This window comes from Nocardia speluncae NBRC 108251, from assembly GCF_001613245.1.
Classification (GTDB): domain Bacteria; phylum Actinomycetota; class Actinomycetes; order Mycobacteriales; family Mycobacteriaceae; genus Nocardia; species Nocardia speluncae.
Genome location: NZ_BDBZ01000012.1, coordinates 1 through 57,671, shown reverse-complemented (window position 1 = coordinate 57,671; position 57,671 = coordinate 1). Strand labels below are relative to the sequence as shown.

Below are 57,671 nucleotides of genomic sequence, written 5' to 3'. Positions count from 1 at the left end.
CGGAAGACCACAGTGCGCGACGGCCAGAAATCCGCGCATTCCTCGACAACCGACACGAACCATTCCCGTTCTTCCGGTGCGTTCGCGAGAAGCTGGTCGGCGTCGCGGATCGCGAGTATGTAGCCCTCGGCTTCACCGAGGGTGTCGTCGATATCCAGTAGGCATTCGTCGAACGAATCCTTGTTCGGCCGGAAGTAGTACGGGAATTGCAGGGCAGCCGCGAATTCGTCGTAGAGCGCCGGCATCGTGCGCATCCGGCTACCGCGAAGCTCGCGCACCCGGAAACCTTCGGGAGCGCGGTACCGGATACCGCTGAACTCTGCCGCGTCCACCTGCATCACGCCCAGGGCGGTCCTGCTGCCGTCGGCGGAGCGGAGTTCGGCATCGTAGGAGAAGGCCAGGAAATCCGCGAGCGCGAGAGGTTCGCCCATCAGCGCATCCTTGTGAAAGTGTCGTAGTGGTCGCCCGTGTACCAGGCCGAGCCGTCACTACCGGTGACGATACGCTCGGCATCACGGGACTGCCCGCGCTTCTTCGGGTTCACGTCCCATTCCAGGTATTCGACGCGTTTACCGGACTCGCCGGTCGCCGGGAGCCGGCCCTCCCGGTTCCGGAAGGTGATCCCGCCTTTCGTTCCGGGTGCGTTCGCCGAATCCGGCCAGCGGCCCGCATCGATCTCCTCCAGGGTTTCGTAGGCGCGTTCGGGCACCCCGGCCACCCGCGAAACCACCGGGGAGTCGCCGGGGGCGGCCTTGCCCGGAGCGGGCTTGCCGCTCACCGCCGACGTAGTACCGGACGACAGTGTGGCCGCGGTATCAGAGGCGCCGTCGTCACCGGCCTGAGTGCTGAGCAGCGCGACGACGATCGCCACCACCGCGGCACCCACCGCCGACAGGATCTTCACAGCTTTCGCACGCACAGAACTCCCCTTCATCGGTACTGCACCGTCACCGGCGCATGATCCGACCAACGCTGCGCGTAGGTCGCGGCACGTTCGACCACGGCCTGTTTCGCCCGCTCGGCCGCCTCCGGCGTCGCCAGCTGATAATCGATACGCCACCCCGTGTCGTTGTCGAACGCGCGCCCACGATACGACCACCAGCTGAACGGACCGTCGCCCTCCGGGTGAAGTTTTCGCACCACGTCCACGTACCCGGCGCCCATTTGCCGGTCGAGCCAGGCACGTTCGGCGGGCAGGAAACCGGATTTCTTCAGGTTGCCTTTCCAGTTCTTCAGGTCTCGCTCGGTATGCGCGATATTCCAGTCACCGGCGATGACGAATGCGCCGGTGCGCGTGGACATACGGGCAGCCAGTTCGTCGAGAAACCGGTATTTCTCTTCCTGCCTGGGCGTTTCCGCCTCGCCGGTGTGCACATAGACGCTGGCCACGGTCACATCGTCGAATTCGGCCTCGATATACCTTCCGGTGGAGACGAATTCACTATCCGGTTCGATCCCGACCCGCACCGACCGCATCGGCCGCCGCGACAGCACACCCACCCCCGCCCGGCCCTTGATGCCGGGCTCGGCATGTGCTAGCTGCCAGCCGTCGGCCAGCGCCGGGGCAAGCGCGGCGGCGATCTGGGTGTCGTCGGCGCGCGTCTCCTGCAGGCAGACGATATCGGCCTCGGTCCGGCTCAACCACGCCAGCAGCCCCTTGCCTGCCGCGGCCCGGACTCCGTTGACATTGACCGTGGAAAGGATGTAAGGCACAGATCGACAGTACAAGGACACGGTACGACGACCCGCCGGCCTACCCCGCCAGAAGTTCCCAAGCCGGGGAAGATCCGATAATCGTTGTGTGCTGACCTTATCCCTCCGGGCGAATGCGAACTGCCGATGAGCCCTCCCAGCACCAAGAAAATGGGCGATCTGCATGAGCTGCCCGCCTCCGCCCCGGAGGGGTTGAAGGCGCTGTTCGTGACCGCTGAGGGAGTTATCCAGGAACAGATCCGGATGCTGGGCGAGGGGACCCCGTCCCAGGCGCCCGATATGTGGCAGCTACTGCGCAACGAGGGGATCGACGATCCGGACGGCCAGGCGGAAATGCTCGACAGCTACGGCGAGCACCGGGACGAGGTGAACCGGGTCAAGTCGGAATACGATTTGCAGGACACGGACGGCATCCCCATGCGGACCGCCGGGATCGGCAAGGCCGTTACGGATGCCTACGATGCCATCGAAACGTCGGTCGGCGAACTCAACGACAAGATCGATGCCGCCCACACCGCTGAATACACCGACGAATACACCGTAACCGACGATAACGGCGAGAATCCGCGGCAGGTTTCGCGGCAGGTACTGCCGACGCATAACGTCAATGAGCTCTTCGCGGGGCTCTGGGACACTGTGAACACAACGTATGAACAGGTGAGCGGCGTCTCCGACCGTGCTGCGGCCGAGGCGCTCGGTATCGAACTCGACGATCCCACACATCCCCGCAGTATCAACCCCGCGGCATCGGGTCCGCTGTTGCCCTCCATCGCTCCGAACTCGCCCGCCTCGTCGGCGGCCAACGGCGGCGATGCGGAATATGTGGCCGCCGCAACCGACGCCGATTACGCCGCATATACCGGAGACAAGGATGTGAAGGCCGCCATCGACGGCGCGCTGGACGCACTGGGGATTCACGACCCGGAGGCGCGGGAGAACTGGACGCGTGGGTATCTCGTGCTGATCGAACGGGAGTCCGGTGGCGACCCCAATGCCATCAACAATTGGGATTCGAATGCCGCTTCGGGACAGCATTCGCGCGGGCTCACCCAGACGATTCCGGGCACTTTCGAGTCATATCATGTCGCGGGGACATCCAGCAATATCTACGATCCCGTAGCCAATGTCGCGGCAAGTATGAGCTACGTAATGGAGCGATACGACGTCGCCAAGGACGGCAGCAATCTGCAGTCCGCAGTCCAGCAAACCAACCCCGCCGCCTCCCCGAAGGGCTACTGACCGGGTTCAGCGGAAACACACCTGCACGGAACGGTCACCATCCCTGCTCGCCGAAGCCGCCGGCGGTCGATGACAAAGAGGATTTTCACCCCTGCCCCACCGTAGAATGACAGGTCACCGCTACTTGCCAGGAAGGGGTGACGACATCGATGTCAGGCACCTCCGCATCCCCAGCACCCGAGGCAGTCCCCGCCCTGCACCTGGGCTCCGGCGAACCGCTGCTTCTCCTGCACGGCGTCCTGCTCTCACCACATTGCTGGGAACAGACTGCCGCCCTGCTGGCCGCCCGGTGCGAGGTTTTCGCGCCGGCACTCGGCGGGCACTGGGGTGGGCCGGAGTTCCCGGACGGCCGCTATTCCTCCGCCACCCTGGCCGACCGGGTCGAGGCACAACTGGACGATCTGGGCTGGCGAACCTGCCATATCGCCGGTAACTCGCTGGGCGGCTGGGTCGGGTTCGAATTGGCGCGCCGGGGCCGGGCCCGCACGCTCACCGCGATCGCTCCGGCCGGTGGATGGAAGACCCCGTCGGTGACACAGCTCCGCGCCGCCGCCACGATCGCGCCGATGATCCCGATCACCGGGGCCCTGCGGCAGCTGGGCAGCGCCCCGGTCGACAACCGAATCGTGCGCTGGGTGATGGCCCATCTGCTCACCAAGAACACCCGTGCGGTCTCGCGCGGGGATCTGTCGGCCGTGATCCTGGCCGCGCTACATTGCCCCGCGCTACCCGCCCTGACCGCGGGAACCTTACGTGGGCCGTCCCTGGCGAATATGTCCGATCTGACCACCCCGGTCCGAGTCATCCTGGCCGACTCCGATCGCGTCCTGCCGGCCGCGGCGCACGGCCGGCGGTTCCTGCGTGAGCTGCCGGACTCGGCGGACCGGATCATGCTGAACCGGGCCGGACATGTGCCCATGCTGGAGGATCCCGAACGGATCGCCAATCTGATCGCCGAACACATCTACGCCAGCCGCGACCATTTGCGCGCTGTGTAGTCCGGCGCTGTGCAATCCGGCGCGCGGGTTTCGGCCCCCTTCGGACCCTGCTGTCCGCACGGGACACTCGCGGCTACGCCGCATCGCATCGCGCACGGAAAGCAGGGGGCGGGCCGAAACCTTTTCAGGGCCTCGTAGTACTCGCACCGCCGTTGGTTACGTTGGTCTTTCAGGGGAACGGGTGAAGTCCTTGCTGAACTCGGCGCCGTCCGAGCACGTTCGGCCCGATGCCTGTCGCGCCTGTGTCACCGGGCACTACAGTTCTCTCGCCGGCCGCACTCAGAGACCGACTATGCCCTTGGCTACGTGGGTGACCTGGATTTCGTTGCTGCCCGCGTAGATCATCAGCGATTTCGCGTCACGGGCCAGCTGTTCGACCCGGTATTCCGACATGTAGCCGTTGCCACCGAAGAGCTGCACGGCTTCCATCGCAACCTCGGTCGCCGCCTCCGAGGAGTACAACTTCACCGCGGAGGCTTCCGAAAGGCTCAGCGGTTTCCCGGCTTTCCCGCGTTCGATGATGTTGAAGACCATGTTCTGCACATTGATCCGCGCCACCTCCATCTTGGCCAGCTTGAGCTGGATGAGCTGGAAGCGTCCGATCTCCTGACCCCACAGTTTGCGGTTGCGGGCGTACTCGGTGCACAGCCGCAGGCATTCGTTGATGACGCCCAATGCCATGAAGCCGATACCGACGCGTTCGGCCACGAAGCTGGATTTGGCGCTCTCCCGGCCGTCACCGCCGCGGTGTTCCTCGGTTTCGCCGAGCAGCCGATCGCGGCCCAAGCGGATGTTGTCGAAGAACAGTTCGCCGGTCGGTGAGGCGTGCAAGCCCATCTTTTTGAACGGTTTGCCCTGGGTGAGGCCCTCCATTCCCTTGTCGAGGACGAAGGTGAGCACCTTGCGGTCGCGGGCGGGCGTACCGTCGCCCTCGTCGAGCTTCGCGTACACAACCAGTGTGTCGGCGAAGGGGCCGTTGGTGATGAAGGTCTTCTGCCCGTTGAGGATGTAGTTGTCGCCATCGCGCCGGACGTAGGTTTTCATTCCGCCGAAGGCGTCGGATCCGGAATCCGGTTCGGTGATCGCCCAGCAGGCGATCTTGCGGAGGCTGACGATATCGGGCACCCATCGCTCCTGCTGGGCGAGTGTGCCGCGGGACAGGATGGTCGCACCACCGAGCCCGGTGCTCACCCCGAGTGAACTGCACAGACCCATACAGACACCGGAGAGTTCGCTGGTCACGACGGCCATCATGGTCTGCTGATCGAATCCGCCGCCGGAAGAGTCCTTATCCCCCGAAGCCGGCTTCTCCGCGCCGTCGGCCGCCGCGCGCTTGGCGGCCAGTTGCTTGTTCAGCCCTTCCTCGGCCATCGCGCCGATCCCGAAATCCGCGTACAGCTTGCGCAGCACCGGATAGGGAAGCATTTCCCCGGTGTCCAGTGCGTCGAGGTGGGGGCGTACTTCCTTATCGATGAAAGTCCGGACCGCGTCGCGGACCATCAGATCGGTATCGGACCATTCGAACATCGTCGTCCTCCGTGCAAGCAGCAGCATTACGGCGTAGATCACCGGGCGGATGGACCCGCCTTGTTGACAGCCTGCCAGTTCCCCCGCGACCGCGCTGAGGTTTCGGCGACCTCCCGGACACCCCCGCAACAAAGCCCAGTGCAGCGAGCCCCCCGAAGAACCAGCACAAACCAACGGCGGTGCCGGGTGCAGCGAGTCTCCGATAGACCAACGTAATCAACGGCGGTGCCGAGCCTACGAGGCCCTGAAAGGTTTTGGCCCGTCCCAAGGGGGCCAAAACCCCGCGGCGCCGCAGGCGCCGCAAAAAGACACAGCGCACCGAGAACACAGCCCTGTTCTCGGTGCGCTGGAGAAGGCTGCGGCTCCACGATCCGGGTGCGGTACTGCGCGCACGCCGGGTGCCGTGGGGCCGCGGGTTTGTCAGCGCAGCGCGCGCGCCAGGTTGGCGTCGAGCGCGGCGAGGAATTCCTCGGTGGTGAGGTAGCCCTGGTCGCCGCCGACCAGCGCAGCGAGATCCTTCGTCATCTGACCGCCCTCGACGGTCTTGATGACCACATCCTCGAGGGTCTGCGCGAAACCGATCACCTCGGGGGTGTTGTCCAGTTTGCCGCGATGCTCGAGGCCGCGGGTCCAGGCGAAGATCGATGCGATCGGGTTGGTCGAGGTCGGCTTGCCCTGCTGATGCTGGCGGTAGTGCCGGGTGACGGTGCCGTGCGCGGCCTCCGCCTCACAGGTCTGACCGTCCGGAGTGAGCAGCACAGAGGTCATCAGACCCAGCGAACCGAAGCCCTGCGCGACGGTATCGGACTGCACATCGCCGTCGTAGTTCTTGCAGGCCCAGACGTAGCCGCCCTCCCATTTCATGGAGGAGGCGACCATATCGTCGATCAGCCGGTGCTCGTAGGTGAGGCCGGCCGCGTCGAACTGGGTCTTGAACTCGGCGTCGAACACCTCCTGGAAGGTGTCCTTGAACATGCCGTCGTAGGCCTTCAGGATGGTGTTCTTGGTCGACATGTAGACGGGGTAGTTCTGCTGCAGCCCGTAGTTGAACGAGGCACGCGCGAAATCCTCGATGGACTTCTTGAAGTTGTACATACCCATGATGACGCCGCCGTCCTCCGGCATCTTCACGACCTCGTGGACGATCGGCTCACTGCCGTCCTCAGGGGTGAAGGTCAGGGTGACGGTACCGGCCTGGAAGGCCTTGAAGTCGGTGGCCCGGTACTGGTCACCGAAGGCGTGACGGCCGATGATGATCGGCTTGGTCCAGCCGGGGACCAGACGCGGAACGTTGGAGATGATGATGGGCGCACGGAAGATGGTGCCGCCGAGGATGTTGCGGATGGTGCCGTTGGGCGACCGCCACATCTTCTTGAGACCGAATTCCTCGACCCGGGCCTCGTCAGGAGTGATCGTCGCGCATTTGACGCCGACACCGTGCGCTTTGATGGCGTTCGCGGCGTCGACGGTGACCTGGTCGTCGGTCTTGTCGCGGTACTCGATGCCGAGGTCGTAGTACTCGAGGTTCAGGTCGAGGTACGGGTGGATCAGCTTGTCCTTGATGAACTGCCAGATGATCCGAGTCATCTCGTCGCCGTCGAGTTCTACGACGGTGCCTTCAACCTTGATCTTGGACATGGATCTTCGTGTCCTCCTAAGATGGTGCCCTCATTGCACAACCAGGCGAACACGCTTGTGAGCGGACCCCAGCTGTTCAACAGACAACGTATACATCCCGCGTTGTCCACGAGACGTCTGATGTAACCAAGACGAGCGTACTGCTTGTAGTGATCGCACGGTGCAGCCAGCCCCGGCCGTGAGATCTCACAGAGTGAGTCGCGCCACAAGATTACCTGGTGGCACCGTATGCCGATTTCGATCCGCCAGGGCCCACGGTTACCATGTGGAACAGGTCATGAGTGCCAGCGCCAAGCCCCGGCTCGCTGGCCGGCAACCCTCCAGCTGCGGTGGGGTGCTCCGGGTGATGACCGGGCTCCCGAAAGCCGGGAGCAAGCGCATGTCAGGAGGTCGCCGTTATGTGCCGGTGCTGGTCACCTCGGCCCTGGCACTCCGTATCGCGGCGCGCAACCCCCGATTTTCTGGAGCACGATATGACCGATGGCAGTATCCCCGGCCACTTCACGGCCGCGACTCATATGGTCCGGCTATCGCCGCCGGTCGCGGCCCAGCGGGCGGAAGCCATCGCGTGAAGGTGAGCTCCGAACAGTCCACTGCAACACCCGTGGCACAGCTACCACCGCCCGGCGGTACAGCCGGCGTGATCGAGATCGGCGACCTCACCCTGGAGAACGGCGCCCGGCTACCGGCGGTCGAACTGCTCGTCCAGCGCTGGGGCGAACTGTCCCCGGCCATGGACAACGTGGTGCTGATCGAGCACGCGCTGACCGGCGATTCCCATGTGGTGGGCGAACCCGATGCCGACCATCCGCAACCCGGTTGGTGGAACGGGATGATCGGGCCGGGCGCGCCGATCGACACCGACGAATGGTGTGTGGTCGCCACCAATGTGCTCGGTGGCTGTCAGGGCAGCACCGGCCCCGGTTCCCCGGCGCCCGACGGCGAGCCGTGGGGGGCACGCTTCCCGGAGATCTCCATCCGCGACCAGGTGAACGCCGAGGTTCGGCTGTTCGATCTGCTCGGTATCGACCGGCTGGCCGCGGCGGTCGGCGGTTCGATGGGCGGTATGCGGGTCCTCGAGTGGATGCTGTGCGCACCCGAGCGCCTGGCTTCGGCACTGGTCCTCGCCGTCGGTGCCCGAGCGACAGCGGACCAGATCGGCACGCAGACCACCCAGATCGCCGCCATCACCAGCGACCCCGACTGGCAGGGCGGTAATTACCACGGCACCGGTCGGGCCCCGATGGCCGGAATGGGTATCGCCCGGCGGATCGCGCATCTCACCTACCGCACCGAGATCGAGTTGGACAGCCGATTCGCCAACAGCCCCCAGGCCGGTGAAGACCCCTGGGAAGGCGGCCGGTACGCGGTGCAGAGCTATCTCGAATACCAGGCCGAGAAGCTGTGCAAACGGTTCGACCCGGCCACCTACGTGCTGCTGAGCGAGGCGATGAACCGGCACGATATCGGCCGCGGTCGCGGCGGGATCGAGGCGGCGATGGCGCGCGCCGAAGTACCGTGCATCGTAGGCGGGATCGACTCCGACCGGCTGTACCCGCTGCACACCCAGCGGGAACTGGCCGAGGGGCTGGTGGGCTGCCGCCATTTCGAGGTCATCGCCTCCCGCGACGGTCACGATGCCTTCCTCACCGAGGCCGAGGCCATCGGCAAGCTGCTGACTCAGACGATGGGCCTGGCCCGCACCCACCGCTGATTCGGGATCGCTTCGGCGTGCGGGCGCACCCGCAGGTGGTGGCTCGGATGGCCCGAGCGCGGGGATCGTTTCAGCTCACACCGAGCGTATTGATGGTGGCGGCGAGGAACACGATCACACTGCCCAGCAGGGTCAGCGCACCCACGTCGAACGGTTTGCTGCGCACCGCCAGCAACCCCACCCGCACTGTGGGCAGGCACAGCCGGAACGCGGCGGCGATCAACGTCGCGCTCCCGAAGAAGAAGGCGCCGCGCCGCCACCGGTCCTGTGCGACGAAAACCACGGCGACCGCGATCACCGCAACGACCACCACCATCGGCAGATGGCAGCGCAGGAACCCGGCCAGGCGGTTACCGGTGCCTGGATCGCCCTCGGTCACAGTCTCGGCGTCGGTCACGGATGCGATTGTTCCAGACTCGGCCGCTCAGGTCTGCGCGACCGGTTCGTACTCCGGGGCGGAGAGGCCGAAGGTCCAGGCGACACCGTCTCGTGCGGTGCGGGTGGAACGGATACCCGCCGGCACCGCCCGGCACGCGCAGTGGATCTGCCCATCCCGGCGATCCCGGTCGCGGGCGACGCCTTCGTACCGGGTTCGTACCGGTAGGGGGCCGCCCGGACCGATTCAGCGCAGCGCAGCGGTCTCCGCCCGGACCTTCTCCCTGTGCTGTTTCCGCAGCGCGCTGTGGTGCGGGCTGCGGCGCACGAACAGGTAGGCGATCGCGAGGACGACGAACCAGATCGGTGTCACCAGCAGAGCTTGCAGGGTATCGCTCTCCTGAGTGAGCGCCCAGACGATGAAAACGAAGAACGCCAGGACGGCCCAGACCATCGGGATCCCGCCGGGCATCTTGAATGTCGATGCGGCGTGCAGCTGCGGTCGCCGTTTGCGGTAGGCGAGGTAGCTGGCCAGGATCATCGTCCAGACGAACATGAAACACAGCGACGAGATGGTCGTGACCACTGTGAACGCTTCGATGATCGACTGCCCGGCATAGAGTAGTACCACGCCGATCAGCAGGAACGCGCAGGAGAAACGCAGCGCGTTGGCCGGGACCCGGCGCGGCGACAACTTCCCGAACACCGCGGGCGCGTTACCTTCACCCGCGAGGCCGAACACCATCCGTGAGGTCGAGTAGATACCCGAGTTGGCGCTGGAGGTCGCGCTGGTCAGCACCACGAAGTTGACCACGCTCGCGGCGATACCGAGCCCGGCGAGGGTGAACATTGCCACGAATGGGCTTTCGGCCGCCGATACCTGACGCCACGGGGTCACCGCGCAGATCACGACGAGGGCGCCGACGTAGAAGAGCAGGATCCGGATGGGGATCGAATTCACCGCGCGGGGCAGTGTGCGCTGGGGATCCTTGGTCTCGGCAGCGGTGGTGCCCACCAGTTCGATACCGACGAAGGCGAACACCGCGATCTGGAATCCGGCGACGAACCCCATCGGGCCGGTCGGGAAGAAGCCCCCGTCGTTCCACAGGTTGGCCAGCGAGGCCGGCGTACCGCTGTCCCCGGTGAATCCGGTCAGGATCATCACCAGACCGGTGACGATCAGCGCACCGATGGCGATGATCTTGATCAGCGCGAACCAGAACTCGGTTTCGCCGAAGGCGCGCACCGTGGGCAGATTCAATACCAGCAACACCGTGATACAGACCAGCGCCGGAATCCACAGCGGCAGGTCCGGCCACCAGAACGCGACATATCCGGCGATCGCCACCACATCGGCGATACCGGTGACGACCCAGCAGAACCAGTAGGTCCAGCCGGTGAAGAACCCCGCCCACGGGCCGAGCAGATCGCCCGCGAAATCCGCGAAGGATTTGTAGCCGGAGTTCGACAGCAGCAACTCCCCCATCGCCCGCATGACGAAGAAGAGGAAGAAACCGATGATCATGTAGACGAGGATCACGGAGGGCCCGGCCAGCGAGATCGTCTTCCCCGATCCCATGAACAAACCGGTACCGATCGCGCCGCCGATCGCGATCAGCTGGATATGCCGATTGGCCAGCTGCCGGCTGAGGCCGCCGGGTCCACCGGGGTCACCCGCCGCCGCCCCGTCGTCGCCAGAACCCCCTTGGCCCTGTAGCACGGCCATCTTTCTCCCTCCAGTGTCGATCGGACAGCCCATTCGACCACCAACAGCGCTATCGCGCAGCGCAGTACAGGCGCGATACCACGAGGCAGCCGACCGGGCCCGGTCCCCAGGCGAAGGGAACGCGGAGCCTTTGCGGAACGGCGGTCCGTATGCGTCCGAACTGGTCAGAGCAGGTCCGTTCGGGCCTGTGGCCCGTCGGGGAACGGTACGCCACCCGAAAACCGCCTCAGCGCCGGGCTGTGACCAACACATCTTCAGCCCACCTGGTTGACTGGTCGGCTGTGTTCCGATTGATGTTCCACGAACCGCGCATACCGGGCAATACAGGTAATGCGATCCGGCTGGCTGCCGGCACCGGCAGCGAGTTACATCTGATCGAGCCGCTCGGCTTCGACCTGTCGGAGGCCAAGCTGCGGCGAGCCGGGCTGGACTACCACGACCTGGCGTCGGTCACCGTCCATCCGGATCTGGCCACGGCATGGTCGCGGCTGCGGCCCGAGCGGGTGTACGCGTTCACGACGAGGGCGGCCACCGTGCACACCGAGGTCGCCTACCGGCCCGGTGACGTGCTGCTCTTCGGCGCCGAACCCTCCGGGCTACCGGCCGAGGTGCTCGCCGACGACCACATCACCGGAGAGGTTCGCATCCCGATGCTGCCGGGACGCCGGTCGATGAACCTCGCCAACGCGGCATCGGTCGGGGTGTACGAGGCGTGGCGCCAGCACGGGTTCCCGGGCGCGGTCTGACACGCAAACCCGGCGCGGCCCGGAGTCCGCCCCCTGCGAGCTCAGCCGATCTCGAACCTCTTGTGCCGGGCGGTCGCACCCGCAGTGAGGCGCACCGCGCTCTTCGGGACCCCGAAATGATCGGCGAGCAGTTCGACTGCGGCCTTGTTCGCCTTGCCCTCGACCGCCGGCGCCCGCACCCATAGTTGCAGGGTGCCGTCGGGCAGTTCTTCCACCAGCGGGCCTTTGCGACTGTTCGGCTTGATCAGCGCGCGCACAGTGGTCGGCATGTGCGCGCTAGTCTCCGGCCGATCCGCCGGGCTTGTCCGCAGATCCGGACTTGGTGTCCGCAACTGCGCCGGGCTCCTCCGCCGATACTGCGGGGATACCGGGCTCGTCGGCCGGCGCAGCGGTGGGGGTTTCGGCACGCGCGGATTCCGGGCGGGGCGCGACCGCACTGGCGGTGCGGGGTTTGTTGCGCCGTCCCCGGAAAATCCGGAAGACCGCCGCGACGATCGCGCCGAGCACGGCGAGGAAGCCCAGCCACGGCAGTGCCTGCCCGGCGAACACCACGGCGTTCTTCAACCAGTCGATCAGCGAATTCCACCCGTCGATCACACCGTCCCAGAAGTTGGCGGGTCCGGTATCACCCTTCTTCTCCGCGGTGGTGCCGATATCGATGGTCAGCGTGGACAGGGTGATCTGGTCGTCGAGGTAGCGGCGCTGGCCGGTGAGGCTGTCGAGTTCGGCCTGGCGGTCGGCGAGGGCCTCCTCCGCGGCGATGAGGTCGGCGGTGTTGGCGGCGCGGGCCATCAGGTCGCGGAGCCGGTCGGCCGAGGCGCGCAGGGCCGTGATCCGGGCATCGAGGTCCTGCCACTGGAGGGTGACGTCGTCACGGTTGGTGCTGATCTCGGTGACCTCGCCGACCTCCCCGAGACCTTCGATGAACGCGTCGGTTTCGCCGGCCGGGATCCGGATGACCAGATTCGCGTGCGGATCGTTGTCCTCGGTACCGGGATTCTCGGTGCGCTGATCGATCCGCCCGTCCAGCCGGATCACGCGGTCGGCCAGGGTCTGGGCGGCGGCGATCGGATCGGCGGCGGTGAGATCCACGCTCCCCGTAACGACTTCCTTGCGGTCGGTGACCTGCGGCCCGTTGTCCGGCGCGGGTGCCTGTTCCCGGGCAGGTGCCTGCTGGATCCGGAACCCGGGGGCCGCGGCGGGTGCGCCGCTTTCCACCGCCGACGGAGCCGCTCCGGTGGAGTCGGAATCGCCACCGCACCCGGTCAGCAACATCGAACCACACAGGACCACGAACAACACCCCGAGCCTTCGCATGCTGGCAGCGTAATGCGTGTTCCGGGATCCGGTACCCGAACGCCGGGCCCGCGGCGCCGGAGGCGAGGCAAACAAACACAGCTAACGGAAGTCGCGGGAGCGGGAACCGATACGCATATCCAGGCGGCGGAGTTGTTCGGCGTAGATGCTCACCGCCCCTTCGGCGTTCTGTACCCGCCCACGGATGAGCAGCGCTGTCGCTCCCTGGGCGAGCCGGCGGTACCGCGTCCACAGACCGGCCGAGCACACCACGTTCACCATGCCGGTTTCGTCTTCCAAGTTCAGGAAGGTGACCCCACCGGCGGTGGCGGGCCGCTGCCGGTGGGTGACCGCACCACCGACCAGGACCCGGGTTCCGTCGGAGATCGCGAGCAGGCCGGCGGCCGGGATCACGCCGAGTGCGTCGAGGCGGGGGCGCAGGAACTGGGTGGGATAGCTGTTCGGTGAAATCCCGGTGGCCCAGACGTCGGCGGCGGCGTGTTCGAGGTCGCTCATACCGGGCAGGGCGGGTGTGCTGGTCGAAGCGCCGGTTCCGGGGAGCCGACCGGCACGTTCACCCGCGGCCGCTCCGGCCGCCCACAACGCTTCCCGGCGCGAATACCCCAGACATCCCAGCGCACCCGCGGTGGCCAGCGATTCCGCTTGCGGAACGGTCATTTCCACGCGTCCGGTGAGGTCCAGGAAAGATGTGTAGGGGCCACCTTCCGCACGTGCCGCCACGATTTTGCCCGCGAGCTCCGAGCCGATACCGCGTACCGCCGCCAGGCCAAGCCGCAACTCGGTGCCCCGCTGTTCCAGCGTGGCTTCGGCCGGGCTGGCGTTGATATCCGGGCCGTGCACCGCGACCCCGTGCCGGCGGGCGTCGGCGACCAGTGACTGCGGGGAATAGAACCCCATCGGCTGCGCCCGCAGCAATCCGGCGCAGAACGCCGCGGGATAGTGCAGTTTGAACCAGGCGGAGTAGAACACCAGGGCGGCGAAACTCTGTGAATGACTTTCCGGGAAACCGAAATTCGCGAACGCGAGTAGTTTCTCGTAGATACGGTCGGCAAGTCCGCCGGTTATCCCGTGCAGGTCGCGCATTCCCTGGTACAGCCGGTCGCGTAACCGTTCCATCTTCTCCGGGGAGCGTTTCGACCCCATGGCGCGGCGCAGTTGATCGGCTTCCACCGGGGTGAATCCGGCGACGTCGACCGCCATCTGCATCAACTGTTCCTGGAACAGCGGTACGCCGAGAGTGCGTTCGAGCGAGTTCCGCAGGGCCTCGTGATCGACGGTGGCCTTTTCGAGCCCGTTCTTGCGGCGGATATAGGGGTGCACCGAACCGCCCTGGATGGGGCCGGGCCGGATCAGTGCGACCTCGACCACCAGATCGAAGAACTTCTCCGGTTTCAATCGTGGCAGGGTCGCCATCTGCGCTCGGGATTCCACCTGGAAAACCCCGACCGAATCCGCGCGGCACAGCATTTCGTACACGGCGGGTTCGGTGAGGTCCAGGGTGTGCAGTTCGACCGTCACCCCGATATGTTCGCGCACCAGATCGATCATGTAGTGCAGCGCGGAAAGCATACCCAGACCGAGCAGGTCGAACTTCACCAAACCCGCTGTCGCACAATCGTCTTTGTCCCATTGCAGCACGCTGCGCCCGGTCATCCGCGCCCATTCCACCGGGCATACGTCGGCGATGGGCCGGTCGCAGATCACCATTCCGCCGGAATGGATTCCCAGATGCCGCGGCAGACCTTCGATATCGGCGGCCAGTTCCAGTACCGGCGCGGGGATATCGGTGCCGGTTTCCGCGCCCACCCCGGTCCACCGGCTCACCTGCCGGCTCCAGGCGTCCTGCTGGCCGGGAGCGAAACCCAGCGCGCGGGCGGCGTCACGCACCGCGGATTTCCCGCGATAGGTGATCACATTCGCCACCTGCGCCGCATACTCCCGGCCGTATCTGCGGTACACGTATTGGATCGCCTCCTCGCGCCGGTCCGATTCGATATCCACATCGATATCGGGCGGCCCGTCCCGTTCCGGGGAGAGAAAACGTTCGAACAACAGCTTGTTGGCCACCGGATCGACATTGGTGATCCCGATGGCGAAGCAGACCGCGGAGTTGGCGGCCGAGCCCCGTCCCTGGCACAGGATGTCGTGCTCGTGGCAGAACCGCACGATATCGTGCACCACCAGGAAGTAGCCGGGGAACCCGAGTTGCTCGATCACGGCGAGTTCGTGTTCGAGCTGCCGGTAAGCGGCCGGGTTCCGGGAGGGTGATCCGTACCGGTCGGCGGCGCCGCGCAGGGTGAGTTCACGCAGCCAGGAGTTCTCGTCGTATCCGGCGGGCACATCGAACGGCGGCAGCTGCGGCGCGATCAACTTCAAATCGAATGCGCACTCCCGCGCGAGGAGTACCGAATTCGATACCGCAGCCGGGAATTCCTCGAACAGACCGGCCATTTCCGCGCCTGAACGTAGATGTGTGCCGCCGGTGGGGGCGAGCCAGCCGGCGAGGTCGTCGAGGCTGCGCCGGGCCCGGATGGCGGCCAGCGCGGCAGCCCGACGCCCGTGGGCGGGGGTCGCGAAATGGGCGGCGGTGGTCGCCACCACGGGGATTCCCGCCCGTTCTGCCACCGCGGCGAGGGCGCTGTTGCGCTCATCGTCGCCCGGCAGTCCGTAGCGGGTGAGTTCCACCGTGACCCGGTCGGCACCGAAACGCTCGCACAGGTCGCGCAGGACCGCCTCGGTGCGCAGCGGTTGCCCACCGTCCGCAAGGTCCTGTTCCAGCGCCCGCCGCATGCGACCTTTACGGCATCCGGTGAGTATCTGCCAGTGCCCGCCGGCCGCCGCGGTGAGCGTGTCGAGGTCGTAGCGCAGGATCCCCTTCTCTCCCGCTGCCATATGCGCCGCCGCGAGCTGCCGGGACAGCCGCCGGTAGCCTTCTTGCCCGCGCGCCAGCACCAGTAGATGCTCCCCTTCCGGGTCCGGGGCGCCGGTACGAGGCGGGGAGTCCGTAATCAGCGGAGCGGTACCCGCGCTCCGCACTGGTCCGGTACCACTGCGAAGCACCGGGTCGTCACCGCTGCGGAACCGCGCGGAACCGACATGAATCTCCGAATCAGCTTGCGGTATAACGGATTCCACTAGGGTGAGTTCCGCCCCGTACACCGTGGGCATACGGTATTCGGCGGCGGCCTCGGCGAACCGCACCACCCCGTAGTAACCGTTGTGATCGGTCAGCGCGACAGCCGACAGACCCAGCCGCGCGGCCTCGGCGACCATCTCCTCCGGCGGCGAGGCACCGTCGAGGAAACTGAACGCCGAATGCGCATGCAGTTCCGCGTAAGGAACCATCGGGCCCGCCGGCCGGACCAGCGGTTCGGCCCGGTATTCACCGCGACTGCGGCTCCACGCCGGGGCGTCGCCGCCGTCACCGGGTGACTGCTCGGGCCTGGCGCGACCGGACAGCACCCGTTCCAGCTCCGCCCAGCTGGGCGGGCCGTTACTCCAGCCCATATGCCACCTCAGCAGGCCACCCGATCGGTGGACTCGGCGGCCAGCAGGGTCGCGACATGATCCACTCCGGCCCGGATCACTCGCCCGTAGGCATCGTCGGCGAGGACGCTTGCATGCCCGCGGGCCAGGGCCAGCTGCATCCGGGCCACATCGAAGTCGCCGACCAGCCGGTGACTGTCGGCCAGGCTCAGATACAGCGAGGGCAGGAATCCGAGCAGTCCGTCGCCGAGCGGGATACCGGGCACGAACGCCGAGTCGAGCGCCCGAGTATCCCAGAGCAGTGCCCCCTCGGCCGTGTCCTGGAGGTCGGCCAGGTGGTGGGCGACCACGCTCCGGTGCAGCGGTTCCCCGTCCGTACCGAGTTGATCCCACAGCATTCGCAGCGCCTGCCGCGCCGTCTCTCGATTCACGCCGCCGAGCCGCACCGCGGCATAGATATCCGCCATCCGATCGTCCGTCATGGACCCAAGTATCGCACATACGTTCGAATAGCGAGAGGGTATTCGAACTCGTTTTCGAACAGATTCGACCTGGCGCGCTTTCTTACTTTGGAGTAAGTTCGGCCGGGGTAGACCTGCACAGAGGGGCTGATGATGAGCGCAAACGGAACCCACCGCGGCAAACGCGACCTCACCGGACGCCACGTCCTCATCACCGGCGCCTCGTCCGGGATCGGCCGGGCGGCGGCAACGGCGGTCGCTGAGAAAGGTGCGGTGGTGCTGCTGCTCGCCCGCCGCGCGGACGAACTCACCGCCGCGGTGGACGAGATCAGGGCCGGTGGCGGCGCCGCCCACGGATACCCCTGCGATATCACCGATTCCGCGTCCGTCGAAGCGACCCTGGCGAAAGTCACGGCCGAACACGGCCACGTGGATATGCTCGTCAACAACGCCGGCCGCTCCATCCGCCGGGCCATCCACCGCTCCACCGACCGGCTACACGATTACGAACGCACCATGGCGGTCAACTACTTCGGCGCACTGCGGCTCACGCTGGCACTGCTCCCGCAGATGCGGGAACGAAAATTCGGCCATATCGTCAACATCAGCAGCGCCGGCGTGCAAGTGGCCACCCCGCGGTATTCCGCCTACCTGGCCAGTAAGGCCGCGCTGGACAAATTCACGGAGGTGGCGGCGGTGGAGACCATGGCCGACGGTGTCACCTTCACCACCATCCACATGCCGCTGGTCCGCACCCCGATGATCGCTCCCACCGGTAATCAGGGCCCGGCCGAAACACCGGAATGGGCTGCCGCGACCATTGTCCGGGCCCTGACCGAACGCCCGCGCCGTATCGACGTCCCGGTCGGCACCCTCGGCGAATACGGCGCCCTCTTCGCCCCGCGCATCCGCGATCTCGTCCTGCACCGTTACTACCGGATGATCCCCGATTCCCCGGCCGCCCGCGGCGAACAGGCCGAACCGCTACCCCAGTCGCGGCTCACCATGGTGCGCGACGTGGAGACCGGTATCCCCGAAGACGACGAACTCCCCGCGAGCCCCCGGGCATCGGGCCCACTCCCCCGCGTACGAGCGAGAGCGGTGCGGGGCACCGGAACTGTCCTGCGCCGCGCCGCCCGCTGGGTGCCCGGGACCCACTGGTGAACCCCGGGCACCGACCCACCGACACGGATCAATCCTCATGACCAGTGAAAGAGAAGCCGCGCTCGACGCGATTCTGGAGTTGATCGCCACCCGCGGCGTAGGCGAGACAACCCCGCGGCGGGTGGCAGACCGATCCGGCGTCGACGGCAAAACCCTGCGCCTGCTGTACGGCGACCGCTACGGGATGCTGATGACCGCCGCCAAAACACTCGAACTGCGCCGGGACCGCCTGCTTACCGCGGCCGAGGCAGCCCACCCGCCGACCACCGTGGCGAGCCGGCGCAACTACCTCGAGGCCGTCGCGCGTGCCCTGCTCCTGGGTCTCGCCGACCATCGCGACCTGCTGGTACGCACCGAACTGATCGCGAACGCACGGCTGGTGGGCGGGCTGGACGCGGAGACCCGCGGGCTGGGGGAACACGAGCGTGCCATCGTTGCCGAGGCACTGGAGCGAGTGGGTACGGCCGATATCGAAATCGAGACCGAGCGGCTGGTCACCCTGCTCAGCGGACTGGCATTCGAACTGGTCTACCCGCACGGCGCCCGTGAAGGTACGGCGGATCGGGTGCTCCGGCACCATATCGCCTCTATCGTGCACTGATCCGCGCACCGTCCCAGCGCCGGAGCGGGTCACGCGAATACGCGGCGTGCGCGGGCGGCGGCGCCACCCGCGGTGCAACGACACAGAACACCCGTGCCCCTGCGACAACCGGCGGCTCCCGCACAGCAGAAGGGGGTCAGAGGTCGAAGATCCGCTGGGCCGACGGTAGCGGCGGGCACGCGGCGGAGATCTGGGCCACGAGCTGCCAGGGCCGATCTCCGTCGATCGACGATTTTCCGCTGGTCAAGATCGCGCCGGCGAGCCCGCGCTCCGGATCGGCCCAGCCGTACTGGGTGGTGAATCCGCTGCGCCCGAAATGCGCGGTGGTATCGTGTCCGAATTTCGAACGGCGCCCGCCCAATTCGTATCCGCCACGGCTCACCCGCCCGGCGACACCGGGCACCCGCTGCGCGGGCTGCACCATCTCGCGCACGGTTTCCGGGCGCATGACCCGGACCCCGTCGAGTTCACCACCCCGCGCCAGGATCTCGTAGAAGCGCGCGAGTTCGGCAGCGGTTGTCACGAGATTTCCCGACGGCAGTTCCGCGGTGAGAAACGCACGATTGGATTCCCGGTTCACCGCGTCCTTCGCGAATCCGCCGCCGAGCGCCTTATCCGCGACAAACGTGGCGAGCCGCGACGGCGGCGGCCCGGTCTTCACGCTCGGTACTACCGCGTCCACATCCTCGGGTCGCACGCCCAGGTTCGTCCAGCGGAACCCCAGCGGGTCAAGTATCCGTTCGGACAGATGATCCCGAATCCGTTTACCGGTGGCCCGCTGAACCAGCAGCCGCTGAATCAAGCCGCTGGTCAAAGCGTGGTAGACGCGGAACCGGCCCGGTGGATAACTCGGTTTCAGCGCGGCCAGCCCACGAAGGCAGAGCTCTTCGTCGAAGGTCATTTCGTGGCCGCGGAAAGGCGGGGTCACGAACGGTACCCCGGCGGAATGGGCGAGCACCTGGCCGATGGTGATCGCCGCCTTACCGTTCGCCGCGAACTCGGGGATGTAGTCGCTGACCCGATCGTCGTAGCCGAACGCCCCCTGTTCGATGAGCAGGAACATCACCGCCGCGGAAACGCCCTTCGCGGTGGAGAAACCGCAGAACGGCGATTCGGTGGTCACCGCGCTACGCTCCGCGTCCGGGCTGTCGCCCGGCGCGTTGCCCCACCCGTGGCCGATCGCCCGGTTCAGCACGACCTTCCCGTTGCGGCGCAGGCATACCTGGATCGCCGGTGTGCCCCCCAGCCGGTACCAGTCGCGTACCGACTCCCAGATCGCGGCGATCTCCGCCGGCGCCAGGCCCACTGGGGCAGGGTCTGCTTCCGGGCCGATACAGGTGATGTCGTCCAGCTGGGCGGCGACCGGAACCAGGAGCGCGGAATCTGCCTTCACCCGCCCCAGGGTAGCCACGCGGGCCGCAACGGGACGGCCCGAATTCGTGCCGTCGCCGGCGCCGCCCGGCCTGAGCGCCCCCTTCCGGCCCGGCGACCGCGGACGGCATGATGACCAGCGCGAACACTATCGTGACGGAGATCACCGAAGGTGGCCACCGGTAACTGTGCTCTGATCATGAAAAGAAGCAACCGCTTGTTTCCTCCCGTCGAGAGGTGACCATGACGTCTGCCGATACGCGCCTGTCCCGGGCCCACATCTGGCTGCTGACGCTGTCCTCCATGGCCGTCGCGCTGGTCATCGCCGCGATGGCCGCCCTGTATACGGCGCTGCCGGAGATCGCGGCCGATACCGGCGCGAGCCAGCAGCAACTCACCTGGGTGGTCGACGGCTACACCCTCGCGCTGGCCTGCCTTGTCCTGTTCTCCGGTGCACTCGGTGACCGGTACGGCCGCCGGATCATGATGGTGCTCGGGCTGAGCATCTTCGCGATCGCCTCCGCGATACCGCTGTTGCTGGACGAGCCGAACTGGATCATCGCCTCCCGCGCAGTCGCCGGAATCGGCGCGGCGTTGGTCATGCCGTCCACACTGTCGCTGCTGACCGGTGGTTTTCCCGCCGAGAAGCGCGGGGTCGCGGTGGGATTGTGGGCCGGTGTGGTCAGTGGCGGCGCCGTCATCGGGATTCTCGGCTCCGGACTACTGCTGCAAGTGTGGTCGTGGCAAGCGATCTTCCTCGCGATGACCATCTCCGGCGCCGTCCTCGCGGTCGCCGGCTGCACCGTGCCCGAATCGGTGGACGAACTACGTCCGCCACTGGACTTCTGGGGCGGGATCACCTCGTCCGTCGCCGTCGGAGCCGTCGTGGTCGGGGCGATCGAGGCACCGGTGCGCGGCTGGGCGGATCCCCTGGTTCTCGGCCTGTTCGGCGCCGGGGTACTTGCCGCTTCGGGATTCGCGACGGTGGAACTGCGGGTTCCGCATCCGCTGCTGGATGTCCGGCTGTTCGCCGACCGCGGCTTCGGCAGCGGGGCGGTGAGCGTCGGCGTGCAGTTCCTGGTGGCGTTCGGTTACTTCCTGCTGTTCGTCCAGTACATGCAGTTGATCTTCGGTTATTCACCGCTCATGTCGGCGCTGGCGATGGCACCGATGATCGCGCCCCTCATCGGCATCTCGATCTTCGCACCCCGGCTGGCCGAACGTTTCGGCCTGCGACTGCCGACATTCATCGGACTGCTCTGCGTCGGCATCGCACTCATCCTGGTCTCCCGCACCACCGTGGACAGCACCTATACCGATGTCCTGTGGCCGCTGCTGATCCTCAGCACCGGACTCGGCCTGTGCACCGCGCCCGCGACCGCCGCCATCATCAACGGCACGCCACCGGAGAAGCACGGAGTCGCGTCAGCGGTCAACGATGCGTCCCGGGAGGTCGGCGCCGCCATCGGGATCGCGGTATCCGGCAGTATCCTGGCCGTCGGCTACACCGACCGGATCGCGCCGGCCCTGCCCAGCCTTCCCGAGCAGGCACGCGGGCCGGTCGGCGATTCGCTCGCCGCGGCACTGGAGGTCACCGAGCAGGCCGGCCCGGTCGCCGCACCGCTGGCGGATTTCGCCAAGGAAGCCTTCGTCCACGGAGCCCAGCAGGCTTCGCTGGCCCTCGGAATCCTGACCGTGGTGATGGCGTTCGTACTGGGTGCGTGGGCGCCCGGCCGCCCCCGCAAGACCACCGGCCCGGTCACGACCGAGCAGGTACTGACGGACCGATGATTCCCAGGGGGTCGTGTCTCGCGCAGAGCCCTACCTGACCGGCACTTCCGCCGGCTCGGGGCTTTCTTCATTTCCTTGCGACCGGGAACCGGTCTGCGCAGGCTCGCCACCATCGCTCTCGGGGCCCGCATCGGCGCTCACCTGACCTTTATCGCCGGTCGCCGGGTCCGCGGCGCGCGCCGCACGGGACTTCTTCCATGCGTACACGGTGAGCGCGATCGCCGCGACCACGATCACCACGTAGGCGATCGTGCGCGGCGCGCCCTCGATACCGAAGGTCTTGAACAGAGTGCGCACGTTCGTCAGCACCAGCACACCACCGACACCGGTACCGAGTACCGCCGGAGCCACCCGGCTCACCAGCCAAGCCGCGAGCGGAGCGGCCAGCACCCCGCCCAGCGCCAGACCGGCGATGATCAGCAGATTGTCGAAGAATTCCGAGCCGAGGCCGAGCAGGAATCCCACGCTGGCCGACGCCGAGACGATGAACTCCGAGGCGCTCACCGTACCGATCACCCGGCGGGGAGCGGCCCGGCCGGTGGTCAGCAGCGTGCTGGTGGTGACCGGTCCCCAGCCGCCACCGCCGCTGGCATCGATGAAACCACCGAACAAGCCGAGCGGGGTCAGGAATTTCGCCGAATGCGCGGCCTTCTCCGAAGCGGCGATCTCCAGCGGCGGCCGGGACGAGAACCGGACGACCAGGAAAACGCCGATCGCCAGCAGAATTCCCGCGGTCACCGGTTCGGCGGCCTCGGTGGAGATCCGGGAGAGCACGGTGGCGCCGAGGAAGGCGCCGACACCGCCGGGGACGCCCAGTCGAAGCACCATCTTCCAGTCGACATTGCCGAACCGCCAGTGCGAGATGCCCGAGGCCAGCGTGGTCGCGACCTCCGCGAAATGCACCGCCGCGCTCGCATGCGCGGCACCGGTACCACTGAGCACGAGCAGCGTCGTCGCGGTGACACCGAAGGCCATCCCGAGTGTGCCGTCGACGATCTGCGCGCCGATACCCACAAGGGTGAAAACAAGTAACTTGATCATGACGGTGTGCTCCCGAACCTGGACCGGAGATCCGAGATTACGGCGCCGGAGCCACCGTGACACCGGTTGCGATCACCGTGAATACAACCCCTCCGAAACATCATATTCCCAGATCACAGGGTTATTCAGAATAATCGTTCGGCGAGCTCTCCCACTCCTGGTAAGACTGGCCGGTGCCTGCCCGAACCTGCCGCCGGATAATCCTCCGGGACCGGCCCGTCGCCGGAATCACCGCCACCACCTTCGCCATGCACACCGTCCCCCGGCCGGTTCCGGCCGGGGGCGAGGCGCTGATCGAAGTGTTCTGGCTCGGGATAGACGCGACCCAGCGCACCTGGCTCAACCCCGCACCGGCCTACACCCGGCCGGTGGATATCGGTGCCGTGATGCGCGGCAGCGGAGTGGGCCGGGTTATCGAATCCCGCAACCCCGACCTACCGGAGGGGCAGTGGGTCTACGGCGAACTCGGCTGGCAAGAGTACGTCCTCGCCCGCACCAGCGGCCTGTTCGGCGTGAATCCGGTACCGCCGGGTATCGAACCCCGCCATATGCTGACGGTTTTCGGCGTCAGCGGGCTGACCGCCTACATCGGGATGAACGAGGTGCTGCGGGTCTCGGAAGCCGATACTGTGCTGGTCACCGGAGCAGCCGGCAGCGTCGGTTCGCTCGCGGGGCAGATAGCCCGGCTGGCCGGCGCCGAAGTGATCGGCACCGCGGGGTCCGCCCGGAAGACCGGCTGGGTACGCGATACTGCACGATTCGACGCCTGCCTGAACTATCGCACCGACGATGTCCGGGCCGGGCTACGCGATTTCGCGCCCGACGGCCTCACCGCGGTCTTCGACAATATCGGCGGCGTTCTGCTGGAACAGGCACTCGACAATCTGGCCGTGCATGCCCGGATCGCCCTGTGCGGCTCCATTTCCTCGGGTTACACCGCCGACGGCTACGGAGCGGGCCCGGCCAACTACATGCAGCTGGCGTTCCGTCGCGCCCGGATGGAGGGTTTCCTCTTCTTCGACCATCCCGAGATGTTCCCGGCGGCACTGGCGAAGCTGGCCGGGTGGGTTTCCGCGGGCGAACTGCGCTGGACCGAAGATATCGTCGACGGCCTGGAGAACGCCCCCGCCGCCCTGCAACGGCTGTTCGACGGGGCGAACCTCGGCAAACAGCTGGTCCGGGTGCGGCCCGGCCGGCCCTGAATCAGTACTGCTGTCGCCGGACGATTGCGCCCGCCCCGATCGACCCCAGCAGCGTGATGATGCACAGGCCGGCGATCAGGTTGATCGCGGCCGTGGCGATCTTGGCATCGAGCCCGGCCACCAGGGTGAACGGCAGCAGGACCGCCAGCGCTGTGACCAGGCCGGTGATCCAGTAGAAGAACTGCAGTGGATTCGGCATCAGCGCCAGCAGTAGGTTCAGCAGGCCGGTGGCGGCGATCGCGGCGGCGGCGCCGGCGATCGCGTACGAGGTGGTGGAGACCGTACCGTAGGCGCCCGCACCCTCCGGGGAGAGCACCGCGATGTTCAGGATGCCGCGTACCAGCATGATGGCGACCACGATGACCAGGGCCACCACCACGGCGGTGCCGAGCCCGCCCGCCCACAGCCGGCCCAGATTGACCTTCGGCTCTGCCGGTTCCGCATAACCCGCCTGCTCCGCATACCCCGGCGGCTCGGGGTACCCGGGCTGCTGCGGGTACCCCGGCTGTTGTTGGTGACCCTGTCGGTAAGGGTCCTGCCGTCCATAGTTGTACGACGGATCCGTCATAGGCAGAAACTACCCCGCGCGGGCCTGCGCTCCCACCCGAATCGGGCAGGCATGTCGCCGGAGAATACTGCGGTGCTGTCGTGAATCACCACCGATCGTCGCGCGACCACCGCGAACGGCGCGGCCCGCGAGCGTGACCTCACGCGCGCAGGCGGCGACCCGTTGCCGACGTTGCGGCAATGCATCGAACGGCGTCAACGCCCGGGCAGGCCGCGCTCGGTTCCGGCCGGTATTCCGAGTTCCGCCTGAAGGCAGAGCAGGACCACATCTCAATAGCCGCGCTCGGTGTCGATCACCGCTAGCAGCCGCCCCTCGGTCGCGAAGCGTTCGACGTTGGCCGCCACATGATCGGCCAGTGCCCTGGTGAGCCCGTTTGCGGGATTGGCGATATGCGGTGTGATCAGCGCATTGGGCAGCGTCCACAACGGGTGGCCGGCGGGCAACGGCTCGGGATCGGTGACGTCGAGCGCGGCACCACCGATCGTGTTGTCGCGGAGCGCGCCCACCAGTGCCTCGGTATCGATCAGGACACCACGGGCCACGTTCACTATCCACGACGTCGGCTTCATCTGTGCCAGCGTGTCCCCATCCACGAGATGCGCGGTGTCCGCGGTCGCGGGGGCGGCGATAACGAAATGGTCTGCCCGTGCCCATATTTCGGATGTGCGGGTCGCGTCCACCGTTTCCGCCGCACCCGGCACCGGGATTCCGGATCGAGTCACCGCCAGAACTTCCGCACCGAACGCGGTGAGCAGCGGAATCATCGCCCGGCCGATACCGCCACAGCCGACGATCGCCACCGTCGCGCCGCGCAGGGTGCCGACACCTGTATCGAATTCCGCCTTACGCCAGGAGGTCGCTCGCGCCTGTTCGGCGAGCCCGCGCACCCCGGCGAGCAGCAGCAGGGTCGCGTGCTCGGCGACATTGCCCGCGTACGCGCCGGCCGCGGAGGTCCAGATCCGCCGCCGGTCGACGAGTCCGGCCGCCAGCCACGATTCGATGCCGGCGGAGGGCAGTTGCACCCAGCGGACCGAATCCGGGAGCTCGGCGGGGAACGTGTCCGGGCCCTGCGCCCAGACCACCGCGTCCGCGTCGGCGAGCGGGACCAGGACGCCGCCGCCGCGCTCGACCGCACCGGCCAGGGCGGTCTCGTGATCGGGGCCCAGATGAATTCGTGGCGCTCTGGTGTTCGGCACAACCCGACTATGCCCGATGCGCGGCATGACGACGACATCGTGCACGATTCAGCTGATACGTTCGGACAGCTGTCCAGCGAACACAACGGGAGATCGAGCATGCAGGTCGCGGGAAACGTCTTCGTAGTCACCGGAGCCGGAAACGGTATCGGGCGGTGCGTGGCATTGGAATTGATCGGCCGCGGCGCGACTGTGGCCGGCGCCGACCTCGACGAGCAGGCCCTGGCCCGCACCGCAGCACTGGCCTCGGACCCCAGCCGTTTCACTGCCTATCGACTCGATATCGCCGACCGTGACGCGGTGGCCGCGTTCCCCGATACCGTGATCGCGGCACACGGACAGGTGGACGGGTTGTTCAATATCGCGGGAATCCCGCAGAACCTGCAGACTCTCGCCGGTATCAGCGACGACCGGATCGAAACGTTGATGCGCGTGAACTTCTTCGGTGCGGTGTGGATGTCGCGCGCCTTCCTGGCGCACCTCGAGGCACGCCCGGCGGGCGCCATCATGAACACCTCGAGCCTGTCGGCGATCGCGCCGTTCCCGGGCTCCGCGGTGTACGGCGCATCGAAGGCCGCGCTCGCGTTGTTCAGCTACGGACTGGCTCAGGATCTGCGTGGCAGCTCGAAGGTCACCGTCACCACGGTGCTGCCCGGGACGGTGTGGACCGATCTCGTACGCCAGGTCTCCCAGCAGATGGGGGCGCCGGAGAAGCTGGCCGAGGGGTTCGCGGCGAAACCCGAGAATGTCGCGCGGCGGATGGTCGACGCGACGATGAAGGGGAAGGGCCGGGTCGTCATCGGCAAGGACGCCCACGTCTTCGATATCGTCCGGCGGTTCAGCACCCGCGCGGCCGACCGCCTCTCCTACCTGCAGGTGGGCCGCGGGGTGTACAAGAAGCGGCCCGAATCCACCCCGCGGTCCTAGCGACACGCGCCCGGCTCACCTCGGGGAGTCGGCCGCTGCTGACGTTCAGCGGACCGAAGCAGAGACGGGCACCGGTGTCACCCGGGCAACTCTCCGTGCGGCGCAGCTGTGCCCCCAGTGGGACTCGAACCCACACTTGGCGGATTTTAAGTCCGCTGCCTCTGCCAATTGGGCTATGGGGGCGTGCGGACCACACACTACCGACTCGTACACCCGTACCGGAATACCCGGCGCAAGTGAGTCACCTGGTGGGATCTGTCTGAATCGCCTGGCATGCCTCGACCAGTACATCCGCGGCCAGCAAACCCGATTCCTCTGCCGCCTCACGAACGTCGTCGGACAGATCGTAATCCGTCGTCACCGCCAGCAGGGCCAATTGCAGCGCCTCACCCAACCGGCCCAGGCGGCGGGCGATCAGCGCCTCGTCCATCTCCGGGCCGAGGTTCTCCCAGCCCACCGGCTGCACTCCGTCGATGCGGTAGCGGCGCAGCGTGTCCTCGCCCAGCACCTTCATGAAATCCACCGCCGAGGCCATGCAGCGGTTGTTCGCCACCCGGTACTCGGTCCGGTCGGCGATCTTGTCGATGAGTACCGCGACGATCGTGGCGGCCGTGAACATACCGTCGCAGACCCGGGCCGGAGCCGCTTCGGGCGGCCCGGGCGGGGCCGTGGCCAGGCCGGTGGTGACCGCATCGATCCACTCCACCACCAGATCGGTACCCGAGGCATCGGTTCGATGTGGCTCGAAGATGTTCGGTTCGTCCCGGCGCCGGAACAACCGCCACGGTAGACGCATCGCCATCACCCCTGTTCGGAAGCGGACTTGCCGAGCAGCGAATGCCGCCGGCCGTATGCGAAGTACATCACCAAACCGAGCAGCATCCAGACTACGAAACGCAGCCAGGTTTCCACGGAAAGATTCACCATCAGCCACAGGCAGGCCAGCACCCCCAATATCGGTACCCACGGCACGAACGGGACGCGGAAACCGCGCGGCAGGTCGGGGCGGGTGCGGCGCAGGACCACCACACCGATGGAGACCAGCAGGAAAGCGAAGAGGGTGCCGATGTTGACCATTTCCTCGAGCGTTCCGAAGTCCACGAATCCGGCCAGAATCGCACAAACGACGCCGACGGTCACCGTGATCCGCACCGGCGTCCCGCGCGAACCGGTTTTGGCGAACCAGCGCGGGGTGAGCCCGTCCCGCGACATGGCGAACAGCACCCGGGTCTGACCGAGCAGCATCACCATGACGACAGTGGTCAGCCCGGCCAGCGCGCCGACGGAGATGATCCGGTGGGCCCAGGTGGCGCCGTGCACTTCGAAGGCAGTGGCCAAGGTGGCGTTGTCGCCGGCGAGTTCGGTGTAGGGCACCATCCCGGTGAGAACCACCGTCACGGCCACGTACAGGATGGTCACGACGACCAGCGAGCCCAGGATGCCGCGCGGCAGGTCGCGCTGCGGGTTCTTCGTCTCCTCGGCCGCGGTCGCGACCACATCGAAGCCGATGAACGCGAAAAATACCAGGCTCGCCGCGGCGAGCAGGCCGTACCAGCCGAAGCTGCTGTTACCGCCGCCGGTCACCCAGGAGAACAGCGATTGGGTCAGTCCGGAGCCTTCCTCGCCGGGCACCGATTCCGGGATGAAGGGGGTCAGGTTGGCAGAGTCGAAGAACGTCAGTCCGACGATGATCACGAGCAGGATGACCCCGATCTTGATCGCCACGGCCACCGCCGAAACGCGCGAGGACAATTTGGTGCCGAGCGCGAGCAGCGTGGTGAGGACCGCGATCAGCAGTACCGCGCCCCAATCGAAGCTCACCCCGCCGATATCGACGACAGCGGCGCCCTGATCGAACACCTGACCGAGATATTGCGACCACCCCTTGGAAACCACGGCGGCGGCGAGCGCGAACTCCAGCAGCAGATCCCAGCCGATGATCCAGGCGGCGAGTTCACCGAAAGTCGCGTAGGAGAACGTGTACGCGCTGCCGGCCACCGGCACGGTCGAGGCGAACTCGGCGTAACACAGCGCAGTGAGCCCGCACGCGATGGCGGCGAAGACGAACGCCAGCGATACCGACGGCCCGGCCACATTGCCGGCGGTACGGGCGGTGAGGGTGAAAATACCGGCGCCGATGACAACGGCGACCCCGAAGATCGCGAGGTCCCACGAGGTGAGCTCCTTGCGGAGTTTCGTGCCCGGTTCGTCGGTGTCACGGATCGACTGCTCCACCGATTTGGTGCGGAACAGCGAACTGCGGCTTTTCGGGGTCGTCACGGCGGCCTCCTCGTTCTTCTGGCGCCAGTATCGGGAACGCTAGTGCACTCCCGACATATATCGGGTTATCCACGACGACAACGCCGCAATCACCACGCCGGCCGCGATTGCCACCAGACCGGTGATCCCGAAGTAGGCGAATTCGGCATCTTGCGAGTAGAACCGGGCCAGTACACCCGAAAGTGTGGTGCCCAGCGCCACCGACAGAAAGTAGAGCGCCATCATCTGGGCCCGGAAATGCTCGGGCGCCAGCTGCGTGGTGACCGCCAGCCCGATCGGGGAGATCAGCAGCTCCGAGACCGCGAACACCGCCATGATGAACAGCACCAGCAACGCCGGCACCGCCTTGCCGGTGGTTCCCGCCATCGGCACGAAAAGCAGGAACGCCGCCCCCATACCCATCACACCGAACGCGAACTTGCGGGGCGTGCTCGGTGACCGGTCCCCCAGCTTCGTCCACAGCAGCGCGAACAGCGGCGACAGCGCGATGATCCACACCGGTTCCACCGAACCGATCCAGTTCGACGGCGCCGTCCAGCCGAAGATATTCCAGTTCATCCGCTCGTCGGAATACACCGCCAGCACGGTGAAGATCTGCTGGAACAGTGCCCAGAACACCACATTCGCCAGGAACAGCGGCACGAACGCCCACACCCGGCTCCGTTCGACCGCGGTGACCCGGCGGTGGGTGAGCAATACGGCGAAGTACGCGACGGCGGCCACCACGATGAGCGCGGTGGTGACATCCGGCAGATTGCCGATGGTGACCAGGCCGCTCACCACCAGAGCCACGATCACCAGGATCGCGACGAGCAACAACCCCACCAGCGGCACGAGCGCGCGGCGTGGCAGCGGATCGGGTACGTCGCGGCCGGCGGTTCCGAGATTGCGCCGGAACACCACGTACTGGATCAGCCCGAGCGCCATCCCGACCGCGGCCGCCCCGAAGCCGGCGTGGAAACCCCATTCCTCCTGCAGCAGACCGGTGAGCAACGGCCCGACGAAGGCACCCAGGTTGATTCCCAGATAGAACAGCGTGAAACCACCGTCGACCCGCGCGTCACCTTTCGGGTACAGGGTGCCCAGCAGCGCGGACGCGTTCGATTTCAGCGCGCCGCTCCCCAAGGCGACGAGCACCAGGCCGATGCCGACCCCGGCCAGTCCGGGAATCAGCGCAAGGGCGATATGCCCGGCCATCACCACGACCCCGCCGTAGAAAACGGTGCGTTCCATCCCGATGAGCCGGTCGGACACCCATCCGCCGAGCACGGTGCACAGGTAGACCAGCCCGCCGTAGGCGCCTACCAGCCCGACCGCGGCGTTCTGGTCGAGCCCGAGACCGCCCTCGGTGGTTTCGTAATACAGGTAGTAGCCCAGGATCGTGAGCATGCCGTAGAACGAGAACCGCTCCCACAGCTCCACCCCGAACAGATTGACCAGGCCGATCGGGTGCCCGAAGAAAGTTCGGCCGGGGACCGCCGTGGAGGGTGCTTCCGACATCCTCCGACTGTGCCACGAACCACACCGGCCGCGTGGCATACCGCACCGAACCGGTATCGCCGATCGTTCGCGCCGCCCGGCGCACCACTGTCAGGCGATCGACTGGGCGATACCGTCCAGAATGTCGTGTTCGCTGACGACCAGTGCCCGGATACCGGCCCGCTCGCCAAGTTCGGCCGCCAGCACTTCGGTGATCACGGCACCGCCACCGATGACATCCACCCGCCCGGGATGCATGGGGCCCAGCGCGGCCCGCTCGTCGTGATCCATCCCGATCAACCGGTCGCAGACCGCGTTCAGTTCCGGCAGCTCGATCCGCGCGAGATGTGTTTTCGCGGAATCGTATTCGGGCAGGTCCAAAGCGAGGGCAGCGAGTGTGGTCATCGTGCCGGCCACCCCGACCCAGGTGTGCGCACCGTCCACCGGCACATGGGTGAAAGCCTCGGTGAGCCGTTCGGTCGCGAAATCACGGGCAGCCGACACCTGGCCGGCGGTCGGCGGATTTGCGTGCAGGCACCGTTCGGTGACCCGCACACAGCCGATATCGGCCGAGAACGCCGCCCGCACACCGGTGCTGTCCCCCATCACCAGTTCGGTGGAACCGCCGCCCAGATCGACCACCACGAAAGGACCGTCCTCGGGACGCAATTCGCCCACCGCGCCGGCGAACGACAGTCGCGCCTCCTCGTCGCCGGTGATCACCTCGGCCTCGGCTCCCGGCACCACCCGACCCAGTTCGGCGCGGGTCATCGCGAAGAAATCTTCCCGGTTCGCCGCGTCGCGGGTCGCGGAGGTGGCGACCATCCGCACTCGTCGCACCTCGTACCCGGCCATCAGCGTCGCGTAGTCGGCGAGCGCCACCCGGGTGCGTTCGATCGCCGCCGGGTCGAGCCTGCCGGTCGCGTCCACGCCCTTGCCCAGCCGCACGATCCGCATCTCCCGATGCACATCGGTCAGCGTGCCGTCGGCGCCGATATCGGCGATCAGCAGGCGAATCGAATTGGTGCCGCAGTCCACGGCAGCCACCCTGTCGGTCACAGCGACTCCTTCGAAGCTGGTACATGCGGTCCGCGGCAGCCGGGATATCGCATCATGATTCGTCTTCGGGCGGCGCGCACTGCGGCCAGTCGGCCGGGATCGCGGTCCCACGTAGACCGTTGTCGGCGGCCAGCGCCACCGCTTCGTCACCGAGCGGATTCACCCCCGGCCCCTTGGCCAGCGCATGCGCGATCAGCACGTGCAGGCATTTCACCCGGTCCGGCATACCACCGCCACTGAAATCGGTGCCCAGCGGCTCGATCTCGTCGCGCTCGGCCAGATAACTCGCGTGCGCTGCCCGGTAGGCTGCGGCCAGTTCCGGGTCGCGGCCCAGTCGTTCGGTCATCCCCTTCATCACCCCCGCGGACTCCAACCGGCTGGCTTCGGCGGTGAGCCGCGGATCGGTCAGGTAGTACAGCGTCGGGAATGGAGTCCCGTCGGGCAGTTTCGGCGCGGTCTTCACCACCGCTGGTGCACCATCGGGCGCCCGGTAGGCGATGGCGAGCACCCCGCGCGGGGCGCGGCCCAATTGTTCGGCGACGATCTGCAGATCTCGGTCGTCGGGTGTGCTCACCTGTTTCCTTCCGGCTGTGGCGGGGGTGGGGCCGATTCTTCGACGGTCGGTTGTTCGGAAATACTGCGCCACAGGTCCGTGTACCACGGGTCGGGAATGTCGCGCGGCGCCTGCGGGTCGGGAATGGCGGGTACTTCGATACCCGGTACCTGCACGATATAGGGGGTCTCCCCAGGCATCACCAGCCGTAACCGGTCGCGCGCCTCGGACCGGATATAGGCCGGATCCTCCTGTTGCGCACGGCGATCCTTCAGGACGGCGATATCGGCCTCGAGTATCCGGCGTTCGGCCGCCAGCTGGGCGGCTTCCGAGCGCTGCGTGAAATAGGTACGCATGGGCACTGCCAGCGTCATGGCCAGCGCACACACCACCATTGCCAGAATGATCGCCTTACCGGCGGAGAGCCCGAGGATGGTCCGTTCCGACCAGTCCCGGGCCCCCGCGGAGCGGCTGCGGGACGGGCGGGTAGTACGCCGCACTCGTTCGGCACCACCGTGCACATCGGCTGCAGGCCGCCGGGACGGCGCACGCGACGTACGCCGGTTACCCCGCCCGGCCGGGCTGGTCCCGCGCGCACGCCGCTCCGCCATCTTCTTTGCTCAGTCCTCGAACGTGAACCGGGGGAAAGCGACATCGCCCGCGTACCGGGCCGAATCGCCGAGCGCGTCCTCGATCCGCAGCAGCTGGTTGTACTTCGCCACCCGCTCGCTACGCGCCGGTGCACCCGTCTTGATCTGCCCACTGCCGACAGCGACGGCCAGATCCGCGATCGTGGTGTCCTCGGTTTCACCCGACCGGTGCGACATCATCGTCTTGTACCCGTTGCGGTGCGCGAGATCGACGGCGTCCAGGGTCTCGGTGAGTGTGCCGATCTGGTTCACCTTCACCAGCAGCGCATTCGCGGCCCCCTTGGCGATACCGTCCTCGAGACGGTCCGGGTTGGTGACGAACAGGTCGTCGCCGACGAGCTGCACCTTGTCGCCGATTTCGTCGGTGAGCGCCACCCAGCCGTCCCAATCGTCCTCCGACAGCGGGTCCTCGATGGACACGAGCGGGTACGCGGCGCGCAGTTCGGCGTAGAACTTCGTCATCTCGGCGGCACTACGCGCGGAACCCTCGAACTGGTAGGCACCGTTGCTGTAGAACTCGGTCGCCGCGACATCCAGAGCCAGCGCCACATCCCGGCCCAGTTTCAGCCCGGTCTTACCGATCGCGACGCTGATCAGGTCCAGCGCCTCCCGGGTGCCGGCGACATCGGGCGCGAACCCGCCCTCGTCACCCAGCCCGGTGGCCAGCCCCTTCTCCTTCAGCACCGCTTTCAGTGCGTGATAAACCTCCGCGCCCCAGCGCAGCGATTCCTTGAATGTCGGCGCCCCGATCGGCGCCACCATGAACTCCTGCACATCCACCCCGGTATCGGCGTGCGCGCCACCGTTGAGGATGTTCATCATCGGCACCGGCAGCACATGCGCGTTCGGCCCGCCGAGATAACGGAAAAGTTCCAGCCCCGACGACTCGGCCGCCGCCCGCGCCACCGCCAGCGACACACCCAGCAGCGCATTCGCACCCAGCCGGGACTTGTCCGGGGTTCCGTCCAGATCCAGCAGCGCCTGGTCGACGGTCCGCTGCTCGACGGCATCCAACCCGATCACTGCCGGTGCGATCTCGTCGAGGACACCTTCGACCGCCTTCTGTACCCCCTTACCGAGGTAACGTTCCCCGCCGTCCCGCAGCTCCACGGCCTCGTGCTCACCGGTGGACGCACCCGATGGCACCGCGGCCCGGGTCAGGGTGCCGTCGTCGAGGGCGATCTCGACTTCGACGGTGGGGTTACCGCGCGAATCCAGGATCTCGCGAGCTCCGACCTGTTCGATGATGGCCACGAAAACAACACTCCTTCGGCTGTCGGCACGGTGTGATCAGGGAAGAACCGTGCGCTTGCGAGCCTAATGCGCCCGCTCGCACTCAGTCCATCCGCCGCCCCGCACCACACCGAGCTCGGCAAACGCCGCGACACCCCGTGCATCCGATTTCGACGGCGGCAGGCGCCCGATATCACTGTCGGTGTTGTCCGAGCCCGGGGAACCTTCGTCGCCCCTCACCGGTAACGCTGCAATGAGCGGGCCTCAAACCCGGCGCCCCACGCTGTAGGCGGCGGCGCGGTCACGGACGACCTTCATATAGCTCTCCGACTGGTTGTAGGTGAACAATGCCCGGCTCCACCCCTGCGCGGACAGCAAATTCCCGCCGCTGACGCATAGATACCGGGCCGCGGTCAGGGCTGCGTCGTCGATACTGTGCGGATCGGCCACCCCGTCCCCATTGGCATCCACTCCCCACTTCCGCCAAGTCTCCGGAATGAACTGCATCGGCCCGACCGCCCGATCGAAAACCGTATCCCCATCGAACTGTCCACCATCGGTATCCCGGATCTCCGCCACCCCAGGTGACCCGTCCAGCGCAATCCCGATGATCCCCGGCTGCACCATCCCGTCCGCCCCGACCTCGGCGCCCCGATGCCGGCCGTGATCACTCTCCACACTCCCGATCCCTGCCAGCGTCGTCCAAGCGATCCCGCACTCGGGCCGCGACCTCCCCATCACCACCGCCGCATACCCGTACGCCTCCAACGCCGCCACCGGCATCTCCAGCCGATCCGCCTGTTCCGACGCCCACCCGTTCAACAAGGCCGCGGTCCGGCCGGGGGCATCGATATCGATCACCGGCACCGGCGTCCCGGGACCGGGTGGAGTCCCCTCGGGAATGGGCACAAGTTCCTCACCCATCCCACACCCGGCGAGAAACAACGCGACGATCGAAGCGGCGATAACGCCGTACCTGCGGGAACGCACACCATCCATCATCCAGATCGCCGAGCCTTCGGCCGGGCAGCGCGCTGATTGTGGTCGGTATCCCATCCGAACAGTTGCGCTATCAGCCATCATCGGTAAGTGAAGGCCGTCCCGGCACCGGCACCCAGCTCCCGCGGAACAACTTGCCGGTCAACCGACTACATCAATGGTGGTCACTCACCACCCGCCGAGACTTATCCGCATCCGGCCCGGAAGGTGCAGTACGATTCCGCGAGATCAGAATCGTAGGGGGGCGCCGCCATGCACCGACCAGGATGTACTCTGCTGCGCAGATTTCGCGCAATTCTGGCAGCTGGAGTGCTGGCGGCGACGGTTGGGGGCTGCGGTTCGGTGGTGCCGGGTGATGCTGTCCGGGCCGAACCGGATCTCGCCGATCTCGATGTGGGGAACTATCCGACAGCACCACTCGCGTACGGAACGGCAGCGGATGAGGATGCGGCGCGCTACCGCGAGGCGCAGCGCTTGGGTGACTTTGTTGCGCTGCCGTTGGAAGCCGATCCTGCCTTCGTCACGCGCCTGATGGGAATGGGGGGCCCTGTCGTCCTCGACCGCCGAGATATGCAATCGCTGGTGATCAACGATACTTTCGACGAGGTCGCGAGCGAGCTGGTGGCAGGCTGGGTACACACATGGTCGACCGGCGGTGAGGTCGATACATCACAACAGATGAGCATCGCGGTCCTGATGTTTCCGGACGCGGCTACGGCCGAATCCGTGGCGATCGGGCTGGAACACGACGATTTCACCTTCAATACCGACAATCGGCCCGTTCAGCTCACCAAATATTCCCACTCCAAGGCACATTGGCGCCCTGGCACAACTTCGTTGGGGAGCTGGACCGGCCACGATCGTTATGTCACCTACATCAAGTACAACGATTTCTCGGGCAAGGCGGACCTACCTGCGATGGTGCAACGCACCGAAGCATTGCTCGATATCCAATTACCATTGCTGGACGAATTCGAACCCACGCCCGCCGAGCAGCTGAACGATGTCGACCTCGATCCGGACAACGTACTGGCATTGACGCTTCCGAAAGCCGAATCGTTAATTGCCACAACCGGACCGGCAGGGGCCTTCCGCGGGCGCGGAGCCCTGTACGCCCTGAACGGAATTGAAAGCCTGGAATTCCTCGATCAAGGACAGGTTTCCGCCATCGGACTGGCCGAATCGGTGGTAATGCGGAGCGATTCCGTCCAGGGCGCGGAAGCTCTGCTGAGCCATTTCAATCCGACAACGGATCCCACCGGGTCCACCCCGATCGGGATTCCCGATGGAATCGACAGCGGCCAGGTCCACTGCTACAGCAGGAAGCTCGAAGAACACGAGAGAAGGCCATCCAACTTCTGCCTTTTCCAGACGGGAAAATTCTTCGCACAGGTAGAAGGATCACAGATTCAAGATCTGCACCAGAAGACGTCGGCCCAGTATGCCTTGCTTGCAAAATAGGGGGGATAGTGAAAGTTTCCAAGAGGAGAACTGCCTATGGGATACGCCGCCTGACGGCAGCGTTGATCACTGTTCTTGCCGCCGGGACGTCAACCGCCTGCTCGCAGGAGATTTCCGGATATCCCGGCCCCGGAATGAGTCCCGTCGACCTGGCCGCGCTGGATTACGGCACCTTCCCCACCGAACCGACTCCCTTCGAGATCAAAGTCAGCACCGACGTGGACATATACGCTCTCGAGTCACGCAGAATGCTGGATTTCTTGATCTCGCCCTACACCGTGGATCCCGAACTCCGCTATCTTCGAGAGACATCGATCCTACGTTCGGGAACAGATACGTTGAACGATCTGACACCCGAAGAATTCGTCCCCATCGCGGACAAGAACTTTTTCGTTTCGGGCGTGGCGACGGGCCGGTCGAACAACAGCCTTCGAACATTCAAGGACACCGTTGTCGGTCTCATGCGATTCGGCACCGATGCTTATGCTCGCACAGCGGCAGCCGAATTCAACGCCTTTACCGAGTCCAAGACTCCCAGCCGACGGAAGGTCGAGCTGGCCGGGTACACGGATACCTACGCCGGTGTCTCACCCGATCAGGAGAGAGCACAGCTCTACGCTGCCCATGGCCCGTATGTCATCGTTGCGGCAATCCAGGCGCCGGCGACCGAAATAGACAAGACACGTGAACACCTGAAAAGGATTCTGGACCTACAGTCCGCCGCCTTGAACGACGTCACCCCGACTCTTCCCGATGAGATGCTGGACCTACCCACCAATCCGGACGGCATCGTGAACCTGGCGCTGCCCAGCGAGTACCAGAGCGGCGTTGCGTATGACGATTCCGGCGCCTTCTCCGCGGCAGCCCACACCCACTGGGAGTACGACGCAGCGGCAATCCCGGACTACAACGCGTACGGCGTCGATCTGGTCGCCCGGAACAACGCGATCGTCTACCGAACGGCGGGCGTTTCCCAGGCATTTGCCCTGCAAAACGTACTCACCCGACCGAGCAAGTACGACAAGGAGTTCGACGGCCCTCCCGGACTGGCAGATGCTCGTTGCGTCCACCGCGACGAGACCAGCCCCCTGTTCGAGCCCTACTACTGCGTTGTGGTCTATGACCGCTACGTCGCACTGGTCGATGACATGGGCTTCGGGGATCTCCCGTCACCGGAACTCTTTCAGTCGACGTCCGCGCAATACGCAATCTTGGCCGGCAGTAGGTAACCGGCATGGCAGCGAGCATCGACGTCGCCGTGCTGTGCGGCAAACCATGGGGCAGGATCGTTTCGACGATGCCCGAGAGAACGATTGCTCACTTTCGGGCGGTCGAACCACAGGAGGTATAGATGGCGTTACCGCCCGGGGCCGTTATCGGTGGCTACCGCATCGTGCGCGTACTCGGCAGTGGCGGTATGGGTTCGGTGTATCTGGGACAACATCCGAGCCTACCCCGTCAGGACGCGATCAAGGTTCTCAGCGAGGAACTGTCCCGCGATCCGGAGTTCCGCGCCCGCTTCGAACGGGAGGCCAACCTCACCGCCGGCCTGGACCATGCCAATATCGTCTCGGTATACAACCGTGGCGAGGAAGACGGCCGGCTATGGATCGCGATGCAATACGTGCCCGGTGCCGATGCCGCCGACGAGGCACGCCAGGGCCCCGCTTTCATGCCACCGCAACGATCGATGCACATCATCGCCGAGGTCGGCAAAGGTCTCGATTACGCACACCGCCGCGGCTTGCTCCATCGGGATATCAAACCGGCCAACTTCCTGCTCTCCCGCTCCGCGGAGGACGAACAGGAGCGAGTGTTGTTGACCGATTTCGGCGTGGCCAAATCTGTGGACGACAACCAAGATCTCACTGCGACAGGCAAGTTCATGGCCACCGTGGCCTACGCCTCTCCAGAGCAGTTACTGGGTCAGCCGCTCGATCACCGCTCCGACATCTACAGCCTCGGCTGCTCGTTCTATCGGTTGCTCACCGGCCAGAACCCTTTTCCTTCTACGGTGCCGGCCGTGGTCATGATGGGCCACCTGAACGAACCGCCGCCGTCCATCTCGTCGGTGCGCCGAGACCTGCCCTCTACCCTGGACCATGTCTTCACCAAGGTCCTCGCGAAGGATCCCGCCGACCGGTACAACACCAGCCGTGAGTTCGTATACGACGCGCAGGTAGCACTTTTCGGACAAGCCATGTACCCGGCTCCGGGCGGGGGTGATACAACCTCACACTCCGGCTATCCGACTACGGGCGGCCCGTACACCAGCGGATTCCCCAGCGTTCCGAATTTCCCCCGAAATCAGGAATCCATTGCCACGCAACCGCGAGAGTCGTACACAGACCGCAGTCCCCAGTCGCCGGCCGCCGGGAAGCGGCGGAGGGCGTTCGCCTTCGCCGCAGTCGCTGTTGTCGCTGTTCTCGGCGCCGTCGGCGTTGTCTTCGCAGTATCGAGCGGTGATTCCGGAAGCTCGAGTGGAGTAGACCTGGCCGAGGTACGCTCCGAACACCCCCAGTTTGCGGGTAAGACCGTGGCGGCCTTCAATTACGGGAATTCCATATTCTCCGTGGCGCTCGACGGTTCCCCACAAGCAAACTTCCTGCGTGATATCGGATTCCGTTACAGCGACCGATATCTTCCGGTCAAGAACGAAAAATCTCCCCGCGATCTATCACTGGCCTCGTTCACCCTTCCTCAACCTCTTGATTTGATCGTAGTTTCCCGATCCGACAACAGCGCGGGGAACGGCGGCCTGGGCGGATTACCCGACGATTTTCTGACTTCGTCGGCAAAAATTGTGGTCATCGACGATATAAATGCCGTGCAGGGTTTTCAGGTGTGGACCGATCAGTCACCAGCCGCAATGGTAGATAAACTCGTTCCAGCCATCGCGAACGTCGTCGATTGACGCAAAAAAGAGGGGGATATCATGCATTGGCCCAACAGAATTTCGGCAGCAATAGCCGTACTCGTAACAGCCGTGACAGCTGGATGCGGGCAGGAACCCGAAACCGGACCGGCTGTGGATATATCAGCACTACAGCCAGGTAATTACAGGACTACCCCACGGGAAGTCGACGAGGTACGGAAGCCGGAGAATATAGACGCCCAGGAAGCGCTTCGATTAGCGAAATTCGTGCCATTGATAATGGAAACCGAACCGAAGCTCACATTCCGCCGCATAGTCGATCAGCAAAATCTATTCACGCAGCTCAACCCTCCACAATTCACCGAAAATTTCACAGTAGAAGTCCCTGGCTTTGTTGCAGGCTGGAAGACCAGAGGGCAGCGTAGGGAAGATGAACTGCACGGGAGAGCCGTAACGCTCACAGTCCTGCGGTATTCGACTCCCGAACAAGCGACCCATGCCGCGAACTATCTCACCGATCACTATCTGAATGGGCGATACCCACCGAAGGGCCCGACCTCTATCCCCGACCATCCCAGTGCAAGAGCGTATATCGGCAAGTACGACGGGATCAACGCCTGGGTTTCCCAGGGTGAATACATGGTTGAGATCGAAGTTGGGCCTGGGGTCGACATACCGCCCGATCCAGCCCCGCTGGCAAACACCGCAAAATCTGTCTTGGATAAACAATTCGCGAGCCTGGAGGGCTATCGGCCGACACCTGTCGATATGCTCGACGATCTCCCAGTCGATCATGAGGAGATAATTCGATACACGCTGCCCGCCGGCGAGAAGATCCCCGAGGTGGCGATCGGCCCGGACGTTGCACTCCACCTCACCGAACGTCCCGATCTGACAAAACGGGCTTTCCAAGACGCCGGTGTGGATCTTCTCTCCCTGGCCGACGGTGACGCCGACGTCACCGTTTACCGGACGAGTGATCCGGCAGCAGCAGACCGCTTGAAAGCCTTTTTCATCTCACAATTGGAACCTGAGCTCGAACCTGTCGATTCCCCACCCGGGTTGCCGACTGCGAGCTGTGTCGAAAACCCAGAGGAAACTCAGTCATTGGCCTGCTATTTCAGCAACGGCCGCTATGTGGCCTACATCAAGGACGCCATACAGATACAGGAATTGCATCAGAAGACCGCGGCGCAGTACCTACTCTTGAACGAGGCACCACAGTAACGATAAAGTCCTGTGCCCCAAGCGGTTGGACTCGGGGCACAGGACTATCGGGTGGATAACGTCACATCCACTTCGCGGCATTCTGCGCATCAGTCGTCGCCATATCAATGGCGCCGTCCTCGACTACCTTCGCGATAGCCTCGATAATGGGCAGAAGTCCAGAGTTGTCAGCGGGATTCTCGATGGCATTGTTCCATCGCGTCTGCTTATCGAGGTACGCCTGCTGGGCACCGGACTCCCATTGGGCAACCAGGCCGTTGACATATCCCAGCAACTCTTGGTGCGTCTCGGACAAGCGACCCTTCGCAGCGCGAAGGTCACCCGACATCGCGATCAGCTGGTCCTTCGAATAATTCACCTTCGACATGGAGATTCCTTAAGTCTGATGTGGCGGCTGGGTCAGATATTCAGGCTGGAAGCGGGGGCACCGAGGTCACCGGAGGCGCCCGCAGAGTTCAGGGCAGCCAGGTTGGCCTCTTCCTGCGCATCGTAGCCCCGCCCGTTCTCCCGGATCTGGACGGCGATCTCCGCAAGCACGCTGTTCAACTGCTGTGCCTTCTGGTCGTAATCCCCCATGATCCTGACGAAGGCAGCAGCAGCGGCGCCTTCCCACACGCCTTGAGAACCGGCGACAATGTCACGGACCCTGCCGATCTCGGACTGGATCTGCGAGTTCACAGTCTCGACGTGCTTGGCAGCAGTCTCCATTGCGGCCAAATCGGCAACTACCGACATGATTCCTCCTCGTTACGAGTTCGGATCCGGACCCCCTGCGTCCGCAAACGGTCCGAACTTGCCTTCATGATGATTGGACGGAGAGACCGCCCAATCGGTTCCAACGAATTTTGGAAAAATCCCGACCGGGTCATCGGACGATGTCCAGCGAGGATGCGAGGTCTTCACAGATAGGTGTAATCGAGTCCTGCCCCCCTGTCTGATACTGGCATCCGATACTGATCTGGATGCTGTGCTCGACGATAACATGCCAGTCAACGGTGGATCCGCCCTCCGGATGCTCGGAATAAACCAGTCCGGAGCGGCCGCCGAAGACCACATCGCGGCGGATCGGAGAGTACAAACCCGTTGCGGCTGCTGCCCTTTTGGCCTCGAGATCGGCGGCGACCTGTTCGTAGCCGGCGCCGGGGATCAGCAACTGTTCCTGGATAACCGTGATGCGAGCCTTCAGCCCCTCGGTGGGCTCCAGTACGACGCGGTCGGTGGATGCAGTGGCGGGGTCGATCACCCGCCAGTTGTCGGGGATGGTGAACGTCACGGGACCCACGGTCATGGATCCGGAGCCGGATTCGGGATCTTCCGAATCCGAAGGGGCGGCGGGGGTACCGGTGGTCGTCGGGGTGGAGGCGACCGCCTCGGGATCTCCTGCGGTGGATATCCCGAGGAGGACCCCACCGGCTACCAGGACCGCGAGCGCCGTTACCGCCGCGGCGCCGATGTAGAGCGGGGTCTTCGAGCGGGGCGGCCTGGTGGCAGCGGCTCGTTCACGCAGTGGTTGCAGCCATTCGGCGTCGCCGGCGGCCGGTGGGAGGCTGGGCCGCTGATCGATGGGATCGGTATTACGAGCCCGGACCAGGTCGGCGCCGCCGAGGACCAGTAGCTCGGCGCGGCACAGTTCGGCGATCACCTCGGCTACGAGGGCGAGGAAATCTGCGTCCGTCCGGCCGACGATAACCACGGAATCGACCTGGCAGCCGTGGATCAGGCGTTCGATCATCGAACGGAAGGAGGTGCGGCCCCGCTCGTCGGCACTGATCTCGACAGCGGCCAGAAGTGGTTCGTGCTCACAGAATTCGAGTCGCGGTCCGCTGTCACTCGGCACCACCGTCGATGCGGTGGTCGACAACGGGCCGAATTCCAGAACTACGGTGCGCACGTCCCGGATCCGTTGCGTGGCGATCACGGCACGCAGGGCCGCCGGCTGCAATTCCACCTGTCCGGCATGACGGGTGGCCGCGGAATGCAGGACAGCAAGCCGGTACGGATCCCATTCGCTGGGGTGCACGACCGTCAAACGCTCGCAGGGTGAATTGATACGCAGTTGGGTGAGGGTGTGGCCGAATACGGTGGCCAGCGCGTCCACCGGTTTCGGCATACCGGGGTCGTAGGCGATGCGGTCGGCAGTGATGAGCTGCGCCGGCGATACCGCGATGGACGGCGGTGCCAGCGGCTCGCCGACTACGAGAGTACGACCGTCGCTGCCCGGTACGACCGAAGGCACCAAGTCGGCGTGGGTGTTCGCACTCCATGCCCACAACCGGGTTTCGGTCAGCGCAATCTCGACGGCGGGCATTACAGGCCCGGCATCCACGAAGTCTGGATGAGCTCGGCGCCGGACCGGCCGGCCATGGTCCCCCGGCCCGGAGGCATAGCGCTCGGGCGGACATTGCCCATCAGGTTGCCTTCTTCCCGGCTACCACTCATGACCAGGCCGGGCGTGGCCAGATCCCGCATTCGCGAGATCACCGCTTCGTACATGGCCCGGCCCGCGCCGCCGGAACGCCGCGCGATGATCAGATGCAGGCCGATGTCCTTGGCGTGGGCGAGGTAGTCCACGATCTGCGCGATCGGGTTGCCGGCGGAGCCACTGGACACCAGGTCGTAGTCGTCGACGACAACATAGAGGTCGGGGCCGGTCCACCAGGAACGGTCCCGCAATTCCTGCGGCGTGATATTCGGGCCGGGCAGACGCGTCTGCAAGAGTCCCGCGAGGTCGCGCATATTGGTCTTGAGCCCCTCGGAACCGGTCGCGTAGGCGGCCAGCCTTTCCTGCGGGAAAGCACCCAGCATGGTGCGGCGGAAATCGACCAGGATGAGCGCGGCCTGATTCTGCTCGTTGGATTCGATGATCCCGCTGACAATGTTGCGCAGCAGGGTCGACTTCCCGCATTCGGTGTCGCCGAAGATGAGGAAGTGTGGATTCTCGTCGAAGTTGAGGAATACCGGGGCCAGCTCGGATTCGTTGATACCGATCGGGATAGCGGCATTGCGCCGGTCCGGCGAGCCCTGCCAAGGACCGATGGCGCGCACGAACTGCTCGCGATCGAGCTGTTCGGGCAACATCCGGACCTGAGGAGCGGGCCGGCCAGGGGTCGCCTGCTGCAGGCGGGCGACGGCGTCGGCGACACCGCGGCTGATGTCTTCCGGATCGGACGAACCGTCGACCCGCGGAAGCGCGGTGATCATATGCAGGCTCTCCGGAGTCATACCGCGTCCAGGGCGACCCTGCGGTACCAGCGCGGCAACCTTGCGGCCGAATTCGGAGTCGGCGGGATCACCGAGGCGTAGTTCGAGACGGGTGCCGATCTGGTCCTTGAGCTGGGGGCGCGCCTCCATCCAGCGGGACAGGGTGATCACCACGTGCACGCCGTAGGAGAGGCCCTGCACGGCGAGGTTCATGACGGCCTGTTCGAGGGGCTCGAAGTCCTGGCGGATGGAGCCGTAGCCGTCGATCACCAGGAAGGCATCGCCGAAAGGGTCCTCGTGGGCGCCGGCCGCAGCCTGGCTGGCGGCCGGGTCGCCGGCACGCAAGCGGCGGAATTCCGACATCGATTCGATGCCGAGCTGGCGGAACCTCAGTTCGCGGTTGCGCACGATGGTGGTCATCTCCGCGACCGTGCGGCGGACTTTGTCCTGGTCCAGGCGGCCCGCGACCGAACCGACATGAGGCAGGCCCTCGAGGCTCGCGAGGGTGCCGCCACCGAAGTCGAGGCAGTAGAACTGCACCTGTTCGGCGGTGTGGGTCATCGACATCGACATGACCAGTGAACGCAGCATCGTCGATTTGCCGGACTGCGGGCCACCGACCACGGCGACGTTGCCGCGGGCGCCGGACAGATCCACGACCAGTGGGTCACGCCGCTGGTCGTAGGGACGATCGACGATGCCGATGGGTGCGCGCAGGCTTGCGACAGCGTTGTATTCGCCGGTGAGGATCGAATGCTCGTTGAGCTGGTCGAGCGGCGGGGCAGCGTCCAGCGGCGGCAACCAGATCGCGTGCGCGGGGCGGCCGTGCCCGCTGATCCGGGCGGCGATCATGCCCAGGTTGGAGATCTGTTCGCCGTCCTCGACCAGGGGCTCCGGTTCGTCTATCGGTTCGGGAGCCAGCGGAACACGGTCCGCGGCACGGAATTCGACGTGTTTGGCCAGGAACGGCCGCGCGGTGATATCGATTTCACCGGCACTGGTGGCGGCCGAGATATCGCGTTGCGGACCGCCGCCCACATACGGGCCCGAAACGTAGGAGGCCTGGAAGCGCTGGATCTCGCCCGAATCGGATTTCAGATAACCGCCACCGGGGACGCCGGGCAGGTTGTAGGCGTCGGGAACACCCAGAACCTGGCGGGATTCATTGGCGGAGAAGGTTTTCAGGCCGATCCGGTAGGAGAGGTGGGATTCGAGACCCTTGAGCTTGCCTTCTTCCAGCCGCTGGGAGGCGAGGAGGAGGTGCACATGCAGCGAGCGGCCCAGGCGGCCGATCATCACGAACAGTTCCGCGAAATCCGGGTGCTGGGTGAGCAGTTCGGAGAATTCGTCGAGCACTACGAACAGCGCGGGCAGCGGGTCCAGGTCGGCGCCGGCGGCACGGGCTTTTTCGTAGTCGGTGACGTTGGCGAAGTTACCGGCCCGGCGCAATTCTTCCTGCCGGCGGTTCATCTCACCGGCCAGGGCGTCTCGCATACGGTCGACGAGGTCGGCCTCTTCTTCGAGGTTGGTGATAACGGCCGCGACATGTGGGACCTGGTCGAGGCCGAGGAAGGTCGCACCACCCTTGAAGTCGACCAGGACCAGGTTCAGCTGATCCGGCGAGTGGGTGGCGAGCAGGCTCAGCACCAGGGTGCGCAGGAACTCCGATTTACCGGAACCGGTGGCACCGATGCACAGGCCGTGCGGGCCCATACCGGATTCTGCGGCTTCCTTGATATCGAGAACGACCGGCAGACCGTCGGCGCCGACACCGAACGGCACCCGCAGTCGTTCCCGGCCGTAGCGGGGACGCCAGGCACTCTCCGGGTTGAAGGAGCCCAGGTCGCCGAGGCCCATGAGCTGGGCCCAGGTGTTGATGGTTTCGCCCTCGGTCACCTCGACATCGCTGCTGCGCTGGGTCGCGGCCCGGTAGGGGGCCAGCCGGCGGGCCACCTGCTGGGCCTGCTCCGGGCCGAGCCGGTCGATCAACGCGAAACGTTCCTGGTTACCGGTGGCACCGCGACCCAGGCATTCGCCGTTGCGGATGGTGAGGGCGATCCCGCGAGATACAGCCAGCCGCGGAGCGTAGCCGCAGAGGTCGATGACGGTGACGCCTTCGTATCCGGCCTCGCGCAGCTGATCGTCCTCGGCTTCGAGCAGGCCGCCGTCCACCAGGACCACCACATGCACCATGGCGGAGTTGGTGGGCTGGTTACGGGAGTAGCGGACGCGATTGGAGAGGATCGGCGCCAAGCCGGCCATCATCTCCCGGATCGACCCGTAGAACATGCGCTGGCTGCCGATACCGTCCTGGGCATCCGGATGCTGGGTATGCGGCAGCCATTTGGTCCACTCCCATTCCGCACTGGTGTCGGGCCCGCAGACCACCGCGGTGAGCACCTGGTCGGGGCCGTGGAACATGGCCAGCTGGACCAGCATCGCGCGCACCATATCGCGGGCCTGGACACGGTCGCCGTCGAGCGCGATCGTCGCGAACCCCTTCACCGCGACCGCGGTCGGTAGATCCGGGACGGTGGAATGGGCTCGGACGAAACGACGCAGCGATACCGCGGCGATGGGTTCGAGTTCCTCCACCGGGCCGGTCTCCGGCGCCACCAGGCGGGTGGCCAGCCGCTGGCCGCCGATCCCGATGCGCACATGGCAGAAGTCCTTGTCGCTGGGACGGCGTTCCCACATCCGGGAGGTACCCGCAAGCATCCAGACAAGACCGGGTTCGGGATGGCTCCATTCGACCGCGGAACGCTGCTCGGTCGCGGTCACGTCGACATCTTTACGAACCTGGTCCAGGTAACGCAGGTAATCCTTGCGGTCCTCGTTGGCCTCGGCCGCCTTGGCGCCCTTGCCGTTGCCCTGACCGGCGAACATGCCGATCATCGAGACCATCATCATCATCGGGAACATCAGCGACATCGGGTTGGACGCGATACCGCCGCCCTGCGTGAACATCAACGCCATCATCCCGACCATGCCGATGATCATCACCACCGGCATCAGCTTCATCAGCAGGTTTCCGGGGGTTACCCGGGGAATCTCGGGGGGCGGTTGCAGTGTCACTTCGCCACCCGGGGTCCGTGGAACCTCCCGGCGCGCACGCCGCTGAAACCGAACCGTGGTCATCGAGCGAGATCCCCCTTGTGGCAATGCGATGTTCGGGCTCAGTGTAGAGGCAGGCGCGAACATGTCGTACAGTTCGACCTGCATTCTGCTGGCCGCAACGTGGGCACGCAACCCGCGCCATCTGCTGGGAGAATGTGAAAACAGCAGGGTAGCGAACGAACTTGGGGGAAGCGTGACGCATGCGCGACTCGATCATATGGAGGAAGATTCCTCGCGGGGTATAGTCCGCGCACCGGATCTCACCAGGGTCACCATTCTGGCCAAACACACACAGGTCGATATGGCCATCCCGGTAGATGTGCCCGTGGCCCTGGTCATTCCCAGCGTCGTCGATATGGTCGCTGCGCACAGCCGCACCAATGAGTTCGACAATCAGGGCGAACGGTACGAACCCGCCGATTGGGTTCTGGCGCGGATCGGTCAGCCGCCCCTGTCGAACTCGCTGAGCCTGGGCGAGCAGGGCATCCGCGACGGCGAGTTGCTGATGTTGGAGAGCTCCGCGAATACCGCGCCCACTCCCCTGTTCGACGACATCATGTACAACGTCGCCGTCGCCGACGCCGAACATTTCCGCGGCTGGAATCCCGGAACCGCGCGGACCACCGGCTCGGTCCTGGCCGTTCTCGCCATGCTGGCGGGTTGCACGGGCCTGCTGGCCGCGCCCGATGCGATGCCCGGCTGGATCACCGGCACGATCGCGCTGGGCGTGACCGTACTGCTGGTGGTGGCGACGATGATCCTGAGCCGCGTCTACGGGGATCCGAAGACCGCGCTGGTACTCGGCGGATGCGCACTACCACTGGCCTTCACCGGCGGCATGCTCATCGTCCCGGACCACTACGGCTGGGCACATCTGCTACTCGGGTCCACGCTGTTCGGGGCCACCGCGATCCTGGCCTGGCGGGTAACCGGTGTCGGGCTCGGGCTGTTCATCGGCGCCGGCACCGTCGCGATCTTCCTGGTGCCCTCGGCGTTGGTCGGCCTGCTCACCGCGCAGCGGCTCGAAGCGGTCGGCGCAGTGGTGGCGGCCGTAGGACTGGGCGCCCTCTCGCTGGCCCCGCGTATCTCGATGATGCTGGCGAAACTACCGCTGCCGCCGGTTCCGGCCCCGGGCACCCCCATCGATCCCAGCGAGGACGATCCCGACGACCATCGCGCCCTGCCCACCCTCAACATTTTGCATGCGAAATCCATGCGGGCGCGCACCTATCTGAACGGACTGGTCACCGCGACCGCACTGGTCACGGTGGTCGGCGCGCTGGTGGCCACCGATCCCGACTACGGCGGCTTCTACTGGCAGGGCATCGCCCTCGCACTCGTCTGCGCGGCGGTTCTCATGTTCCGCAGCCGCACCTACGCCGGCGCGGAACAGGCCGTTGTCCTGATCGTCGCCGGTGCCGCGATTCTGCTGGTAATGCTCACGGCCATGGCGTTCGTGGCCGATCTGCCGATGGCGGCATTCGGGGCGGCGCTGGTGATGGTGATCGCGGCCCTGATCCTCGGCATCATCGTCCCCAACCAGTCGGCGACACCGCCGATGCGGCGCGCGGCCGAACTGATCGAATACGGGTTCGTGGCCGCGGTGCTGCCGCTCGTATTCTGGGTGGCCGACTTCTACTCCCTCGTCCGCGGACTGTGAGCCGGGGGATCCGCACCGCGGCCGTGGCCGCGGTTCTGGGGGTGGGCGCATCGCTGGGGTTCGCGCAACCGATGGCCTACGCCGATCGACCGCCGGCGGTCGATCCGGGTCAGGCGCCCTCCGGTGATCCGGCGAAACCGAGCGAACCGACCGAACGCAAGGCCAATGCCCCGTGCACCAGCACGGTCGCCGGCGGCGAGGGCCCCACAGTGCCCGCCGCGCAGGCGGCCCTGGACCTCCCGCACGCGTGGCAGTTCTCCAAAGGGGAAGGCCAGGTCGTCGCGGTGATCGATACCGGCGTCGCCCGGCATCCGCGACTGCCGGGCTTACGCGCCGGCGGTGATTTCGTGGCCAACAGCGGCGACGGCACCGAGGACTGTGATGCGCACGGCACCTTGGTGGCCGGCATCATCGGGGCGAGTCAAGTTCCGGGGCAAGGTTTTTCCGGCGTGGCACCCGCGTCGACCATTCTCGCGATTCGCCAGACGAGCGATAAGTACGTGAAGGCGGGCAGTAACGCCACCAAATCACCCGAGGACCTCTCCAAAGAGGGATACGGCAATGTCGCGACCATGGCGCAGGCCATCCGCCGCGCCGCGGATATGGGCGCCACGGTTATCAACATCTCCGAAGTCGCCTGTAGTTCCAGCCCGATCTCCGACGGATCGCTGGGCGCGGCACTGCACTACGCGGTGCATACGAAGAACGCCGTAGTCGTCACCTCCGCGGGCAACACCGACAACGACAACTGCAAGGGCAACACCAACATTCTGGACCCGCTCGACCCCGCCGCGGATCCGTGGAGCAATACAACCGTCAACGTCACGCCGGCCCGCTATGACGACCTGGCGCTCTCGGTCGGCTCCATCGGCGCCGGCGGCGCGCCCTCCGAATTCACTGTTCCCGGACCGTGGTTGAGCGTCGCCGCACCCGGCGAGAACATCGTGTCACTGGATGCGGTCGGGACCGGGGTCATCAACGGCACCGTCGGCGGCCAGGGCCAGCAAAGCATCAACGGAACGAGTTTCGCTGCTCCCTATGTTTCCGGTGTGGTCGCACTCGTCCGCTCACGATTCCCGGAGCTTTCGGCCGTGGATGTGATGAAACGAATCCAGGCCACCGCGCACGCACCGGCCGAAGGCTGGAATCCGTATGTGGGTTACGGCGCGATCGACCCTGTCGCCGCCCTGACCAACGAGGTCACCGACGAACTCCGCCCCAAGCAGCCGAATCCACCGATGAACAAACAACTGGCGATACCCGCACCACCGGATCCACCGGACCACACGGCCCGCAATGTGGCACTGATCGGCAGCGGGATCATCGGCGGCAGCTTGATCATCGGCTACCTGGCGTCATTCCCCACGCGGCGCCGGTTCGGAGTCGGCGAAGACGACGCCTGAGGTCGCTTCCGGCGCGCACAGTGGCGACCATCGGCGCCGGAGCGCGGGCACCACAGGCCCTCGTACTGCCGAGCCTCACGCTCGAGATCAGCTGCTGTACCAGCGAATTCAGCGAGACGGCGATGCTCTCCATTTCGCCACATTCTCGCGTTCGGTCCCGCAAAGAACCTGCCGGACTCGGTGCCGCCGGACACGTTCGGTTCAGCGTGGCCGAACTGGACAGGGCGCGCTCGATCAGGCGGGTGGGTGCGCGACCAGCTCGCCAGGCGTTTCCGAGGACCTGGAACGCGGACTATTTCGTCGAAGCGACCGGCTGATCCGCCGGCTCCGGATCCGGTGCGACACCGTCGTGCGCGACCATCGCTTCTTCGCGGCCCAAGGTCGGCCCCGACGCCAGCAGTCCCACAATCGGCCAAGGGGCGGGTTCGGCCTTTTCCGGCATACCGAGCCCCTTCGCGGCGTCGGCGTTCTTGATCCCGAACCGCACACCGGTGTCGGCGATGTAGAAGATGCTGTCCTTACGCCTGCTGTCCGGCTCGATACCGGTGGTCTGGACGTAGGCGCCCGTGCCCGGAGCAATATAGGTGGAGTCGACGTTCTGGCCCGAGCCGTCGGCCTGCGCGAGCGGAACCAGTTTGGCGTCGTCCTTCATCGGCAAGCTCACTCCGGTGATCAGCTGCAGTTCGGCGCGGGTGCCGGTGTTCTCACCCGCCTCCGGGATCGGTTGCCAGGACAAGCAGCTCACCGGCCGGTCCACTGCCTCGAGGATGCTCGGTGCCGTCGCCGGGTAGGTCTGGATCTGAAGGGCCGAGGAGACAGCGGCGCGGGTGCGCTGGGCCTGGTCGATGATGAAATTGCTGGAGGTCTGCGGGTTGGCGTTGCGGATGATGTCCGCGGTCAGCGGCGAGACCTGCTGCAAACCGTCGGCGAGCACCGCATAGAACTCCTGCGAGGTGCCCACCTGCACCACCTCACCGATCCGGTGGTCGCCGATCTCGTAATCGGGAACACCGCCGGGATCGGCGATCGGCGGGGCGATGAGCGGCAGCACCTCGGGGATCGCGTTGATCAGGCCCTCACTCACCGGACGCGGGGTGGCACCGGTGATATTCAGCGCGTCGGTGACCGGGCGATCGTTCATATCGACCCGGGCGCGTTTGTTGTCGTACACCAGGTAGGTGTGCTTCTCCCCCTGCACCAGAAGCGATTTCCCGGGCTCCATGGCCGAGGCCTTCGCCCCCAGTTCGAGGCCACCCGCAAGCACGGAAGTCGTCCGGTCCTGGCTGCCGTCGTTCCTCAGCTCGTCACAGATCGTCCACTGGCGGCCTTTGCCTTCGGAGTCGAAGTGGATCGAGCCGGGCGCGCCGGGAATACCGATCAGCGGACCGCGCGACTTCTTGCCGACCTCTGATTCCTTGACGATCACTGCCTTCGGTGCGTCACCGGCGGCCAGCCGGGCCGAGGCCAGATTCAGCGCCGGATGCACCACATCGTTGAGAACTACGTAGACGGCACCGGATTCCTTACCGATCAGGATCTTGTTGTCGCCGACCTTGTCCTGCGGGCGGAGCAGCGCCAGCACACCGCACCCCGCCAGCACCACAACGGCCAGGACCAGACCCACCACATAGGCACGCACCTGGGAACGCATGGGATCGTGCAACATTCGCACGTCGCGTCGCACCAGCGCATGCTCCATCCGGCGAACCAGAAAATTGTAGCCGCTGATCTGCCACCGAGTTGTGGGCTTTGAAGGCATCGTCTTCCCCCGAACTGTGCTCGTGCTCGCGGAACACAGTACAGTTCCCGGGGACGTAGTTCAGCTCGGCCGCCCGATAACCGGCCGAAACCGGGTACCTGGGGGACTCTTTATGGCCGTGCCAGCCACCGCGGGACGCAGGCGCAACCTGCTGTTCGGACGTATTTCGATGCCGAACCTACTCATCGCACAGGTGCTCGCGCTCAGCGCGGCGACCGTCGTGCTGCTGTTGGGGCCGGGCCCGTGGATCGCGCTGGGCGTCGCGGTGGTCACCGCGCTGATTCCGTTGATCCCGATCGGCCGCCGGGTACTGCTGGATTGGATCGCCACCTGGTGGAACTATCGCGCGCACCGGGAGTACCGGATCGGCGACAGCGATGATTTCCGTGGCCCGGACGACCGGTCGCTCGGCCTGTATTGGGACGAGAGCCGGGTTGTCGCCGTCGTCGAGGTGCTGCCCCCGCCCGGTGGGTTGACCCGGATCGACCGCACCGCGGTCCACGCGTCGCATCTGCTGCCGATGGCCGAACTCGCGACCTGCCTCGCCCAGCACGACATCCTGCTCAGCGGTATCGACATCATCAGCCACGGCCACCGCAGCCGCTCCGGCACACCGGCGGGCGCCATCTACGAATCGCTGCTGGGCCCGCTGCCCGCCACGGCGCATCGCACCGTCTGGCTGGCGATCGGCTTCGATATGGTCGACTGTCCCGGCGCAGCGTCCCGGCGTGGCGGTGGCGACGAAGGAGCCGCGCGGTCGGTGACCATCGCAACCCAGCGGATCGTGCGCACGCTGGAAGATGCGGGCTGCGCGTCGCGTCTGCTGACCGCCTCGGAGATCCGGTCGGCCGTGCGGCAGATCATCCAGGGTGCCGATGCACGCGATCTCACGCATCGGTGGCGTTACACCGAACTCGGCAACAGCGTGAACATCGGTGCGGCGATCGACCCGAAACAGCTCGGGTCGGAGATCCTCTCGCAGTTGTGGGTCACGGAATCGCGAGGTACCACGGTGGCAGTGCGGTTGCGTCCGGGCACGACCGCGGACACCGTCCATGTGGGGGCGGCTTGGCGGTCGACGCTGCGGGAGATGCCGGAGAAGACGAAATCGAAGGGCATGGTGTCGGTGAACGGCCGCCATCGTGACAGCCTGCTCGCGCATCTGCCGATCGGTATCCCCGATCTGGAAGATGTGATGCCGACCGCCGAATACCCCGTCGAGGTCCTGGACGCGCTCGCCCTGCCGTCGTCGGGGTGCGGCCAGTTGATCGGCTCGGACGACGAGGGTAACGGTGTGGCGCTGCGCATCATCGGTGCCGGTATCTCCGCGGTGTATGTCGCCGGCGAGTTGTACCTGGCCCAGCAGCTGGTCTTCCGCGCGCTGGCCGTCGGGGAGCGGATCCTGGTCCGTACGAACCGGCCGCATGCCTGGCATCAGCTGATCGAGACGATCGGGAACCCGGATCGCCTGATGCTGGCGGTGGAAACCCACCAGTCGGACGCCGGGTTCACCGCGACCGTCGTCGACGGTGTCATGGCGCCCGCCCCGCACGCCGGTATCACCACGATCTACGTCACCGGCGACCCGATGGGCTGGCCCGCCACCAAACCGGATCTGTCGATCCAGCAGCCCGGCGCGCTGGGCAGCCGGGTGGTTCTCCGCACCGCGACCACCCAGATCCCGCTGAACCTGGTTTCGATCCCCCGCGAGCACACCTATATCGGCGAACCCCGTACCCGGCCGCCGGCGGACCGGCCCCGGCCGGCCCCCGCACGCCAGCCGCAGCGTCGCTGAGGAAACCGAGTCCGCCGGGAGTGCAGTCGAGCGGTCGGTTCGCCGCCCCGAGGTAAGGGGGCGGAACCGCGCATTCGATTGCATGGGTGAGGGCCAGTGGCCAGGCACCGCTTCCACACACGCCGGGCGCCGAAACACCGCCCCGTATCGAATCGACCTACTCGTACCGCGGTTTCACCCCGGATACGGGTCGCTCGCCCTGGCCGCGGCCAGGGCGCTTCCCATCCAGGCCAGCTGGGAGAGCATACGGTCGGCAGCGTCTATGGCGGCGCCGTTCCCGGTACTACCGTCGGCATCGAACTGTGTGCGGGCGCGGTGAAAGCTCACCGTCTCACGGACGGAGACCAGGTGGACTTCCGCCACGACCTGTCGGAGCTGTTCTACGGCCCGCAGACCGCCCGACAGGCCACCGTAGGAGACGAATCCGATCGGTTTGGCCCGCCATTCGTGCTTGGCGCTGTCCAGCGCGGTTTTCAGCGACGCCGGGTAGCCGTGGTTGTACTCCGAGGTCACCGCGACGAAGGCGTCGGCGGCCGCGAGTCGTTGCCGGAATCGCTCGGTTTCCGCCGTTTCGGACAGGTCAGGCGGAAGCGGGGTGTGCAGGAGATCGATGACCCCGGTCTCGAATTCCGGCCGGGCGCGGGCCGTGCGGACAAACCAGTCGGCGACCACCGGCGCGAAACGTTGCGGCCGGATACTGCCGACGATCACCTCCAAGCGGAGCGGAGTGTCCACCGCACGAGGGTAGCCCGTTACCGCGCCCGCCCGGTTCACGGCAGTTCGAACGGGAGCGCGACTCCGGCATGTACCCGGCAGTGCTCGCAGGTTTCGGTATCGGCGGTGGCGGCGACGGCGTCGTGGACGAGTTTCTTGAAGGGTCCGATATTGCGTTCGAATTCGGCGAAGACATCTGTCGCCCGCACCCCGTCGCCTTCGGTGAGCCCGGCATCGAGATCCGTGACCAGGGCCAGCGCGGCGTAACACATTTCCAGCTCACGGGCGAGAACGGCTTCGGGATAACCGGTCATATTGACCAGTTCCCAGCCCTGCGCCGCATACCACCGGCTTTCGGCACGGGTGGAGAAGCGCGGGCCTTGGATCACGGCCATGGTTCCGTGCGGTTGCACGTGGACGGCGCTGTCTGCGGATTTCACCGCGACCGCACGCAGGTCGGGGCAGTACGGGTCGGCGAACGATACGTGGATGCCGTTGGCATCGAAGTAGGTCTGGGCCCGGCCGGAGGTCCGGTCGACCAGCTGGTCCGGGATCACGACGGTGCCCGGCCCCCAGTCCGGGCGGAGGCTGCCGACCGCGCACGGGGCGAAGATCCGCCGCACGCCCAGCGAACGCAGCGCCCACATATTCGCCCGGTAGGGCACCGTATGCGGGGAGTATTCGTGCCGCGTGCCGTGCCGGGGCAGGAACGCGACCGGGCGCCCCTCGACAGTGCCGACCGTTATCGGTGCGCTCGGGTCGCCGTACGGCGTGCGTACTGTCACCGGTTCCATGGCGCCGTCGAAAAAGTCGTAGAATCCGCTACCGCCGATAACCGCCAGCGCAGGCCGATCGTGGGATGTCATAGTCTCGATTCTTGCGCGCCCGGCCCGCGAACGCACGGCGGGCACCTGACAGAAGTAGCCGGTGACTGTACCCTATGGGGGTATAGACGGTCTTCCGACCGGCACAGAGGAGATACCCGGTGACTTCCGACCCCACCCCAGCCGTTACGGCCACCGACACGGCGGCCGCCGACGGACACGCACACCACGGCTACATCACGAGCAAGGAAGATTATCTGAAGCGGCTACGCCGGATCGAGGGCCAGTCGCGGGGCTTGCAGCGAATGGTCGAGGAGGAAAAGTACTGCATCGATATCCTCACGCAGGTCTCCGCGATGACCAAAGCGCTACAGGCTGTCGCGATGGGGTTGCTCGAGGACCATATAAGCCACTGTGTGGTCGATGCGGCGGTCGCCGGCGGCCCCGAGGCCGAAGCCAAGATCAAAGAAGCCACCGACGCCATCGCCCGCCTCGTCCGCTCCTGACCCTCCCCCTGCCGGTACAGAGCACCATCTCGTCTGCCTGATCGACAATGAAACGATCGTCGTCTTCGCTTGCCGACTCCACTACGGACAGCTCGGCGAACGGACTGTTCAGGGGTTCCGGGTGAGCAACGGGGCCAGGGCGCGCAGGGTGGTGAGGTAGTCCTCGCCCAGCGGCTGCAGCGCCAGGTGGTCGGCGCCTGCGTCGATATGCGCGCGGACCTGGTCGGCGACCTCTTCGGCCGACCCGTGCACGGCGAGGGCGTCCAGCAGGCGATCGCTCCCGGGCTTGGCGATATCGCCGTCGGTGTAGCCCAGCCGCCGGAGGTTGGTGGTGTAGTTGCGCAACCCGAGATACATCTCGACCACCGTGCGGCCCGTGGCCCTGGCCCGTTCCGGGTCGGTATCGACGACCAGTTTCTGCTCGGGTACCAGCAGCGCGTCACCGACTGCGGTGCGAGTCTGCTCGGTGTGCTGCGGCGTAGTGAGATAGGGCAGGGCACCTGCGGTGCGGTCGCCAGCCAGTTTCAGCACCTTGGGGCCGAGCGCGGCGAGCATACGACCGGAGACCGGCACCTTCGCGGCGTCCAGTTCGTCCAGGTACTCGACCAGTGCCTCGTACGGAGACCGGTAGGGCTTATCGGCTTCGGGGTGACCGCAGCCGATGCCGAGCACAAAGCGACCCGGGAACCGCTGCTCGATCCGGTGGAAGGATTCGGTGACCGCATCGGCCGGCGCAGTCCAGATATTGACGATGCTGGTGCCCACCTTCAGCGTTTCGGTCGCCGCGAGCAGGTCCTCCACCACCGGAAGATCGGGGGTCGGCGAACCGCCCAGCCACAGCGCCCCGTATCCGAGGCCCTCCAGCTCGGCCGCCGCTTCCGGAGTGAAGAGCTTGTAGTAGCGCCATACGCCATAACGTCCCAGATCAATCGTCATGTCTACCGCAACCTTGTCCTCGACCGGACAATTCCGCCACCGACCCTATCCCCGCGGCCCCGTCCCGTACGTTGTCCACTCCCGCCGCCGAACGAGAGACACAGCCGCCTAAGAACCCCCGCAGCAACCACCCGGAGCTATCGAGCGGGTCTCCCGGGTCTGCGCATTGCGCGCCGCTAGCTCGGATTCCGCGGGATAGTCGACCGCGATAAGGCTGAGCCCATGCGCGGGGGCCACTGTCACCGAACTCGAACGCTGCCGTTCTTCGAGTAGGCCGGCGACCCATTCCGGCGTACGCCGGCCCTCCCCTACTGCGAGGACCGCACCCACCAGGCTGCGCACCATCGACCAGCAGAATGCGTCCGCGCTCACATGAGCGTCGAGCCGGTGGCCGTCGCGTACCCACTCGTAGCGCTGCAACTCCCGGATCGTGGTGGCGCCTTCCCGGCGGCGGCAGAAGGCAGCGAAATCGTGCAGGCCGAGAAGAGCGCGGGACGCGGCACCCATCGCTTCCAGGTCGACCGGCCGGCAGCCCACCACACTGCGTGCCGACAATGGTTCGGCACCGTAGGGCGCGGTCGTGAGGCGGTAGACGTAGTGCCTGCGGATCGCCGAGAAGCGGGCGTCGAATTCGGCGGGTACCGCACGGATTCCGGTGATTCGCACGTCCCGGGGCAGGAACTTCGCCATCCGGTGGATCAGCTTGCCGGCGTCCACGTCCGCCGCGGTATCGAAGTGTGCGACCTGCCCTTCGGCGTGCACACCGGCGTCGGTCCGGCCGGCCACCGTCAGTTGCACAGGTTCTCGCAGCACCTTGCCCAGCGATTCCTCGAGCTGACCCTGCACGGTTCGCAGTCCGGGTTGCCGGGCCCAGCCGGTGAAATCGGTGCCGTCATAGGAGATATCCAGCCGGAACCGCACTGCGCCGGTGCCTGCCGCACGCTCCTCGACCGCCGGAGACCGACGGGTGGAGCCGACCGAAACCGTACCGGCGCTATCGGACACCGGCCTGTCGGCCCGGCCCGCGGCGCCCGCTCCGCCGACGGCGCCATCGCGGCGGCCGCCGACAGGGATTTGCGGGCGGGCCTGTGGTTCCGGTTCGTATTCGCTCACCAGATCATCCTCCGAAACGGGACGAG

General features: G+C 66.0%; 50 protein-coding genes, 1 tRNA gene and 1 riboswitch (1 of these 52 running past the window's edge). Of the genes, 17 read left to right on the top strand and 34 right to left on the bottom strand.

The window, feature by feature from the left end:
- The 3 genes in view from NS6_RS13500 to NS6_RS13490 are tightly spaced (each overlapping or abutting the next) and all read right to left on the bottom strand, a layout consistent with a single transcriptional unit that may run on beyond the window.
- Positions 1-431: the 5' portion of a barstar family protein gene (locus NS6_RS13500; RefSeq protein WP_068041260.1), read on the bottom strand. Its footprint begins 55 nt before the window's first position; 431 of the gene's 486 nt are visible here — the first part of the coding sequence; it begins with the start codon at positions 429-431; its stop codon lies beyond the left edge, outside the window.
- Entirely contained in the window at positions 431-934 is a 504-nt protein-coding gene (locus NS6_RS13495) for a guanyl-specific ribonuclease (RefSeq protein ID WP_068041256.1), read from the bottom strand. Before NS6_RS13495 ends, NS6_RS13500 begins: the two co-directional genes overlap by 1 nt.
- A complete protein-coding gene (locus tag NS6_RS13490; RefSeq protein ID WP_068041253.1) occupies positions 931-1,713 on the bottom strand; it encodes an exodeoxyribonuclease III in 783 nt (260 codons plus the stop codon). Before NS6_RS13490 ends, NS6_RS13495 begins: the two co-directional genes overlap by 4 nt.
- 126 nt (positions 1,714-1,839) lie before the next feature.
- On the opposite strand from NS6_RS13490, the gene NS6_RS13485 reads away from it, so the two are divergent.
- Together NS6_RS13485 and ephH are read left to right on the top strand one after the other, a co-directional pair.
- Entirely contained in the window at positions 1,840-2,952 is a 1,113-nt protein-coding gene (locus NS6_RS13485) for a transglycosylase SLT domain-containing protein (protein ID WP_210747415.1), read from the top strand.
- Positions 2,953-3,101: 149 nt separating this feature from the next.
- Complete coding sequence (gene ephH, locus NS6_RS13480) at positions 3,102-3,950, top strand: epoxide hydrolase EphH (protein ID WP_068041247.1); 849 nt, start codon at positions 3,102-3,104, stop codon at positions 3,948-3,950.
- A 279-nt stretch (positions 3,951-4,229) separates the two neighbouring features.
- Here ephH and NS6_RS13475 read toward each other — a convergent pair whose 3' ends face one another.
- A complete protein-coding gene (locus NS6_RS13475; RefSeq protein ID WP_068041603.1) occupies positions 4,230-5,477 on the bottom strand; it encodes an acyl-CoA dehydrogenase family protein in 1,248 nt (415 codons plus the stop codon).
- Between the two features lie 420 nt (positions 5,478-5,897).
- Entirely contained in the window at positions 5,898-7,115 is a 1,218-nt protein-coding gene (locus NS6_RS13470; protein ID WP_068041244.1) for an NADP-dependent isocitrate dehydrogenase, read from the bottom strand.
- Between the two features lie 273 nt (positions 7,116-7,388).
- Positions 7,389-7,499, top strand: a riboswitch (SAM riboswitch).
- Positions 7,500-7,683: 184 nt separating this feature from the next.
- Here NS6_RS13470 and metX point away from each other — a divergent pair.
- Entirely contained in the window at positions 7,684-8,829 is a 1,146-nt protein-coding gene (gene metX / locus NS6_RS13465) for a homoserine O-acetyltransferase MetX (protein WP_371859339.1), read from the top strand.
- Positions 8,830-8,899: 70 nt separating this feature from the next.
- Here metX and NS6_RS13460 read toward each other — a convergent pair whose 3' ends face one another.
- The 3 genes from NS6_RS13460 to cycA form a co-directional block, all read right to left on the bottom strand.
- Positions 8,900-9,145, bottom strand: a complete 246-nt coding sequence (locus tag NS6_RS13460) for a DUF3017 domain-containing protein (RefSeq protein ID WP_068041600.1) — start codon at positions 9,143-9,145, stop codon at positions 8,900-8,902.
- A gap of 108 nt (positions 9,146-9,253) precedes the next feature.
- A complete protein-coding gene (locus tag NS6_RS36455; protein ID WP_371859338.1) occupies positions 9,254-9,352 on the bottom strand; it encodes a DUF6745 domain-containing protein in 99 nt (32 codons plus the stop codon).
- A 99-nt stretch (positions 9,353-9,451) separates the two neighbouring features.
- Positions 9,452-10,930, bottom strand: a complete 1,479-nt coding sequence (cycA, locus tag NS6_RS13455) for a D-serine/D-alanine/glycine transporter (RefSeq protein ID WP_084471024.1) — start codon at positions 10,928-10,930, stop codon at positions 9,452-9,454.
- Between the two features lie 281 nt (positions 10,931-11,211).
- On the opposite strand from cycA, the gene NS6_RS13450 reads away from it, so the two are divergent.
- Positions 11,212-11,676, top strand: coding sequence for a tRNA (cytidine(34)-2'-O)-methyltransferase (locus NS6_RS13450; protein WP_068041238.1), 465 nt, complete (start codon positions 11,212-11,214; stop codon positions 11,674-11,676).
- Between the two features lie 41 nt (positions 11,677-11,717).
- On the opposite strand, the gene NS6_RS13445 is transcribed toward NS6_RS13450, so the two are convergent.
- The 4 genes from NS6_RS13445 to NS6_RS13430 all read right to left on the bottom strand — a co-directional run bounded on the left by NS6_RS13445 (position 11,718) and on the right by NS6_RS13430 (position 16,961).
- Positions 11,718-11,945, bottom strand: coding sequence for a DUF167 domain-containing protein (locus tag NS6_RS13445; protein WP_068041237.1), 228 nt, complete (start codon positions 11,943-11,945; stop codon positions 11,718-11,720).
- Positions 11,946-11,952: 7 nt separating this feature from the next.
- Positions 11,953-12,993, bottom strand: coding sequence for a DUF4349 domain-containing protein (locus NS6_RS13440; RefSeq protein WP_068041235.1), 1,041 nt, complete (start codon positions 12,991-12,993; stop codon positions 11,953-11,955).
- 81 nt (positions 12,994-13,074) lie between these two features.
- Positions 13,075-16,500 (bottom strand): error-prone DNA polymerase, encoded by a 3,426-nt coding sequence (locus NS6_RS13435; RefSeq protein WP_068041233.1) that lies wholly within the window; start codon positions 16,498-16,500, stop codon positions 13,075-13,077.
- An 8-nt stretch (positions 16,501-16,508) separates the two neighbouring features.
- A complete protein-coding gene (locus NS6_RS13430; protein ID WP_068041228.1) occupies positions 16,509-16,961 on the bottom strand; it encodes a hypothetical protein in 453 nt (150 codons plus the stop codon).
- A 129-nt stretch (positions 16,962-17,090) separates the two neighbouring features.
- Between NS6_RS13430 and NS6_RS13425 the strand changes: the two genes are divergently transcribed.
- Together NS6_RS13425 and NS6_RS13420 are read left to right on the top strand one after the other, a co-directional pair.
- Positions 17,091-18,104 carry an SDR family NAD(P)-dependent oxidoreductase gene (locus NS6_RS13425; RefSeq protein ID WP_068041225.1) on the top strand — a complete coding sequence of 338 codons (1,014 nt, stop codon included), beginning with the start codon at positions 17,091-17,093 and terminating at the stop codon, positions 18,102-18,104.
- Between the two features lie 37 nt (positions 18,105-18,141).
- Positions 18,142-18,705 (top strand): TetR/AcrR family transcriptional regulator, encoded by a 564-nt coding sequence (locus tag NS6_RS13420; protein ID WP_068041222.1) that lies wholly within the window; start codon positions 18,142-18,144, stop codon positions 18,703-18,705.
- Positions 18,706-18,841: 136 nt separating this feature from the next.
- Here NS6_RS13420 and NS6_RS13415 read toward each other — a convergent pair whose 3' ends face one another.
- Positions 18,842-20,098, bottom strand: a complete 1,257-nt coding sequence (locus tag NS6_RS13415) for a serine hydrolase (protein ID WP_084471039.1) — start codon at positions 20,096-20,098, stop codon at positions 18,842-18,844.
- Positions 20,099-20,319: 221 nt separating this feature from the next.
- Here NS6_RS13415 and NS6_RS13410 point away from each other — a divergent pair, with 221 nt between their 5' ends.
- Positions 20,320-21,867: an MFS transporter gene (locus NS6_RS13410; protein WP_068041221.1), complete on the top strand. Its 1,548-nt coding sequence runs from the start codon at positions 20,320-20,322 to the stop codon at positions 21,865-21,867.
- Between the two features lie 30 nt (positions 21,868-21,897).
- Here NS6_RS13410 and NS6_RS13405 read toward each other — a convergent pair whose 3' ends face one another.
- Complete coding sequence (locus tag NS6_RS13405; RefSeq protein ID WP_068041220.1) at positions 21,898-22,908, bottom strand: sulfite exporter TauE/SafE family protein; 1,011 nt, start codon at positions 22,906-22,908, stop codon at positions 21,898-21,900.
- Between the two features lie 173 nt (positions 22,909-23,081).
- On the opposite strand from NS6_RS13405, the gene NS6_RS13400 reads away from it, so the two are divergent.
- Positions 23,082-24,110 carry an NADP-dependent oxidoreductase gene (locus tag NS6_RS13400; protein WP_068041219.1) on the top strand — a complete coding sequence of 343 codons (1,029 nt, stop codon included), beginning with the start codon at positions 23,082-23,084 and terminating at the stop codon, positions 24,108-24,110.
- A 1-nt stretch (position 24,111) separates the two neighbouring features.
- On the opposite strand, the gene NS6_RS13395 is transcribed toward NS6_RS13400, so the two are convergent.
- Positions 24,112-24,678 (bottom strand): DUF6069 family protein, encoded by a 567-nt coding sequence (locus tag NS6_RS13395; protein WP_068041217.1) that lies wholly within the window; start codon positions 24,676-24,678, stop codon positions 24,112-24,114.
- A gap of 269 nt (positions 24,679-24,947) precedes the next feature.
- Positions 24,948-25,901, bottom strand: a complete 954-nt coding sequence (locus NS6_RS13390; RefSeq protein ID WP_068041591.1) for a D-isomer specific 2-hydroxyacid dehydrogenase family protein — start codon at positions 25,899-25,901, stop codon at positions 24,948-24,950.
- Between NS6_RS13390 and NS6_RS13385 the strand changes: the two genes are divergently transcribed.
- Entirely contained in the window at positions 25,884-26,801 is a 918-nt protein-coding gene (locus tag NS6_RS13385) for an SDR family NAD(P)-dependent oxidoreductase (RefSeq protein WP_307647548.1), read from the top strand. The genes NS6_RS13390 and NS6_RS13385 overlap by 18 nt on opposite strands.
- Before the next feature lie 109 nt (positions 26,802-26,910).
- Here the strand turns inward: NS6_RS13385 and NS6_RS13380 are convergent.
- The 9 genes from NS6_RS13380 to NS6_RS13340 all read right to left on the bottom strand — a co-directional run bounded on the left by NS6_RS13380 (position 26,911) and on the right by NS6_RS13340 (position 35,054).
- A tRNA-Leu gene (locus NS6_RS13380) sits at positions 26,911-26,984 on the bottom strand.
- Positions 26,985-27,042: 58 nt separating this feature from the next.
- Complete coding sequence (locus tag NS6_RS13375) at positions 27,043-27,597, bottom strand: hypothetical protein (RefSeq protein WP_157112748.1); 555 nt, start codon at positions 27,595-27,597, stop codon at positions 27,043-27,045.
- Between the two features lie 5 nt (positions 27,598-27,602).
- Complete coding sequence (locus tag NS6_RS13370; RefSeq protein WP_068041206.1) at positions 27,603-29,081, bottom strand: APC family permease; 1,479 nt, start codon at positions 29,079-29,081, stop codon at positions 27,603-27,605.
- A gap of 39 nt (positions 29,082-29,120) precedes the next feature.
- Positions 29,121-30,581 carry a peptide MFS transporter gene (locus tag NS6_RS13365; protein WP_068041203.1) on the bottom strand — a complete coding sequence of 487 codons (1,461 nt, stop codon included), beginning with the start codon at positions 30,579-30,581 and terminating at the stop codon, positions 29,121-29,123.
- Between the two features lie 90 nt (positions 30,582-30,671).
- Positions 30,672-31,619: a Ppx/GppA phosphatase family protein gene (locus NS6_RS13360; RefSeq protein ID WP_068041201.1), complete on the bottom strand. Its 948-nt coding sequence runs from the start codon at positions 31,617-31,619 to the stop codon at positions 30,672-30,674.
- Positions 31,620-31,671: 52 nt separating this feature from the next.
- Positions 31,672-32,193, bottom strand: coding sequence for a DUF501 domain-containing protein (locus NS6_RS13355; protein ID WP_068041199.1), 522 nt, complete (start codon positions 32,191-32,193; stop codon positions 31,672-31,674).
- Positions 32,190-32,783, bottom strand: coding sequence for an FtsB family cell division protein (locus tag NS6_RS13350; RefSeq protein ID WP_068041197.1), 594 nt, complete (start codon positions 32,781-32,783; stop codon positions 32,190-32,192). The genes NS6_RS13355 and NS6_RS13350 overlap by 4 nt, the downstream gene beginning before the upstream one ends.
- Before the next feature lie 9 nt (positions 32,784-32,792).
- Positions 32,793-34,076, bottom strand: a complete 1,284-nt coding sequence (gene eno, locus NS6_RS13345) for a phosphopyruvate hydratase (protein WP_068041194.1) — start codon at positions 34,074-34,076, stop codon at positions 32,793-32,795.
- Positions 34,077-34,319: 243 nt separating this feature from the next.
- A complete protein-coding gene (locus NS6_RS13340; protein WP_068041586.1) occupies positions 34,320-35,054 on the bottom strand; it encodes a lytic transglycosylase domain-containing protein in 735 nt (244 codons plus the stop codon).
- Between the two features lie 309 nt (positions 35,055-35,363).
- On the opposite strand from NS6_RS13340, the gene NS6_RS13335 reads away from it, so the two are divergent.
- From NS6_RS13335 to NS6_RS13320, 4 genes are all read left to right on the top strand, one after another.
- Positions 35,364-36,515 (top strand): DUF7373 family lipoprotein, encoded by a 1,152-nt coding sequence (locus NS6_RS13335; protein ID WP_157112747.1) that lies wholly within the window; start codon positions 35,364-35,366, stop codon positions 36,513-36,515.
- A gap of 134 nt (positions 36,516-36,649) precedes the next feature.
- On the top strand, positions 36,650-37,744 hold the full coding sequence (locus tag NS6_RS13330; RefSeq protein WP_068041191.1) for a DUF7373 family lipoprotein: 1,095 nt from the start codon (positions 36,650-36,652) through the stop codon (positions 37,742-37,744).
- Between the two features lie 122 nt (positions 37,745-37,866).
- Positions 37,867-39,429 carry a serine/threonine-protein kinase gene (locus NS6_RS13325; protein ID WP_068041189.1) on the top strand — a complete coding sequence of 521 codons (1,563 nt, stop codon included), beginning with the start codon at positions 37,867-37,869 and terminating at the stop codon, positions 39,427-39,429.
- Between the two features lie 21 nt (positions 39,430-39,450).
- The gene (locus NS6_RS13320) at positions 39,451-40,617 is read left to right on the top strand and encodes a DUF7373 family lipoprotein (protein ID WP_443093654.1); all 1,167 of its coding nucleotides are present in this window, start codon (positions 39,451-39,453) and stop codon (positions 40,615-40,617) included.
- Positions 40,618-40,678: 61 nt separating this feature from the next.
- Here NS6_RS13320 and NS6_RS13315 read toward each other — a convergent pair whose 3' ends face one another.
- The 4 genes from NS6_RS13315 to eccCa form a co-directional block, all read right to left on the bottom strand.
- The gene (locus NS6_RS13315) at positions 40,679-40,984 is read right to left on the bottom strand and encodes a WXG100 family type VII secretion target (RefSeq protein WP_068041184.1); all 306 of its coding nucleotides are present in this window, start codon (positions 40,982-40,984) and stop codon (positions 40,679-40,681) included.
- Positions 40,985-41,016: 32 nt separating this feature from the next.
- Entirely contained in the window at positions 41,017-41,352 is a 336-nt protein-coding gene (locus NS6_RS13310; protein ID WP_068041177.1) for a WXG100 family type VII secretion target, read from the bottom strand.
- 130 nt (positions 41,353-41,482) lie between these two features.
- Entirely contained in the window at positions 41,483-42,925 is a 1,443-nt protein-coding gene (locus tag NS6_RS13305) for a type VII secretion-associated protein (protein ID WP_068041171.1), read from the bottom strand.
- The gene (eccCa, locus tag NS6_RS13300; RefSeq protein WP_068041169.1) at positions 42,925-46,956 is read right to left on the bottom strand and encodes a type VII secretion protein EccCa; all 4,032 of its coding nucleotides are present in this window, start codon (positions 46,954-46,956) and stop codon (positions 42,925-42,927) included. Before eccCa ends, NS6_RS13305 begins: the two co-directional genes overlap by 1 nt.
- Before the next feature lie 196 nt (positions 46,957-47,152).
- Between eccCa and eccD the strand changes: the two genes are divergently transcribed.
- Together eccD and mycP are read left to right on the top strand one after the other, a co-directional pair.
- Positions 47,153-48,595 (top strand): type VII secretion integral membrane protein EccD, encoded by a 1,443-nt coding sequence (eccD, locus tag NS6_RS13295; RefSeq protein WP_210747417.1) that lies wholly within the window; start codon positions 47,153-47,155, stop codon positions 48,593-48,595.
- On the top strand, positions 48,592-49,998 hold the full coding sequence (gene mycP, locus NS6_RS13290; protein WP_068041162.1) for a type VII secretion-associated serine protease mycosin: 1,407 nt from the start codon (positions 48,592-48,594) through the stop codon (positions 49,996-49,998). The genes eccD and mycP overlap by 4 nt, the downstream gene beginning before the upstream one ends.
- A gap of 292 nt (positions 49,999-50,290) precedes the next feature.
- Here the strand turns inward: mycP and eccB are convergent, their stop codons facing one another.
- Complete coding sequence (eccB, locus tag NS6_RS13280) at positions 50,291-51,757, bottom strand: type VII secretion protein EccB (protein ID WP_084471022.1); 1,467 nt, start codon at positions 51,755-51,757, stop codon at positions 50,291-50,293.
- Positions 51,758-51,869: 112 nt separating this feature from the next.
- On the opposite strand from eccB, the gene eccE reads away from it, so the two are divergent.
- Positions 51,870-53,552: a type VII secretion protein EccE gene (eccE, locus tag NS6_RS13275; RefSeq protein ID WP_084471021.1), complete on the top strand. Its 1,683-nt coding sequence runs from the start codon at positions 51,870-51,872 to the stop codon at positions 53,550-53,552.
- 174 nt (positions 53,553-53,726) lie between these two features.
- Here the strand turns inward: eccE and NS6_RS13270 are convergent, their stop codons facing one another.
- Entirely contained in the window at positions 53,727-54,287 is a 561-nt protein-coding gene (locus NS6_RS13270; protein WP_068041580.1) for an NADPH-dependent FMN reductase, read from the bottom strand.
- 35 nt (positions 54,288-54,322) lie between these two features.
- Entirely contained in the window at positions 54,323-55,132 is an 810-nt protein-coding gene (locus NS6_RS13265) for an S-methyl-5'-thioadenosine phosphorylase (protein ID WP_068041155.1), read from the bottom strand.
- A 119-nt stretch (positions 55,133-55,251) separates the two neighbouring features.
- Between NS6_RS13265 and NS6_RS13260 the strand changes: the two genes are divergently transcribed.
- Positions 55,252-55,596, top strand: a complete 345-nt coding sequence (locus tag NS6_RS13260; RefSeq protein ID WP_068041153.1) for a metal-sensitive transcriptional regulator — start codon at positions 55,252-55,254, stop codon at positions 55,594-55,596.
- A gap of 108 nt (positions 55,597-55,704) precedes the next feature.
- Here NS6_RS13260 and NS6_RS13255 read toward each other — a convergent pair whose 3' ends face one another.
- Both NS6_RS13255 and truA read right to left on the bottom strand, forming a co-directional pair.
- Complete coding sequence (locus NS6_RS13255; RefSeq protein ID WP_068041151.1) at positions 55,705-56,532, bottom strand: LLM class F420-dependent oxidoreductase; 828 nt, start codon at positions 56,530-56,532, stop codon at positions 55,705-55,707.
- Positions 56,533-56,640: 108 nt separating this feature from the next.
- Positions 56,641-57,453 carry a tRNA pseudouridine(38-40) synthase TruA gene (gene truA / locus NS6_RS13250; RefSeq protein ID WP_068041577.1) on the bottom strand — a complete coding sequence of 271 codons (813 nt, stop codon included), beginning with the start codon at positions 57,451-57,453 and terminating at the stop codon, positions 56,641-56,643.
- Between the last annotated feature and the right edge of the window lie 218 nt (positions 57,454-57,671).

Bases quoted from the DNA above. Each gene is read 5' to 3' on its own strand.
- eccD (WP_210747417.1), top strand. From the start codon at position 47,153: ATGGAGGAAGATTCCTCGCGGGGTATAGTCCGCGCACCGGATCTCACC.
- NS6_RS13445 (WP_068041237.1), bottom strand. From the start codon at position 11,945: ATGCCGACCACTGTGCGCGCGCTGATCAAGCCGAACAGTCGCAAAGGC.
- NS6_RS13410 (WP_068041221.1), top strand. From the start codon at position 20,320: ATGACGTCTGCCGATACGCGCCTGTCCCGGGCCCACATCTGGCTGCTG.
- eccCa (WP_068041169.1), bottom strand. From the start codon at position 46,956: ATGACCACGGTTCGGTTTCAGCGGCGTGCGCGCCGGGAGGTTCCACGG.
- cycA (WP_084471024.1), bottom strand. From the start codon at position 10,930: ATGGCCGTGCTACAGGGCCAAGGGGGTTCTGGCGACGACGGGGCGGCG.
- NS6_RS13460 (WP_068041600.1), bottom strand. From the start codon at position 9,145: ATGGTGGTGGTCGTTGCGGTGATCGCGGTCGCCGTGGTTTTCGTCGCA.
- NS6_RS13485 (WP_210747415.1), top strand. From the start codon at position 1,840: ATGAGCCCTCCCAGCACCAAGAAAATGGGCGATCTGCATGAGCTGCCC.
- NS6_RS13305 (WP_068041171.1), bottom strand. From the start codon at position 42,925: ATGCCCGCCGTCGAGATTGCGCTGACCGAAACCCGGTTGTGGGCATGG.
- NS6_RS13390 (WP_068041591.1), bottom strand. From the start codon at position 25,901: ATGCCGCGCATCGGGCATAGTCGGGTTGTGCCGAACACCAGAGCGCCA.
- NS6_RS13385 (WP_307647548.1), top strand. From the start codon at position 25,884: ATGCCCGATGCGCGGCATGACGACGACATCGTGCACGATTCAGCTGAT.
- NS6_RS13430 (WP_068041228.1), bottom strand. From the start codon at position 16,961: ATGACGGACGATCGGATGGCGGATATCTATGCCGCGGTGCGGCTCGGC.
- NS6_RS13425 (WP_068041225.1), top strand. From the start codon at position 17,091: ATGATGAGCGCAAACGGAACCCACCGCGGCAAACGCGACCTCACCGGA.
- NS6_RS13265 (WP_068041155.1), bottom strand. From the start codon at position 55,132: ATGACATCCCACGATCGGCCTGCGCTGGCGGTTATCGGCGGTAGCGGA.
- NS6_RS13310 (WP_068041177.1), bottom strand. From the start codon at position 41,352: ATGTCGGTAGTTGCCGATTTGGCCGCAATGGAGACTGCTGCCAAGCAC.
- NS6_RS13375 (WP_157112748.1), bottom strand. From the start codon at position 27,597: ATGCGTCTACCGTGGCGGTTGTTCCGGCGCCGGGACGAACCGAACATC.
- NS6_RS13475 (WP_068041603.1), bottom strand. From the start codon at position 5,477: ATGTTCGAATGGTCCGATACCGATCTGATGGTCCGCGACGCGGTCCGG.
- eccE (WP_084471021.1), top strand. From the start codon at position 51,870: ATGGCCGTGCCAGCCACCGCGGGACGCAGGCGCAACCTGCTGTTCGGA.
- NS6_RS13420 (WP_068041222.1), top strand. From the start codon at position 18,142: ATGACCAGTGAAAGAGAAGCCGCGCTCGACGCGATTCTGGAGTTGATC.
- NS6_RS13470 (WP_068041244.1), bottom strand. From the start codon at position 7,115: ATGTCCAAGATCAAGGTTGAAGGCACCGTCGTAGAACTCGACGGCGAC.
- NS6_RS13340 (WP_068041586.1), bottom strand. From the start codon at position 35,054: ATGGATGGTGTGCGTTCCCGCAGGTACGGCGTTATCGCCGCTTCGATC.
- NS6_RS13330 (WP_068041191.1), top strand. From the start codon at position 36,650: ATGAGTCCCGTCGACCTGGCCGCGCTGGATTACGGCACCTTCCCCACC.
- NS6_RS13315 (WP_068041184.1), bottom strand. From the start codon at position 40,984: ATGTCGAAGGTGAATTATTCGAAGGACCAGCTGATCGCGATGTCGGGT.
- NS6_RS13365 (WP_068041203.1), bottom strand. From the start codon at position 30,581: ATGTCGGAAGCACCCTCCACGGCGGTCCCCGGCCGAACTTTCTTCGGG.
- NS6_RS13405 (WP_068041220.1), bottom strand. From the start codon at position 22,908: ATGATCAAGTTACTTGTTTTCACCCTTGTGGGTATCGGCGCGCAGATC.
- NS6_RS13395 (WP_068041217.1), bottom strand. From the start codon at position 24,678: ATGACGGATCCGTCGTACAACTATGGACGGCAGGACCCTTACCGACAG.
- NS6_RS13495 (WP_068041256.1), bottom strand. From the start codon at position 934: ATGAAGGGGAGTTCTGTGCGTGCGAAAGCTGTGAAGATCCTGTCGGCG.
- NS6_RS13440 (WP_068041235.1), bottom strand. From the start codon at position 12,993: ATGCGAAGGCTCGGGGTGTTGTTCGTGGTCCTGTGTGGTTCGATGTTG.
- NS6_RS13255 (WP_068041151.1), bottom strand. From the start codon at position 56,532: ATGACGATTGATCTGGGACGTTATGGCGTATGGCGCTACTACAAGCTC.
- NS6_RS13325 (WP_068041189.1), top strand. From the start codon at position 37,867: ATGGCGTTACCGCCCGGGGCCGTTATCGGTGGCTACCGCATCGTGCGC.
- NS6_RS13350 (WP_068041197.1), bottom strand. From the start codon at position 32,783: ATGGCGGAGCGGCGTGCGCGCGGGACCAGCCCGGCCGGGCGGGGTAAC.
- NS6_RS13435 (WP_068041233.1), bottom strand. From the start codon at position 16,500: ATGGGCTGGAGTAACGGCCCGCCCAGCTGGGCGGAGCTGGAACGGGTG.
- NS6_RS13320 (WP_443093654.1), top strand. From the start codon at position 39,451: ATGCATTGGCCCAACAGAATTTCGGCAGCAATAGCCGTACTCGTAACA.
- ephH (WP_068041247.1), top strand. From the start codon at position 3,102: ATGTCAGGCACCTCCGCATCCCCAGCACCCGAGGCAGTCCCCGCCCTG.
- eccB (WP_084471022.1), bottom strand. From the start codon at position 51,757: ATGCCTTCAAAGCCCACAACTCGGTGGCAGATCAGCGGCTACAATTTT.